Raw genomic sequence first — 54,101 nt, forward strand, 5'->3', positions numbered from 1 at the left:
GCGCCTCCGCGTAGAGGGTGCCGAAGGCGAGCGACGACTTGCCGGAGCCCGAGACGCCGGTGAACACCACGAGGGCGTCGCGGGGCATCTCCACGTCCACGTCGCGCAGGTTGTGCTCCCGCGCGCCCCTGACCGTGACGAAGCCCGCCCGCCCCGCCCCCGCCCGGGCGATCCTCACCCCGTCCCTCGCCGCGTCCTCGCGCTTCGCCTGATCCATGGGGTACCTTCTCGCGGAACGTCCGTGTCCCGGCTGGTTGAAACAAGGGGGAACGAGGCCGTCGACCGCCGGCTCCAGTGGGCTCACCCCTTAGGAGCCGCCCGCAGCGTCTTCCACGGCACGTGCCGGATCGTCGCGAACTGCAATCCGAGGAATCCGATCGTCGCCTGCCGGGCGATCCGCAGCTCCCGCGGCGCGCCCGCCCCGCTGTCATAAAGCAGGGTGCAGGACTTGCCGGACGGGTCGAGCCGGGTTTCCGACCACATCAGGACGAGCCCGGGACGTGGGCCACCGCATACCCGCCGATCTCGAGGGCGCGGGCGGGATCGCTCGACCGGGTCTTGGTCTCGCGCGGCTCCTCCAACTCGACGTCGCCGTGGCCGGCGGCGCGGTTGCGGGTCGTCGTGCCGGGGCGGTGCAGGCCGAGATCGAGGGTGAAGCGGCGCGGGCCGCGCAAGGGGACGAGGGCGATCAGGCGCCGGGCCCCCTCGGCCGGGAAGGTCGGCTCGTCGGCGACGAGCCGGTCCAGGATCGCGTTGGCCTCGAGGCGGTCGGCGAGGCACAGGGCGGGAGGCTGCGCAGCAGGCGTCGAGGGGGGGCATCGCGGCGGTCGCTCCGGCGGCTCGGGATCCCGCACAGAGGCGACGAGAGCCGGGATGCGCAAGCCCCCTCGTGCGCGAGTGCAGGACCCGAGGATCGGTCAGGCTCCGGGCAAGGGCGCGGACCCGCGGCCGGACCGATCAAGCCGATGGATCCGTGCACCGCAACGATCGTCCGGCCGGCGGCGGGATCGAACGGGGTTGTCAGGCCGGTGGTCTCCGTGCGGCTCTCGGGCCGAGCGAGGATCGATCCTGGCTCGGGCGGCGCGCCGCCGCGATCGTGGGATGCCAGGGGATGGGACGAAGGGAACCGACCATGAGAGTCTTGCTGACGCACACGCCGCGCGCCCGCGACCAGTATTACGGCCCGCGGGCGCTCGCCGCCCTGCGCGGCCTCGCCGAGGTGGTCCTTCACGAGGGCGACGCACCGCTCGACGCCGCCGCCCTCGTGGCGGCGGCGGCCGAAACCGACCTCGTCGTCGCCGACCGGGCCACCGCCGGCCCGGCCGAGATCTTCCCGGCCCTGCCGCATGTGCGGGCGTTCCTGCGCTGCGCGGTCGACATCCGCACCATCGATGTCGCCGCCGCGAGCCGGGCCGGCGTGCTGGTGACGCAGGCGGCCCCCGGCTTCGTCACGGCGGTCACCGAGCTGGCTCTGGGCTTCATGATCGACCTGGCGCGCGGGATCTCGCGGGCGACCCGCGATTACCAGGCGGGCCGCGCGCCGGAGGTGCGGATGGGGCGGCAATTGTCCGGCAGCCGCCTCGGGATCATCGGCTACGGCGCGATCGGCCGGAACCTCGCGGGTCTCGCGCTCCCCCTCGGCCTGGAGGTGCTGGTCAGCGATCCTCACGTCACCGTCACGGATCCGGCGATCCGGCAGGTCGGGTTCGAGGCGCTGATGGCCGAGTCCGACTTCGTCGTCTGCCTCGCGGTGGCGACCGAGGCGACCGAGAACCTGATCGACGCGGCGGCGTTGCGGCGGATGCGGCGCGACGCGGTGTTCATCAACCTGTCCCGCGGCAACCTCGTCGACGAGGCGGCCCTCGCGGCGGCACTGATCGAGGGCCGGATCGCCGGCGCCGCGATGGATGTCGGCCGCGCCCCCGACCAGATGCCCTCGCCCGACCTCGCCCGCCTGCCGACCGTGATCGCCACCCCGCATGTCGGCGGCCTCACGCCGCCGGCGATCGAGGCGCAGGCCTTCGACACGGTCGAGCAGGTGCGGGCGATCCTGGCGGGGGAGGTGCCGAAGGGAGCGGTCAACCCGGAGAGCTGGACGCGGCGGCCGTGAGGGGGCGGGGACGAGGCCAGGACGTCCGGATGCCGGGACGCTCTCTCCCACCCACGACCTCAGGATGAGGTCGCGAACGGGGCAGGGTGCGTTGATGCATCGACTGTGAATGCCGGTCGATCATGGACAGATCGATTTGATCTGTAGGGCTATTTACAGTGTTTCACAATCGATCGAATCGCGCGCGTTGCGGCCCGGTCGGGGGCTTTCATTGACAACCCCCCACCCGCCCTTAGAACCGGACCAAATGCCGGGGGGACGGAGCACGCCATGAGCGACGAGCAGGGCAAGGGTCTGCGCAAGGGACTCACGAGCTACGGGGATGCGGGCTTCTCGCTGTTCCTGCGCAAGGCCTTCATCAAGGCGGCGGGCTATTCCGACGATGCCCTCGACCGGCCGATCGTCGGCATCACCAACACCGCCTCCGACTACAATCCCTGCCACGGCAATGCCGCGCAGCTGATCGAGGCGGCCAAGCGCGGGGTGATGCTGGCCGGCGCGATGCCGATGGTCTTCCCGACGATCTCGATCCACGAAAGCTTCGCCCACCCGACCTCGATGTACCTGCGCAACCTGATGGCGATGGACACCGAGGAGATGATCCGCGCCCAGCCGATGGACGCGGTGATCGTGATCGGCGGCTGCGACAAGACCCTGCCGGCCCAGGTGATGGCCGCGGCCTCCGTCGACCTGCCGACCGTGGTGATCCCGGTCGGGCCGATGGTGGTCGGCCACCATCGCGGCGAGGTGCTCGGCGCCTGCACCGATTGCCGCCGCCTCTGGGGGGCGCACCGGGCCGGCGAGATCGACGAGCAGGAGATCGAGATCGTCAACGGGCGCCTCGCGCCCTCCGTCGGCACCTGCATGGTGATGGGCACCGCCTCGACCATGGCCTGCATGATCGAGGCGATGGGCCTCGCCCTGCCGATGGCCGGCACGATTCCGGCGCCCCACGCCGAGCGCATCCGCCTCGCCGAGGCGAGCGGCGCCTGCGCCGCCGCGATGGCGAAGACCGGCGGGCCGCGCCCGAGCCAGATCATGACCAAGGCCTCGATCCGCAACGCGCAGGTCGTGATGCAGGCGATCGGCGGCTCGACCAACGGGGTGATCCACCTCACCGCCATGGCCAACCGCGCCGGCATCGACCTCGACCTCGCGAGCCTCGACGCGATCGGCCGCGAGGTGCCGGTGCTGGTCGATCTCAAGCCCTCGGGCGACCATTACATGGAGCATTTCCACCATGCCGGCGGCGTGCCGAAGCTCCTTTCCGAACTCGGCGACCTGATCGACCTCGACGCCCCGACCATCACCGGCCAGACCCTGCGCGATGTCGTGGCCAAGGCCGAGGACGTGCCGGGCCAGACCGTGATCCGTTCGCCGGCCCATCCCATCAAGCCGATCGGCGCCATGGCGGTGCTCACCGGCAACCTCGCGCCCCGCGGCGCGCTCATCAAGCATTCGGCGGCGACGCCCCGGCTCCTCCAGCACGAGGGGCGGGCCCTGGTGTTCGAATCGATCCCCGACATGGCGGCGCGGATCGACGACCCCGACCTCGACGTGACCGCCGACGACGTGCTGGTCCTGCGCAATGCCGGGCCGAAGGGGGCGCCCGGCATGCCGGAGGCCGGCTACCTGCCGATTCCGAAGAAGCTCGCCCGCCAGGGCGTCAAGGACATGGTGCGGATCTCGGATGCCCGGATGAGCGGCACCGCCTTCGGCACCATCGTGCTGCACGTCACGCCGGAATCGGCGGTCGGCGGGCCGCTGGCGCTGGTGCGCACCGGCGACCGCATCCGCCTCGACGTGGAGGGGAGGCGCATCGACCTCCTGGTCGACGAGGCCGAGCTCGCCGCCCGGGCCGCCGCCCTCGCGGCCCCGGTCCGGCCCGACTGGGCCTCCCGCGGCTATGCCCGCCTGTTCCACGACACCGTGACCCAGGCCGACGAGGGCTGCGACTTCGACTTCATGCGCCGGGAGGGTTGAACCCCCGGCCGCGGCCGGGCGACAGTGGCGCGTCGTTCGAATCCGCGAATCCCGGGGCAAGATCCTTGCGCAGCGCGATCGTTCTGGGCGCCGGCATGGCCGGGCTCGGCACCGCCCTCCACCTGCAGCAGCGCGGCTGGTCGGTGGTGCTCGTCGACCGGGGCGAGCCGGGGCGCGAGACGAGCTTCGGCAATGCCGGCATCCTCCAGGCCGAGGCGGTCGAGCCCTACGCGATGCCGCGGGACCGGGCGAGCCTGTGGGCGATCGCCCGGGGCCGCAGCAACGACGTCCATTACGAGGCGCGGTATCTCCCCCATCACCTCGGCGCGCTCGCGCGCTACTGGTGGCACTCGGCCCCGCGCCGCCACGCGGCGGCGTCGCGGGCCTACGCGACCCTGATCGCGCAGGCGATCCCCGAGCACGCCGCCCTGATCGCGGCGGCGGGTGCCGGCGACCTCGTCCGCCGGGGCGGCTTTCGCGTCCTCTACCGCGAGCGGCGCGCCCTGGAGGCGGCGGCGGCCGAGGCCGAGCGGCTGCGGGCGGCTTACGGCGTGCGGGCGCGGATCCTGACGCCTGCGGAGCTTTCCGCCGCGGAGCCGGCCTTGAGACGGGCAGGGGAGGGGGCGGTCCACTGGGAGGAGCCGTGGTCGGTCCGCGATCCCGGCGCGCTCGCCGCGGCCTACGCGGCGTTGTTCGCCAGGCAGGGCGGCGTGATCGCCCGGGGCGAGGCCGACAGCCTGGCGCCGAGCCCGCGGGGCTGGCGCGTGCGGACCGCCGACGGCCCGGTCGAGGCCGCGGCCGCGGTGGTCGCGCTGGGGCCGTGGTCGCCGGATGTGCTGCGCCGGTTCGGCTACCGCATCGCGATGGTGCGCAAGCGCGGCTATCACCGCCACTGGCGCAGCGCCCGGACGCTGGAGCTGCCGCTGTTCGACGCGCAGCACGGCACCGTCCTGGCGCCGATGGCGGCGGGCCTGCGCCTCACCACCGGCGCCGAGCTGGCCGGTCCGGAGGCGGCGACCGAGCCGGTCCAGCTCGCCCGTGCCGAGGCCGCCGCCCGCGACCTCCTCGATCTCGACGGCCCGCGCGAGAACGCGCCGTGGTCCGGCACCCGTCCCTGCCTGCCCGGCATGCTGCCGATGATCGGCGCGGCGCCGCGCCATCCGGGCTTGTGGTTCCATTTCGGCCACGGCCACCAGGGCTTCACCCTCGGGCCGACGACCGGGCGCCTGCTGGCCGAGATCATGTCGGGCGAGACGCCGCTGGTGCCGGCGGCGCCGTTCCGCCCGGGCCGGCACTGAGGGGGCGCTACGGGGGCCCGTCGTCCGCCTCGGGCGGGACGCGGCACCGTGACGGCGCGAGGAGGGAGGCGGACCCTCGGCGGAAGCGGCGGTGGGTTCCGGGTCGATTCGGCGACGGTGCCGGTGCTCCACAGCAAGCGGCCGCGCCACTCGCCCGGCGCCTCCGCGCCATCGGGGTCGGACCGGCGAGGCCCGAATCGGGGGATCCCGCGCATCGACATCGCCCCCGCCCCCTTGCCGGAGATTAGCCGGCTTCCAGATCACCGCAGATCACCACGCGGATGGGTCGGACCGACATGCTGGGCTGGTTCCGGGCGCTGATGCCCAGGGAGGACCGCTTCTTCGACCTGTTCGAGCGGCATGCCCGCACGCTGGTCGCGGGCGCCGAGGCGCTGGAGGAGCTGCTCAAGGGCGGCGGGGACGTGCCGCGCTGGTGCGGCCGCATCGCCGAGCGCGAGCAGGAGGCCGACGACATCGCCCGCGAGGTGCTGGAGGCGGTGCGCCGCAGCTTCATCACGCCGTTCGACCGCGGCGACATCAAGGACCTGATCCAGTCGATGGACGACGCCATCGACCAGATGAACCGCACCGCCAAGACCATCACGCTGTTCGAGGTGACGAGCTTCGATCCGGTCATGCGCGAGATGGGCGGCACGGTGCTGGAGGCCGCCCGGCTCACCGCCGAGGCGGTGCCGCTCCTCAGCGCCATCGGCAAGCACTCGACCCGCCTGTCCGAACTGACCGAGCGGGTGATCCAGGTCGAGGGACGCTCCGACGCCCTGCACGAGCAGGGCCTCAAGGCGCTCTATCACGGGAGCGGCCGCAGCGACCCGATGGCCTATATCGTCGGCAGCGAGATCCTCGGCCATCTCGAGGACGTGGTCGACCGCTTCGAGGACGTCGCCAACGAGATCAGCGCCATCGTGATCGAGAACGTGTAGGAGCATCGACCGTGGAGGCTGCCCTCTCGCTGCCGCTGCTCGCCGGCCTGATCGGCGTCGCGCTGCTGTTCGACTTCCTCAACGGCCTGCACGACGCCGCCAACTCGATCGCCACCATCGTCTCGACGCGGGTGCTGCGCCCGCAATACGCGGTGATGTGGGCCGCGTTTTTCAACTTCATCGCCTTCCTGTTCTTCGGCCTGCACGTCGCCCAGACGCTCGGCACCGGCATCGTCGCGGCGAGCGTGGTCGATGCCCGGGTGATCTTCGGGGCGCTCACCGGCGCCATCGCCTGGAACGTGCTGACCTGGGTGCTCGGCATCCCGTCGAGCAGCTCGCACGCGCTGGTCGGCGGCCTCGTCGGGGCCGGGCTCGCCAAGGCCGGCTGGCAGGCAGTGGTCTGGGGCGGCCTCGGCAAGACCGCGGCCGCCATCGTGCTCTCGCCGCTGCTCGGCTTCGCCCTGGCGCTGCTGCTCGTGCTGGCCGTCTCGTGGCTGTGCGTGCGCTCGACGCCGTTCACGGTCGACCGCCGGTTCCGGATGCTGCAATTCGTCTCCGCCTCGCTCTACAGCCTCGGCCATGGCGGCAACGACGCCCAGAAGACGATGGGCATCATCGCGGTTCTGCTGTTCAGCCAGGGCCATCTCGGCTCCGAGTTCCACGTGCCGCTCTGGGTGGTGCTGGCGTGCCAGGCGGCGATGGCCGCGGGCACGCTGCTCGGCGGCTGGCGGATCGTCCACACGATGGGCTCGCGCATCACCCGGCTCACGCCGATGCAGGGCTTCTGCGCCGAGACCGGCGGGGCGCTGACCCTGTTCGGGGCGACCTGGCTCGGGGTGCCGGTCTCGACCACCCACACCATCACCGGGGCGATCGTCGGGGTCGGGGCGGCGCGGCGCACGTCCGCCGTGCGCTGGGGCGTGGCGAGCGACATCGTGGTCGCCTGGGTGCTGACCCTGCCGGCGGCGGCGCTGATCGGCGCGGGCGCCTACGCCCTGACGGCGCTCGTCGCCTGAGGATCGTCCGAGCGACGGACGAGGGGATTCCGGGCTGGACAGGACGGAGCGGCCGTCGTCTCCTGCCGCCCGCCGAATGACCGGGAGGATACCGTCATGCGCAGGGCCCTGATGTCTGGCGCCGCCTGTCTCTGCCTGCTGCTGCCCTGGCCCGCGGAGGCGCAGACCGCGACCAACCTCGTCGCCCTGAAGGGCCTGGCGCCGGTCAGTGCCCTGCCGAAGACCCAGGAGGGGCAGGCCGCGCTGGCGGCCAACCTGCGGGTGACCGGCGACATCCAGTTCGGCACGGTCAAGCAGCCGCATCTCCTGCCCCTCGACCAGCAGCGCCAGCTCGCCCTGCGCGACTGCTTCATCACCGATGGCAACGCCACCGAGCTTGCCGACGGGCTCGGCAGCCGGCTGGCCGAGATCTACCAGGCCAAGGCGCGCTACGCCGACTACAAGACCTTCAGCAACGTGACGCAGTCGGTCGCCGACCTGATCGGCTACACCAACAACATCACGAAGTCGGATTCGAATTCCGGCAAATACTTCTTTGCCAACGGCACCACCGACGGCAAGGCGCCGGTCTCGGAAGCCGCCGCCGCGATCTTCACGGCGCGGGACGGCGTCCCCGACGTGTTCGGCCGGGCCTATGACCGCCGGGCCGGGGCGAAGGGGGCCGACGCCTTCGGCAATTCGCGGCCGTTCCAGACCCTGGCCCAGCTCTACGCCTATCGCGGCAACGATTATTTCGGGCAGGGCTCGCACAGCCTCGACTGGCTGCACGGCCCGAGCCAGAACCTGACCGACAGCCCGTCCTACCCGAGCGGCCACACCACCTACGGCTATACCGAATCCCTGGTCCTCGCGCTGCTGGTGCCGGAGCGCTACCAGCAGATGATCGCGCGGGCGGCGGAGTACGGCAACAACCGCATCGTCGTCGGCGCGCATTACGCCATGGACGTGCTCGGCGGGCGCACGGTGGCGTTGCACGCGGTCGCCCATCTGCTCGCCAACGATCCGGCCTATGTCGGCCAGATCCGCAAGAATCCGGCGGTGATCGGCGAGATGAGCCAGGCGACCAACGGCGCGGTCGCGATCACCGATTACCGCGCCGCCCTGGAGACGGCCCGCACCGACCTCGCCCGCGTGCTGAAGGAGGCCTGCGGCGAGGCGCTGGCGGCGTGCGCGGCGAACGATACCGGCCGGTTCCGCGATCCCGCCGCCAACGCCGCGCTCTACGACACCACCCAGACCTACGGCCTGCCGGTGGTCCATGCCGCGACCGCCACCAGCGTCGAGGACGTGGGCAAGCTCGCGCCCGAGGCCGGCTACCTTTTGACCGCGGCCTTCCCGTCCCTGACCCTCGCGGAGGCGAACGCCATCCTGACCGAGACGCAGGGGCCCGGCGGCGGCTTCCTCGACGACGGCTCCGCCTTCGGGGTCTATTCGCGCCTGAACCTCTACGCCGCTGCGGGCAAGGCGGCGGCGCTCGCCGCGACGCGGCAGGGACCGGCGCCGACGCGCTGAAGGTGCGCCGGCCGGCGGCGCGGCCGGCGTCCTGGCGGAACTCGACGAGGAGAGGACAATGGCGCGGGTTTCCCCCTCCCCCGCAGAGGGGGGAGGGGGAAACCCGCGCCATTGTCTGGAATGCGTCGCGAACCGGTCTGAGGCGCGCCGCGGAGGTCATCACTACCCGGAGAGACGATATCCTCCAAAGCCCACCAGAGACGGCAAAATCCTCCCAGAACCTCGCCGATTTTCAAATGACATAGACTATAGACGCGATCACTTCGCCGAACCTATCATACCAATATCCGCGGTGACGCACCGGCGGGCATCGGTTCCGCGACGGAGATTGCTTCGATGAGCTTGTGGCCCCCTCGTCGACTGGGATCCGTGCCGGATCGCTCCGTGTCCGCCTCCATGCCTCGCACCACCGGCGCTCTCGTGCCACGGGCCGAGACCCAGGCCGAACACGATCTCGACGGGTCCGACCACGACCGCCACGCCGCGCGGAGTCTGCATGCCTCGCAGCGGCTGGTGGCGGCCAAGCAGTTCGACATCGACGGGCTGATCGGCTGACGGCCGGCCGAAACCCGCCAGCCACAATTCGACAGAAGGACCCCCATGACGCTCACCAGGCGCACCTTCGCCGCCGGCACAGGCGCCGCTCTGGCCGCCCTCGCGACGGCGAGCCCGGCGCGGGCCGACCGCGTGCTGCGGGTCGGCTACCAGAAATACGGCACGATGCTGCTGCTCAAGGCCCGCGGCGGCCTCGATGCGGCGGTGAGGCCCCTCGGGTTCCGGGTCGAGTGGCGGGAATTCCCGGGTGGGCCGCAGCTCCTGGAATCACTCAACGCCAAGGCCGTCGATATCGGCGTCGTCGGCGAGACGCCGCCGATCTTCGCGCAGGCGGCCGGCGCGCCGCTGGTCTACCTCGCGCACGAGCCGCCCGCCCCGAAGAGCGAGGCGATCGTCGTCCAGAAGGACAGCCCGATCCGCACGGTCGCCGAGCTGAAGGGCAAGACGGTCGCGCTCAACAAGGGCTCGAACGTCCATTACCTGCTGGTGCGCGCCCTCGAAGCGGCGGGGGTGGCCTATGCCGACATCCAGACGGTCTTCCTCGCGCCGGCCGACGGGCGGGCGGCGTTCGATGGCGGCTCGGTCGATGCCTGGGTGATCTGGGACCCGTTCCTGGCCGCCGTCGAGGTGTCGAGCGGCGCCCGCGTGCTCCAGGACGCGACCGGGCTCGCGGCCAACCACCAGTTCTACGTCGGCGAGCGCTCCTTCGTGGACGCGCAGCCGCAAGCCATCGACGCGGTGCTGGCGGCGATCGCCGCGGTCGACCGCGAGACCAACGGGGTCACCGAGGCGGCGGCGCGCGAGCTGAGCCCGGCGGTCGGCATGCCGGTGCCGATCCTCGCCAAGGCGCTCGCCCGCCAGAGCTGGGGCGTCACCCCCCTCGGGCCGGAGGTGATCGCCGGGCAGCAGCGCATCGCCGATACCTTCCTGCGCCTCGGTCTGGTGCCGCGGCCGATCCGGGTCGCCGACGCGGTGCGGCAAGCACGGGCCTAGCGGCCGACGGGCAAGCGCGGGCGTAAGGCCTGACAGAGCCGCCTCCGGGCGCTATATCCAGATCCCCGTCGATCGCGGGGCACGGTGCCCGCCGGTCCGGCCCTGCGGAGTCGTCATGTCCCCGGTCCCCAGCCTCCTCGACCCGATCCGGCTCGGCGCGCTCGACGCGCGCAACCGGGTGCTGATGGCGCCGCTCACCCGCGCCCGCGCCACCCGCGACCACGTGCCGACCGCCATGATGGTCGAGTACTACGCGCAACGCGCCTCGGCCGGGCTCATCATCGCGGAGGCGACCGGCATCAGCCCGCAGGGGCTCGGCTGGCCCTATGCGCCGGGGATCTGGAACGAGGCGCAGGTCGAGGCCTGGAAGCCGGTCACCGCGGCGGTGCACGCGGCCGGCGGGCTGATCGTGTCGCAGCTCTGGCATATGGGTCGGGTGGTCCATCCGAGCCTGCCCGGGCGCGGCCAGCCGGTCTCGTCCTCGGCCACCACCATGCCGGGTTTAGGCCGCACCTACGAGGGCAAGGCGCCCCATGTCGAGGCCCGCGCCATGACCGAGGACGACATCCGGGCCCTCCTCGACGATTACCGCCGGGCCGCCCGCCACGCGATCGCGGCCGGGTTCGACGGGGTGCAGATCCACGCGGCGAACGGCTACCTCATCGACCAGTTCCTGCGCGACAACGTGAATTTCCGCACCGACCGCTGGGGCGGGTCGATCGAGAACCGGATCCGCCTGCTGCGCGAGGTGACCGCGGCGGTGGCCGACACCGTCGGGGCCGACCGCACCGGGGTGCGCCTGTCGCCGAACGAGGAGCGCCAGGGCGTCAACGACAGCAGCCCCGAGCCGCTGTTCGAGGCGGCCTCCGCGGCCCTCTCGGAGATCGGCATCGCGTTCCTCGAGGTGCGCGAGCCCGGGTACGAGGGCACCAACGGCAAGGCCGAGCGCCCGCCGGTCGCGCCGCGGATGCGGGCGGCGTTCCGCGGCGCCTTCGTGCTCAATTCCGACTACGATGGAGAAAAGGGCCAGGCCGCGCTCGAAGCCGGCGCGGCCGACGCCATCGCGTTCGGGCGTCCCTTCATCGCCAATCCCGACCTGTCGCGGCGGATCGCGGAGGGCCTTCCGCTTGCCGCCGACGACACCGAGACTTGGTACGCGGGCGGGGCGAAGGGCTACGTCGACTACCCGCCGGCGCCGTAGGGGAGGGCCGAGGCTCCGCTGCGCCGCCTTTTCGAAGGGTGGGGGCCACGCCCGAGCCGGCGCCGCGTCGCCGGCAGGGCGCAAGCGCATGGCCCCTGAGAGACCGTTCGGCTGGCGCCGACAGGACCGCCGCATTCCCGGTCATCGAGGGGTCCGCGGCGGAGCCCGGGCCCCGGACACCCGGATGGCGAGGACGGAAGGCGCGATGCGGCCGGCGGCTCCGGATCCTGTGTTCCGCCGCGCGCGACTGTGAGATTCAGGGCGCATCATCGGCGGAACCGATCGAGCAAGATCTCTCGCTATGATCGAGGGCAGGCTCGACCGATCGAATCAGGTCGCCGCGCCTCGCGCGCGCGTCGTCATCCCCCGACCGCCGCCTTCCGGCCGGCGAGTGCAAGACATGGCAATCAAATCTTGTCTGGAATGTTTCTCGCTCCGGCCTCCCGCACAATGACGGCGCGATCGACTTGCGACTGCAAAGGTTCCGTCTTAATCTTCCCCAGAGCACGAGTTCATCGATCAGGCGGATAGTCCGGGCTGCCACGGGTCGTCGTCATCGAGGCCGGGGCGCGGCAGGATGTCGGCTGGTCCGGCACGATGGCAGTCCAGGATTTTAGACGATGCGCGGATTCGCCTGGGGTCTCGGTGCCGGCCTAGCCGTGGCGGTCGGCACGCTCGTCGCGTGGCCGCAGGCCGCCTCGGTCCTCGCGCCGGTCCAGGGGCGGATCCAGGAGCAATGGGCCGCGTGGCGGCCGTCCCCGGACGGCCGCGCGGCGGAGCCGCGGCCGACTCCGTCCGCCTCCCTCCTCGCCCCCGCCCGCGTCGCGGTGGAGGCCGCCCGCAGCGCCGACGTGCCGATCACCCTGTCGGGCATCGGTACGGTGCAGGCCTACAACACCGTCAACGTGCGCTCGCGCGTCGACGGCGAGATCACCCGGATCCTGTTCCGCGAGGGCCAGGACGTGAAGGCCGGCGATCCCCTCGCCCTCATCGATCCGCGCCCGCTCCAGGCCCAGGCAGACCAGCAGGAGGCCAACCGCCTGCGGGACCAGGCCCTCCTCGACGGCGCCCTGCTCGATCTCCAGCGCTACGAGACCCTGGTCCTCAAGGACTTCGCCAGCCAGCAGCAGCTCGACCGGCAGCGGGCGCTGGTCGCCCAGTACCGGGCCCAGATCAAGAGCGACGACGCCCAGATCGCCTTTGCCCGCACCCAGCTCGCCTACGCCACCATCGCGGCGCCGTTCTCCGGGCGCACCGGCATGCGCCTCGTCGACCAGGGCAACTACGTCCGCGCCGGCGACGCCGCGGCGATCGTCGTGGTGACCCAGCTCCAGCCGATCTCCGTCGTCTTCACGCTCCCCGCCTCCGCGGTCGCGAAGAGCCGGCTGAGCCTCGGCGAGGTGGCGGCGCCGGTCCGGGTCTTCGCCGCCGACGACCGTACGCTCCTCGATTCCGGCACGGTCGAGCTCGTCGACAACCAGGTCGATCCGACCACCGGCACCATCAAGCTCAAGGCGAGCTTTCCCAACGCGAAGCTGACGCTGTGGCCCGGCAACTTCGTCAACGGCCGCATCACCGTCGAGGTCCGGCCCCAGGGCGTCACCATCCCGCTCGCCGCCTTGCGCCACGGCCCGCGCGGCGATTTCGTCTTCGTGGTCCAGGACGGGCAGAAGGACGGCGGCAAGGACGGGCTGCACGTCGCGACCCGCACGGTCACGTCCGGCCAGGGCAGCGCCGGCCGCCTCCTGGTCGAGAAGGGGCTGAAGGCCGGCGAGCGCGTCGTCACGGAGGGGCATTACCGGCTGGAGAACGGCACCCCGGTCACGATCATCGAGACTTCGCAGCCGCCGCGCGCCGAGCCCTCGCCCCGCACCCCGAGCTGACGGCCTCCACCATGTCGGCCCCCTTCATCCTGCGCCCGATCGCGACGGCGCTCCTCACCCTCGCGCTGATCCTGCTCGGCGTGATCGGCTACCTCTCCCTGCCGGTCTCGGCGCTCCCGGCGGTGGAGTTCCCGACCATCCAGGTCACCACCACCTATCCGGGCGCCTCGCCCCAGGTGATCGAGACCTCGGTCACCGCGCCGCTGGAGCATTATCTCGGCCAGATCGCCGGCCTGACCCGGATGAACTCCACCAGCGCCGCCGGCACCAGCCAGATCACCCTGCAATTCGACCTCGCCCGCCCGATCGCCGTCGCCGCCCAGGACGTCCAGGCCCAGATCAACGCCGCCTCCGGCTGGATGCCGGTCGGCCTGCTGCCGGGCCCGCCGACCTACCGCCTCGTCAACCCGGCCGACGCGCCGGTGCTGATCCTGGCGCTGACCTCCGAGGTGCTGCCGCTGCACGAGGTCAGCGACTACGCCCAGACCGAGGTGATCCAGAAGCTGTCGCAGGTGCCGGGCGTCGGCGCCGTGACGGTCGAGGGCGACCAGACCCGCGCCGTGCGCCTCGGCCTCGATCCCGCCCGCCTCGCCGGGCTCGGCCTGTCGCTGGAGGACGTCCGGCGGGCGGTGGCGGCCGCCACGGTCAACATGCCCAAGGGCAGCCTCGACGGGCCGCGCCAGGCCTTCCAGGTCGGCGCCAACGACCAGCTCCTCGAGGCGCAAGCGTTTCGCGACGTGGTGATCGCCTACCGCAACGGCGCGCCGGTCCACCTGCGCGACATCGGCACCGCCCGCGACGGGGTCGAGAACACCGACCTCGCCGCCTGGTTCGACGGGAAACCCGCCATCCTCCTCGACGTGCAGCGCCAGCCCGGCGCCAACACGCTCGAGGTCGTCGACGCGATCCACGCCCTCCTGCCGAAGCTGCGCGCCGCCCTGCCGCCCTCGCTCAAGATCGCGATCGTCACCGACCGCACGGTCTCGATCCGCTCGGCGATCGCCGACGTCCAGTTCACCCTCGTCCTCACCGTCGCCCTGGTGGTGCTGGTGGTGTTCCTGTTCCTGCGCAAGCTCTGGGCGACGGTGATCCCGAGCCTGGCGCTTCCGGTCTCGCTCGTCGCGACCTTCGGGGCGATGGCCTTGCTCGGCTACTCCCTCGACAACCTGTCGCTGATGGCGCTCACCATCGCGTCGGGCTTCGTCGTCGACGACGCCATCGTGATGATCGAGAACATCGTCCGCCACATCGAGGCCGGCGAGGCGCCGCTGCCCGCCGCACTCAAAGGGGCGCGCCAGATCGGCTTCACGGTCGTCTCGCTCACCGTCTCGCTGGTGGCGGTGTTCCTGCCACTCCTGCTGATGGGCGGCCTCGTCGGGCGGCTGTTTCGCGAGTTCGCCGTCACCCTCTCGCTCGCGGTGGTGATCTCAGGAATCGTCTCGCTGACCCTGACCCCGATGCTCTGCGCCCGGCTCCTCACCCCCGAGCCGCCGGACCACCGGCCCGGCCGGTTCGACCGCTGGAGCGAGGCCGGGTTCGAGGCGCTGACGCGCCTCTACATGCGCGGCGTCGACGCCGTCCTGGGCCATCGCCGCACGACGCTGGCTGTCTTCGCCCTCACGGTCGCGGCCACCGCCTGGTGCTACGCCGCGATCCCGAAGGGTTTCATCCCCGAGCAGGATACCGGCCTCCTCGTCGGCACCACGGACGCCGCCCCGGACATCGCCTTCCCGGCCATGGCCGAGCGCCAGGGCCGCATCGCCGAGATTCTCAGGCAGGACCCGGCGGTGCGGGCGGTGTCGAGCTTCGTCGGCGCCGGCACCGTCAACCCGACCCTGAATACCGGCCGGCTCTACGTCGAGATCGGCCCGGCCGACCGGCGCGACCCGGCCCCGGTCGTCATCGCGCGCCTGCGCCGGGCGGTCGAGGGGGTGCCGGGCATCGCCCTCCACCTCCAGGCGGCGCAGGACCTCACCATCGAGACGAGGGCCGCGCGCACCCAGTACCAGTACACCCTCCAGGCCCTCGACGGCGGCACTCTGCGCCTGTGGAGCCGCCGCCTCGTCGCGGCGTTACGCGACGAGCCGGCGCTCGCCGACGTGGCGAGCGACCAGCAGGACGATGGCCTGCAACTGGCGCTCGCCATCGACCGTAAGGTGGCGGCGCGCTACGGCATCACCGTCGATGCCCTCGACCAGATTCTCTACGACGCCTTCGGCCAGCGCCAGATCGCCACGGTCTACGGCGCGCTCACCCAGTACCGGGTGGTGCTCGGCGTCGACCCGGCGCTCAAGGAGACGCCGGACGTCCTCGACCGGATCTACGTCACCCCCGGCACCTCGCAGGCGCTGACCGCGGGCGATGCCGCCAACGGTCTCGGCGCCGGCTACCGCCAGGCCGGGGCGGCGGTGCCGCTCTCGGCCTTCGTCCGGGTCGAGCGACGGACGGCGCCGCTCTCGGTCACCCACCAGGGCCTGTTCCCGGCCGCGACCCTGTCGTTCAACGTCGCCCCCGGCTCCTCCCTCGGGGCGGCCTTGGAGGCCCTGCGCCGGGCGGAGAGCCGGATCGGCCTGCCCGACACGGTGACGACCGGCCTGTCGGGCGCCGCGGCCGAGTTCGCCGCCTCGCTCCAGAGCACCGGAATCCTGATCCTGGCCGCCATCGTCACGGTCTACATCGTGCTCGGCGTGCTCTACGAGAGCGTGATCCACCCGCTGACCATCCTGTCGACCCTGCCCTCGGCGGGCTTGGGCGCCCTCGTCGCCCTGAACCTCGCCGGGATACCGTTCGACCTGATCGCGCTGATCGGCATCGTCCTGCTGATCGGCATCGTGAAGAAGAACGCCATCATGATGGTCGACTTCGCCCTGGAGGCGCAGCGCGAGCACGGGGTCTCGCCGGACGCCGCGATCCGCGAGGCCTGCCGGTTGCGCTTCCGCCCGATCATGATGACCACCTTCGCGGCCTTGCTCGGGGCGCTGCCGCTGGCGCTCGGCGAGGGGATCGGGGCGGAGCTGCGCCGGCCGCTGGGCGTCGCGATCGTCGGCGGCCTTATGGTGAGCCAGGTGCTCACCCTCTACACCACCCCGGTGATCTACCTCGCCTTCGACGCGCTGACGCGCCGGCGCGGGCGGGCCGCCGCCGCCCTCGCGGCGGCGGAGTAAGGCCTTGAACCTCGCCGCCCCCTTCGTCGCGCGGCCGGTCGGCACCGCGCTCGTCGCGCTCGGGCTGCTGCTCGTCGGCCTCGTCGCCCTGGCCCGGCTGCCGATCGCCTCGCTGCCCAACGTCGAGCGCCCGACCATCGTGGTCCAGGCGAGCCTGCCCGGCGCCAGCGCCGACACGGTCGCCACCTCGCTCGCCCAGCCGCTCGAGGACCGCCTCGGCCTGATCGCCGGCCTGACCGAGATGAGCGCCAACAGCACGGCGGGTGGGACCCAGATCTTCCTGCAATTCGCGCTCTCGAAGAGCATCGACGTGGCGGCCGGCGACGTGCAGGCGGCGATCAACGCCGCGAGCCCCGACCTGCCGCAGGGCCTGCCGAAGCCGCCGACCTACTATAAGGCCAACCCGTCGAACATCGCCGCGGTCGTGCTGGCGCTGACCTCCGACATCCTGCCGCCGAGCGAGGTCTACGAACTCGCCGACAGCGTCGTCTCGGCCAAGCTCGCGGCCCTGCCGGGCGTCGCCCAGGTCTTCGTCTCGGGGGCCGAGCGGCGGGCGGTGCGGGTCCGGGTCTCGCCGCGCCTGATGGCGAACATGCAGCTCTCCCTGGAGCAGGTGCGCTCGGCCATCCGCGACGCGAGCCGGAACCTGCCGAAAGGCGCGGTGACGCTCGCCGACCAGACCTGGACGCTCGCCGCCGACGACCAGCTGGTGCGGGCCGAGGATTGGGCCGAGGTGATCGTCGCCTTCCGCGGCGACCGGCCGATCCGCCTCGGCGACGTCGCCGAGGTGGCCGACAGCGTCGCCGACACGCGGACCGCCGGCTGGTTCAACGGCGAGCGCGGCGTGGTGATCTTCGTCCGCAAGCAGCCAGACGCCAACGTGGTCGAGACGGTGGACGCCGTGAAGGCGGCCCTGCCGGAGATCGCCCGCTGGCTGCCGCCCTCGCTCAAGGTGCACACGCTCTACGACCGCACGGTGCTGATCCGCGAATCGGTCGACGAGGTCGCCCGCACCATCGCGATCGCGATCGGCCTCGTGATGGTCGTGGTCGCGCTGTTCCTGCGCCGGCTCACCGCCACCCTGGTGCCGGTGGCGAGCATCCCGGTGGCCCTCGCCCTCACCGTCGCGGCGATGGCCTTGCTCGGCTATTCCCTCGACAATCTGTCGTTGATGGCGCTCACCATCGCGGTCGGCTTCGTGGTCGACGACGCGGTGATCGTGGTCGAGGCGGTGGTGCGCCTGATGGAGGAGGGCCGCTCGGCGACCCAAGCCGCCCTCGAGGCGGCGCGCCGGATGGGGGCCACCATCGTGGCGATCTCGGCCGCGCTCGCGGCGGCCCTGGTTCCGGTGCTGCTGATGCCCGACGTGGTCGGCCGCTACTTCCGCGAGTTCGGGCTGACGCTCGTCGCCGCCATCGCCGCCTCGGCGCTGGTCTCGCTCACCCTGGTGCCGATGCTGTGCGCGCGGCTGCCGCGGCCGGGAGGGGGCGAGCGCCCGGCCGCCCCGTCCCGGGCGGCCCGCGCCTACCGGGCGAGCCTCGCCTGGTGCCTGCGCCGCCCATGGCCCGTCCTCGTCGTCCTGGGGCTGAGTGCCGCGGGCTCGGCCGGGCTCTACGCCGCCCTGCCGAAGGGCTTCATGCCGACGCAGGATACCGGCATCCTGCAGGTGCGCACGATCACCGACGCGAACGTCTCCTTCACCGCGATGGAGCGGCTGCAGCGCCAGGTTGCCCGGGCGATCCAGCAGGAGCCGGCGGTGGCGGCGTTGAGTTCCTACATCGGCGGCGGTGCGGTCAGCGTCGGCCAGCTGTATGTCGGTCTCAAGCCTCTGGCGGAGCGGCCCGGGGTCGAGGAGGTGGTGAACCGGCTGCGCGAGCGCCTCGCCCCCATCGCGGGGGTTCGCACCGTCTTCACGCCGCAGCAGGACCTGAGCGTCGGCGGATCGGGCGGCGCCGCCCGCTATCAGTACACGCTGGTCGGCCCCGACCCTGACGCCCTCTGGACCGCCTCCGAGGCGATGCGCCGGCGCATGCGGACGATGCCGGAGATCACCGACATCGTGTCGAGCGCCGAGCGGTCCGGGCTCGAGGCCGGCCTCGTCATCGACCGGCAGCGGGCGGCGCAGTTCGGCGTGACGCAGCGTGCCATCGACAACACCCTCTACGACGCGTTCGGCCAGCGCCCGGTCGGCATGATCTACCTGCCGTCGAACTACGCCTGGGTGGTACTGGAGGTCGAGCCGGCGGCGCAGGGCAGCCCGTCCGCGCTGAACGGCCTCTACGTGCCCGGCGCGAGCCCGGACCGGCCGCAGGTGCCGCTCTCCGAAGTGATGCGGCCGAAGCGGGGCCACGCCGCGATGTGGCTGCGCCACCTCGACGGGATGCCGGGCGTGACGCTCTCGTTCAACACCCGGCCCGGCGTGGTGATCGGCGACGCGCTGGCGGCGATCCGGGCGGCGGAAGCGGCCTTGCACTTTCCCGACGAGATCAGGACGGGCTTCCGCGGCGAGGCGGCGGAGGCCGGCAAGTCCGCGACGCGCCAGCTGCTCTTGTTCCTCGGCGCGGTCGCGGCGATCTACGTGGTGCTCGGCGTGCTCTACGAGAGCCTGATCCACCCGCTGACGATCCTCTCGACCCTGCCCTCGGCGGTGGTCGGCGGCCTGCTCGCGCTCCGCCTCACCGGCACGCCGCTGACGCTGGTGGCGTCGATCGCCTGCGTGCTGCTGGTCGGGATCGTGATGAAGAACGCGATCCTGATGGTCGACGTCGCCCTGGTGCTCCAGCGCGAGCAGGGGATGAGCCCCCGCGACGCGATCCTGGATGCGGCGCTCTCCCGCGCCCGGCCGATCCTGATGACGACGCTGGTGGCGGCGCTCAGCGCGGTGCCGCTGGCCTTCGGCACCGGGCCGGGGCACGAGCTGCGCCAGCCGCTCGGCATCACGGCTGTCGGCGGGCTCCTCGTGTCGCAGCTGCTGACGCTGTACTCGACCCCGGTGGTCTTCGCGGTGCTGGCCGGGCTGGCGCGGCGGCGCGAGGGGGCCGGCCTCGGCCGCATCGCCGGGCGATCGGCGGCCGTGGGTCGGTAGAAGACCGGCGCCGGGCCGCGGGGCCGTCGGAGAGCTGCGGAGCGGCGGAGACCGCGCCCGGGTTGAACATGCCGCAGGGTGCGTCGATGTTGATCCGCATCCCGCGCGAGCGATTTACGTCCGAACCGTCTTGAGGCGCAGGTGCGTACGCCCCAGTTAGGACGCCGCACCGATCATCCTATTCAGGAAGAGGCGTTCGATACCAGCGCCGATGCATCCCTGCGGCATGGCTTCGTCGTAACTCAGCGGAAATTTCATGGTCCATACCGGCTACGACCCTGCCTTCGTCGCGCTCTCCATCGTCATCGCGGTGTTCGCGTCCTATGCCGCCCTCGACCTCGGCGCCCGCGTCCGGCGCCGGGACGTCGGGCCGCGCTGGGTGTGGGGGGCCGGTGCGGCCCTCGCCATGGGCGGCGGCATCTGGTCGATGCACTTCATCGGCATGCTGGCCTTCGAGATGGGGATGCCCGCCGCCTACGATCTCGGCCTGACGCTCCTGTCCCTCGTCCTCGCGATCGGGTCGACGGCCGCCGCCTTCACCTGGGTCGGGCGCCGGGGAACCGGCCTTCCGTCGCTGCTGGTGGCGGGCCCGCTCATGGGCTTCGGCGTGGCGGCGATGCACTATACCGGCATGGCCGCGATGCGGGTGCCGGGCAACCTCGCCTACGATCCCGCCATCGTCGCGGCCTCGGTCGCCATCGCCGTCACGGCGGCGACCGCCGCCCTGTGGCTGACGTTTCGCCAGAACACGCCGTGGCAGAAATTCGCCGCGGCCTGCGTGATGGGGCTCGCGGTCGCCGGGATGCACTATACCGGCATGGCGGCGGCGACCTTCAGCGCCGAGGCGGCGGGCGCCCATGCCGCGCACGCGACGGCGCTCGGCGTGAACCAGCAGAACCTGGCCCTGGCGGTGGCCGGCGTGACCTTCGTCATCCTGTTCCTGGCGATGGTGGCGAGTTCGTTCGACCAGCGCCGGGCGCAGCGGCGCCTGCATGTCAGCGAGGAGCGCTTCCGCTCGGCCGTGCAGGCGGTCGACGGGGTGATGTGGACGACCGATGCCGCCGGCAACTTCGTCGAGGAGCAGCCCGGCTGGGAGACGATCTCCGGCCAGTCCTTCGCCGCGTATCGCGGCGGCGGCTGGGCGGCCGCGGTCCATCCGGACGACCTCGGCGAGACGCGGCGGGTCTGGGGCGAGGCGGTCGCACGCGGGACGCCCTACCTCGTCGAGCACCGGGTCCGGTCGCCGGACGGCGCGTGGCGGCACTATTCCGTGCGCGCCGTCCCGGTGCGCGACGCCGATGGGGCGATCCGGGAATGGGTCGGCGTGCATACCGACGTCACCGGGCGCCACGCCTACGAGACGGCGCTGAAGGAAGCGCGGGATGCCGCCGAGGAGCACAGCCGCGCCAAGAGCCGCTTCCTCGCCAACATGAGCCACGAGCTGCGCACGCCGCTCTCGGCGGTGATCGGCTATGCGGAGATGCTGGAGGAGGAGGCCGAGGAGATCGGCGAGGACAGCCTCCTGAAGGACCTGGGCAAGATCAAGTCGAACGCGCAGCACCTGCTCGGCCTGATCAACGACGTGCTCGACCTGTCGAAGGTCGAGGCCGAGAAGATGGAGCTCTATGCGGAGGACATCGACGTCGCCGCCTTCGTCACCGATGCCGCCGGCACCGTCGACGCCCTCGTGGCGAAGAAGGGCAACGTCCTGGTCCTCGACGTCGCCGGCGACGTGGGCGAGGCGCGCACCGACGCGGTGAAGCTGCGCCAGTGCCTGTTCAACCTGCTGTCGAACGCCGCCAAGTTCACCGAGGGCGGGACCATCACCCTGCGGGCCGGCCGCGAGACCGACGCGACCGGCGCATGGCTGCGGTTCACGGTCCAGGATACCGGCATCGGCATGAGCCCGGAGCAGGTCGGGCGGCTGTTCGAGCGGTTCACCCAGGCCGACGAGAGCACGACGCGCCACTACGGCGGGACCGGTCTCGGTCTGGCGCTCAGCCGCGCCTTCGCCCAGCTGCTCGGCGGCGACATCACGGTGGTCAGCGTGGAGGGGAAGGGCACGAGCTTCTCCTTACGCGTTCCCGCACTCGCCCCGGAGCGCGCCGGCGAGGCGGCGCCGGCGCCTGCCGAGACGCAGGCGACGGCGAACGACCTCGTGCTCGTGATCGACGACGAGGCCAGCCAGCGCGAGCTGATGACCCGGTTCCTCGAGCGCCAGCGTTTCGCCGTCCGCACCGCCGGGGACGGGCGCACCGGCCTCGACCTGGCCAAGGCGCTCCAGCCGCGGGCGATCCTCCTCGACGTGATGATGCCGGAGATGGACGGCTGGTCGGTGCTCGCCGCCCTCAAGGCGACGCCGGAGACCGCCGGCATCCCGGTGATCATGGTCAGCTTCGTCGCCGATGCCGGGCTCAGCGCCTCCCTCGGTGCGGTCGAGGCCGTGCCGAAGCCGGTGGACTGGACCCGCCTCCGGACGATCCTGGACCAGTTCCGGGCCGCGGACGGCGACGTGCTCGTGGTCGACGACGATGCCGACATGCGCCACCGCCTCCGCACCGTGCTGGAACGCAACGGCTGGAGCGTCCGCGAGGCCGGAAACGGGCGCGAGGCGCTCGACCAGGTCCGGCACGGCGTGCCCCGGCTCGTGCTCCTCGACCTGACCATGCCGGTGATGGACGGGTTCTCGTTTCTCGATCGGCTGCGGGGCCTGCCCGGCTGCGCCGAGGTCCCCGTGGTGGTGCTCAGCGCCCGCAGCATCACCGCCGCGGAGCGCGATCGCCTCTCCGAGGCCGATCGGGTCCTGCGCAAGGGCGATACCAGCCTGCAGGCCATCGCCACCGAACTGCGCAAGCTCGACAACCGCCAGGCGGAGGCCGAGCCCGTCCTGGAGGAGGGCCCGCCGCGACGGTGATCGCCCCGGAGGTCCGGCGGCCTCCTCCGACGATCCGTCGCCGAGGAGGAGGGCGGACGCTCCACCCGCACGGTCCTTGCGCCCGCGCTCCCCCTCACCCCCGCCCCGTCATCTCCCCCCGCAGCCAATCCGCCACGATCCGCAGGTCCGGCCGGTGGCGCAGATGGGCGGCGGTCCAGAGCTGGAGGGCGTGAGGGCCGGCCGTGAAGCCGAGCGGCGCGACGAGATGGCCGGCGGCGATCTCGTCCTCGACGAGGAGGCGGGGGGCGAGCGCGACACCGAGGCCGCAGGCGGCGGCCTGGATCACCAGGTAGAAATGGCCGAAGCTCTCCTGCGGCGTCGCCGGGAGGTCCGGGCGCCCGATCGCCCGGGTCCATTCGGCCCAGGCCTCGGGGCGGGTCGCGGTGCCGAGCAGCCGCGCCCGCGCGACGAGTTCGTCCGCGCTCCCGATCCTCAGGCGCCCGGCATAGGCAGGGTGGCAGACCGGGCCGATCTCCTCGCGGATCAGGGTCTCGGCCACCGCGTCCGGCGGGGCCTTGTACATGTCGTTGCGGATCGCGAGGCTGATCGCGTCGCGGATGAAGTCGACCTCGCCGTAGCTGATGGTGAGACGCAGCTCGATGCCGGGATGAGTGCGCTTGAACGTCTCGAGGCGGGGGATCAGCCAGCGCATCATCACGGTCGCCGAGCACGACAGCGTCAGCGGGCCGGGCTGCACCTGCGCCACCGCGGCCTGGATGCGGGCGAAGCTCTCGGCCAGCTCGGCCGCGAGCCGCGCCCCCTCCGGGGTCGGCACGACGGCGCGGGGCCCGCGCTCGACCAGGGCCACGCCGAACTGGTCCTCGAGCGCGCGGACCTGCCGGCTCACCGCCCCATGGGTGACGCCGAGCTCGACCGCCGCGGCGCTCATGCTGCCGAGGCGGGCCACCGCCTCGAAGGCCCGCAGGGCGTTGAGCGGCAGGCGCGGCTTCGACATGGAGGCTCCTCGGCGAACTCTTCGGGCGGCTCCCCGGTGGTGAGAGTTTTTCTCACAGCTCCCTGCGTCGAACTCAAGTTCCGGCATCCCCGGCCCTTCGCTAGGCTCGAGCTCCGGTTCCCCGTGGAGTTGCGCGCATGGCCCCCCGTTCCCCCGTTCCGGTCGCGGCCCGCCGGGGCTCGTGACGATGGCCGTGCCCCCGATCCGGATCGAGGCCGATTACCTCCTCGAGACCGCGAGCGATCCCCGCCGGGTGGCGGAGACCATGGCGGGCGAGCAGTCGAGCGGCACCTTCGTGCCGGTGCCCGGCGAGACGCCTGAGCTGAAAGCCCGCTCGGCCGCCCGGGTCGAGCGCCTGGACCTCCTCGACGAGGCGGTCGATTCCCCATCGCTGCCGACCACCGCCGCGGTCGATCCCGCGCAGCTGCGCCGCGCCCGGGTCACGCTGTCCTGGCCGATCGAGAATCTCGGCCCCTCGCTGCCGAACCTGCTGGCGACGGTCGCCGGCAACCTGTTCGAGCTGCGCCCGATCACGGGCCTGCGCCTTCTCGACATCCGCCTGCCGCAGGCCTTCGCCGAGGCCTATCCGGGCCCGCGCTTCGGGATCGGGGGGACGCGCCGCCTTGCCGGGGTGGAGGGGCGTCCGATCATCGGCACCATCATCAAGCCGAGCGTCGGCTTCGGGCCGGACGAGACCGCCGCCCTGGTGCGGAATCTGTGCGAGGGCGGGATCGACTTCATCAAGGACGACGAGTTGCAGGCCGATGGGCCGCATTGCCCGTTCGACGCCCGCGCCCGCGCGGTGATGCGGGTCGTCAACGAGCACGCCGAGCGCACCGGCAAGAAGGTGATGGTCGCCTTCAACCTCACCGGCGAGATCGACCAGATGCGCCGGCGCCACGACCTGGTGCGCGATCTCGGCGGCACCTGCGTGATGGCGAGCCTCAATTCGGTCGGCCTCGTCGGCATGATCGAGCTGGCGCGCATGAGCGAGTTGCCGATCCACGCCCACCGCAACGGCTGGGGGTATCTCACCCGCCACCCGCTGCTCGGCTGGTCCTACGTCGCCTGGCAGAAGATCTGGCGGTTGGCCGGCGCCGACCACATGCACGTCAACGGCCTCGACAACAAGTTCTCGGAGGACGACGACAGCGTCGTCGCCTCGGCCCGCACCTGCCTCACCCCGCTGTTCCCGGGCAAGCCGTGCCTCGCCATGCCGGTCTTCTCCTCCGGCCAGACCGTGCGGCAGGCCCCCGGCACCTACGCGGCGCTCGGCTCGACCGACCTCATCGTCACGGCGGGCGGCGGCATCGTCGCCCATCCGGGCGGCCCGGGCGAGGGCGTGGCGGCGCTGCGCCAGGCCTGGGAGGCGGCCGTCGCCGGCATTCCCCTGCCCGCGCACGCCCGCTCCCACCCGGCGCTCGCCCAGGCGCTCGAGGGGGCGGCGTGACACGCCCGCTCCCGGACGGCCCCCTCGTCGCCTTCTACGGCGACGACTTCACCGGCTCCTCGGCGGCGATGGAGGTGCTGGCCTTCGCCGGGCTCGAGACCGTGCTGTTCCTCACGTCCCCGAGCCCGGAGCGCCTCGCGGCCTTCGCCGGGGCGCGGGCGATCGGCATCGCCGGGGTGGCGCGCTCGCAGCCGCCGGCCTGGATGGACCGGGAACTGCCCGGGCCGTTCCGGCTGCTCGCCTCGCTCGGGTCTCGGATCGCGCATTACAAGGCCTGCTCGACCTTCGATTCGGCGCCGCATGTCGGCTCGATCGGCCGGGCGGTCGAGATCGGCCGCGGAATCTTTCCCGGCGACTGGACCCCGATGGTCGTCGCCGATCCGGGGATGGGACGCTACCAGAGCTTCGGCCACCTGTTCGCGATGGCCGACGGCAGAGGCTACCGCCTCGACCGCCACCCGACCATGGCCCGCCACCCGGTCACGCCGATGGACGAGGCCGATCTCGGCTGCCACCTCGCCCGCCAGACCGCCCTGCCGGTCGACCTCGTCGATTTCGTCGCGATGAAGCGGGGGGAGGGGGACGCCGCGCTCGACCGCGCGCGGAAGGCGGGCGCGGCGATCGTCTCCCTCGACGTGCTCGATGCCGAGACCCTGGCCGAGGCCGGGCGGCTGATCTGGGAGCGGGGCGGTTCTCACGTCTTCGCCGTCGGGTCGCAGGGGGTCGAGGCCGCCCTGGTCGCGTATTGGCGGGCCGCCGGCCTCATACCCGCCGAGGCGCCGGCCGCGCGCTGCGCGCCGGTGGAGCGGATCGCGGTCGTCTCCGGCTCGGTCTCGCCGGCGACCGCCGGCCAGATCGCCCACGCCCTGGAGCACGGCTTTGCCGGCATCCGGCTCGATGCGCGGCGGGTGGTCGATCCGGATGCCTTCGCGCGCGAGATCGACCGCGCGGTGGGAGAAGCCCGCGCTGCGTTGGGCGAGGGCCGCGACCCGCTGATCTACAGCGCCGCCGGTCCCGACGACCCGGCCGTCGCATCCTTGCGCGAGGCGGTGGCGGGGGTCGGTCTCGATCCGGGGACGGCGAGCGACCGGCTCGGGGCCGGGCTCGGGCGGGCGCTGCGGGAGATCGTGCTGTCGGCGGGCCTGACCCGGGCGGTGATCGCCGGCGGCGACACCTCGGGCCACGCCGCGCTGCAACTCGGGATCGACGCGCTCTCGGCGGTGGCGCCCCTCGATCCGGGCTCGCCGCTCTGCCGCGCCCACGGCCCCGACACGGCCCTCGACGGGCTCGAGCTCGCGCTCAAGGGCGGCCAGGTCGGGCGGCCCGATTTCTTCCTGGCCGTCAAGCAGGGCGGCCGCGCCCGACCGTGAGGAGACCGGCACCATGCAGAGGCTGAGCGGCAAGGTCGCCCTCGTCACCGGGGCGGCGCGGGGCATCGGATCCGCCATCGCCTCCGCCTTCGTGCGCGAGGGCGCCCGTGTCGTCGTCGCCGACGTGAACGGGACCGGTGCCGCAGAGACCGCCGCGGCTTTGGGCGAGGCGGCGATGCCGCTGACCGTCGACGTCGCGGACCCGGATTCCGTCGCCGCCCTGATGGCGGCGATCCTCGCCGCGCATGGCCGGGTCGACATCCTGGTCAACAATGCCGGGATCGGTGCCGCCACGCCGTTCCTGGAAACGAGCCTCGCCGACTGGAACCGCATCCTCGGCGTGAACCTCACCGGCGCCTTCATGGTGGCGCAGGCCTGCGCCCGCGAGATGGTGCGGGTCGGCGGCGGCAAGATCATCAACATCGCCTCGCTGTCGGGCCAGCGCGGCGGCAACGGCCGGGCGGCCTACGGCTCGGCCAAGGCCGGGCTCGAACTGCTCACCAAGGTGATGGCGGTGGAGCTTGCCCCGCACAACATCAACGTCAACAACATCGCACCGGGCGCGATCGAGACCGAGATCGCCAAGGCGATGCACGACCGGGCGACCCGCGCGGCCTACGCCGCCCGCATCCCGATGACCCGCTACGGCACCCCGGAGGAAATCGCCGACGCCGCGGTGTTCCTGTGCTCGGACGAGGCCCGCTACATCCACGGCCACACCCTCAACGTCGATGGCGGATTCCGCGAGGCCGGCCTGATGGTCAAGGGCGATTGACCCCTGCCCGTCGAGCGGGAGCGCGACCGACCTTGCCGCGCCGCGCCCACCTCGGTGCCGACGCCGATCTCCGACATGCCGGCGACCGGAACGCCGTGACTCGACCCTGACGGGTCGGCGGCGACGAGACCGTCGCGCCGGTTCTCTCGGGCTCGTCCGGGACGGGGAGAGCGGCTTGCGAGAGATCGCGGACGTGCCGGCACCGTCCCGTGTCCGCGTACCGCAAGCCCGACGCCCGGTGCGTCCCAGCGGGCGCCTGCCTACAGGTGCTTGAGGCCGTAGCGCGCGAGGAGCGGCAGAAGCTCGTTGCGCGCCCGAAGGCGGTGGCGGCGCGCGGCGTCCAGCGCCGCCTCGGGATCGCCCGCGCGGATGCCGTGCGCGATCTGCCGGTGCTCGGCGATCGAGGCGGCGAGGTCGTGGCGCAGGTTGAGGGTCAGCATCCGCGCCCGGTGCGACTGGTCGTTGACCGTCTGCACGATCCGGCCCATCCGCCCGTTGCCGGTCCGCTCGATCAGCGCAGCATGGAAGGCTCCGTCGGCCTCGCCCCAGGCCGGGCGGTCGCCGCTCGCATGCGCCGCCTCCATCGCCGTCGTGAGGGCGTCGAGGGCCTGCGCGGCGGCCAGTCGCTCAGGATCCGGCAGGGCCGCGACCAGCTCCGCCGCCCGGCCCTCGATGCCGATGATCACGTCGTAGATCTCGCGCATGTCCTCGGGCGCGAGCGCCAGGATCAGGATGCCCTTGCGCGGGAGGACGCGGACGAGGCCCTCCTCCTGCAGGCGGATCGCCGCCTCGTGGACCGGGGTCCGGCTCATTCCGAGCCGCAGCGCGATCTCCTGCTCGGAGGCCTGGTAGCCCGGCGCGAAGGTGGCGTCGCGAATGTTCGCCCGCATCGCCGCGTAGGCGTCGTCGACGAGCGAGGGGCGCTTCTCGGCCTCGTCGCCGCGCGGTCCGTCGTCACGCGGCCCATCCTTCCGTGGTCCCTGGGGGCTCGCCCGCACCATCCTGCACCCTCTCGATGACGCACACGCATATCATCTTCCATGCAGGCGCCGGAACAGGGTTGACGCCGCAATCGGGGGCTCCGGGCGATATCCCACTTTGCATGAGAGAACGCACCCAAGAAGGAGCGGAGCCGGTCGGCCGCGGGAGGAAACGACCGACGCCACGCTCGCGAAAGCGATCAGGCGCCGGGTCTCCTGGCGTCGGGTCTCATGGCGTCGGGTCTCTTGGCGCCCGGTCTCTTGGCGCCCGGTCTCCCTGGTCTGCCTGCTCCGATTCATCATGTTTATCGATCTCGTGAACATGGAATTCGACGCGCTCGTCATGACGATGCGCATGGTGATCAAGCCCGAGACCCTCGACACCATCCTGGCGACGAACCTGCACGCCGCCGTCCTGTCGGATCTCGCCGCGGCGCTCGCCGTCTCGCGCGGCATCGCGCCGACGGCGAACATCAACCCGGAGCGCAAGGTCCCGTCGATGGTCGTGCCGATCCGCGGCTCGGCCTTCGCCATCACCGGCAAGGGCAGCGCCAACCCGGCCGCGACGTTCTCGACCGCCTGCCCGATGCCGGCGCATCTCGGCGAGAAGCCGGCGGCCGACCGGATGATGCGCGCACTGGAGCGGGGGACCGCCGATCCAGGCCTGCACACCCCCGATCGCGGCGGCACGGCGACGACCCGCCAGGTCGCGGACGCGGTCATCGTCGCCATCCGGGGCGACAACGCATCAGCGGCGAGCCGCCCGTCAGTGGTGGCGCGGCGGGAGCACCGACGGGACCGGCGCCGTCCAGAGCGCGTCCCGCGCCTCCGAGGCGGCGTGATGCCTGCGCTTCGCCTCGTACATCCGGGCATCCGCCCGGGCGATGGCGTCCCGGATCGGCTCAGACCCGGTCCAGGTCTCGCAGCCGAGGGCGGCGCTGAGAGGGGAGGGGCCGAGGGCGTCGATCGAAGCCCCGAGGGGCGCCTCGACCGATGCATCCGCGGCGTCGATCGCCGCCAGGATCCGCTGCACCAGCGCGGCGGCCGCCTCGGGCCCGGTCCCAGGGAGCAGGACCACGAACTCGTCGCCGCCGATCCGGGCAGGCCGGGCCGGCGGTGGTACAGCCTGCGCCAGCAGGTCGGCGAACCGGCGGATCGCCGCGTCGCCGGCGTCGTGGCCCTGGAGGTCGTTGATCGCCTTGAGCCGGTTGAGGTCGGCCACGATCACCGAGGCCGGCACGGCACGCTCGCGCTCGATCCTGTCGATCTCGGCGTCGAGGCCGGCCCGGTTGATGAGGCCGGTCAGGTGATCGGTGAGGCTCAGGGCCTCCAGGCGGGCCTCCTCCTGCCGGCGCTGCTCCTCGCGCGGGGTGATGTCCTCGATCGAGATCAGGAAGCGGGCCCAGTCGGCCTCGTGCCCCGGCAGGAGCTGGCCGGCATAGCTCACGTCGATGACCCGCCCGCCCACCGTCCTGTTCTGCGTGACGAGGCGCGCCTGCGTCGCGCCGGCCCAGAGCTGGCACAGGACCTCGACCAGGGCGACCGCCTCCGGGTCGTGGAAGATGGCCGGGATATGGGCGAACAGCTCCGCCTCGTCCCGCGCCTCGTAGGTCGCCAGCGTGTGCCGGTTGACCCGGACGATCCGGATCAGCCGCTGGCAATCCAGCAGGTGGCCGGGATCCCGCAGCCAGTCGCGAAGATCCGCCATGCCGGCATCCCGCGCCGCGTCCAGGTGGGCCTTCAGAGCGCCGAGATCCTGCAGCCACAGCGAGGTGGGGGCGAGGTCGAACAGCTGTGCTTCGAGATCGCCACCCCGTGGCGCAGTCTGGGTCATCGATCGGGCGTGAGCAACGTGCGGCGAGGCCTGTCCGGCACGTCTGATAGCGCATTGCAGCCGGGATGGCAGGTCCCCGCGTCAGGGCTTGCCCACCGCGAGCGCGACGGCCGCCGACCCGGCCCGCCGGGCACCGAAGCAGGCGCACGCGCCCTGCCGCCGCCCGGCCCGATCCGTCAACCGAAAAGCGTTGCCGGAACGGGAGAATCACCCGCATAATAACGCTTGTCGTGGGGATAGGCGCGGAAAAGCGTTACTCGGGAATCGGGGCGGATGGAACGAGCGGGACCGACAGAGGGAATGGAGGCGATCAGCTTCCACGAGACGATTCTCCGCCAGGGCGGCCTCATCTCCGACAAGCTGAGCATGCTCCGGATGGAGCATTACCCGCCCAACGCCACCAAGGGCCTGCGGCCCTTCGCGCTGGCGGAGGTGGCGTATTTCCTCGGCGTGACGCCGTCGAACATCAAGAAGCTCCACCTCGAGGGCAAGGGGCCGGTCCCGGCGACCTCGGCCTCGGGCCGGCGGTCCTACACCGCCGAGCAGATGCTAGAACTGCGCCGGTACCTCGACCGGCACGGGCGCTCCGACCTCAAGCAATACGTGCCGCATCGCCGCGCCGGCGAGAAGCTGCAGATCATCTCGGCGGTCAACTTCAAGGGCGGCAGCGGCAAGACCACGACGGCGGCGCATCTCGCCCAGTTCCTGGCCCTGACCGGGCACCGGGTGCTCGCCATCGACCTCGACCCGCAGGCCTCGCTCTCGGCCCTGCACGGCATCCAGCCCGAGCTCGACAAGGCGCCGTCGATCTACGAGGCCCTGCGCTACGACGACCGCAAGCGGCCGCTCTCCGAGATCATCCGGCCAACCAACTTCCCGGGCCTCGACATCGTCCCGGCGAGCCTCGACCTGCAGGAATACGAGTACGACACGCCGCTCGCCGCCTCGAACCGCAACCCGGAGGGGCGCACCTTCTTCACCCGCATCACCAAGGCCCTGAAGGAGGTCGACGACCGCTACGACGTCGTCGTCATCGATTGCCCGCCGCAGCTCGGCTACCTGACGCTGACGGCGCTCACCGCCTCGACCTCGGTCCTCGTCACCATCCACCCGCAGATGCTCGACGTGATGTCGATGAGCCAGTTCCTGCTGATGCTGGGCGGCATCCTGAAATCGATCGCCGATGCCGGGGCGGCGGTGAACCTGCAATGGTTCCGCTACCTCGTCACCCGCTACGAGCCGACCGACGGCCCGCAGGCCCAGATGGTCGGCTTCATGCAGGTGCTGTTCCCCAAGAACATGCTGCGGACCCAGATGCTGAAATCGACCGCGATCTCGGATGCCGGCATCACCAACCAGTCGCTCTACGAGGTCGAGCGCGGGCAGATGATCCGCTCGACCTACGACCGCGCCCTCGAATCGGTGAACGGTGTCAACGAGGAGATCGCCGGCCTCATCCATCAGGCCTGGGGGAGGCGGGTTTGACGGCCGTGCAGAACGCGGGATTCGCCCGATACGCCAACCGGATAGGAGCCGCGTGCGATGCGTAAGAACCTCCTCGCCAACATCCTCGACGCCCCGGTCTCCGAGCCGAGCGCCGATTTCGCCCGTCGGGGGGCCGCCCGCTCGATGACCCGCTCGATCGAGGAGATGGCCGAGAACACCCGGCGGATGGCCGACGGCGAGGCGGTCCTCAGCCTCGATACCGGCCTGATCGACGCCTCCTTCGTCCAGGACCGCATCGACCAGGACGACGAGGATTACGGGCGCCTGCGCGACGCGATCGCCAAGCACGGCCAATCGACCCCGATCCTGGTCCGGCCGCATCCGGAGCGGGACGGGCGCTACATGATCGTCTACGGCCACCGCCGGGTGCGGGTGGCGCGCGAGCTCGGGCGCGAGGTCCGGGCGATCGTCAAGACGATCGAGGACATCGCCCATATCGTCGCGCAGGGGCAGGAGAACGCCGCGCGGGCCAACCTGTCCTTCATCGAGAAGGCCCTGTTCGCCAGGAAGCTCCTGGCGATGGGCCAGAGCAAGGCGACGATCAAGGCGGCGCTCACCGTCGACGACACGCTGCTGTCGCGGATGCTGTCGGTGGCCGAGACGGTGCCGGCGCCGGTGATCGACGCGCTCGGCGCCGCCAAGGGCATCGGCCGCGACCGCTGGGAGGAGCTGAAGAAGCTCGTGGCGGTCCCGGCCAAGGCCGACATCGCGGTGGCGGCGGTGCAGGCGCCCGACTTCCTCGGCAAGGACGGGCCCGAGCGGTTCGGCCACCTCCTCGCGGCGATCAAGGCCGGCCGCAAGGCCCCCGCCCGCCGGCCTCCCGAGCCGCAGACCACGACCTGGACCGCGCCCGACCGCGCCGTCGCGGCGACCTGCCGGCGCACCCCGAAGAGCTTCAGCCTCTCCCTGACGGCGAAGGATGCCGGGGAGTTCGGCGCCTACCTGTCGTCCCACCTGGAAGAACTCTACAGCGCATTCCAGGAGACGAAGACCCGCACCCAGACAGGAGACTGACGAGCGAGAATCCTGAGGCGGCCGGGCAATCCCGCCCGGCCGAATCGATGTGACGAGGTCATCGCAAAAGAAAAAGGCCCCCAGAACTTTCGTCCCGGAAGCCCTTCTCAGGTTTGGCGACTAGAGAATCGCACTTCCCGTCATGGCCGTCAAGAGTCGGACGCCGTTCTGGCGAGCGGATTTCCTTTGCCCGGTGACCGGCAAGGACCATGGCAGACCCGACGACGCCCCCCGGGCGGCGTGCGGCGACGCTCGGCCGGTTGACGGCCCGGGCGAAGGCTCCCGCATGCCTGCTTTCTAGACGACTCCACCCACCAGGCGGGGTCGGCCGATGACCACCCCCGCCGCTTCCGCGCTGCTGCGCGACCGGCTGCTCGCCGCGATCGAGGGAATCGCCGGGCCGGACTGGCGCCGGCGGCTCGACGCGCTGAACGCGGACGCGATCCAGGCCTATGGGTCCGGCGCGCTCCACGACTCCGAGGCCGAGCGGGTCTTCCAGGCCGTCCAGGACCGGCGCGACCGGATGGCCGCCGCCGCCGGCCTGCACCGCGCCAAGGCGCGGGCCGGGCAGGGGAGGGGCGTCACGCCGCTCGGCGCCTTCGCGTTCGATCGGCTGGCGGCGTTGCGGCCGGTCGAGGCCGAGGCGCGCCCCGTGCCGTCGCCGGGCGATTCTGCGACACCCCGCAAGCGGGCGACGCTGGCCGAGCGCGCGGAGCGCCAGGCCCCCGCCCGGCGGCGCGCCTATCTCGGCCACCGCCTGCCCTGGCCCGCGACGATCAAGCAGGATTTCCACCCGGCCGAGCTCGGCGTGATCGGCGTCATCGCCCGGGAGATCCGGGCGCACGGCACGTGCGAGCTCGCCCTCGGGACGATCGCCGCGCGGGCGCGATGCAGCCGCCGCACCGTCCAGACCGCGATCCGCTGGGCGGCGCATCGCGGCTACCTCGCCATCGAGGAGCGGGTGAAGGTCACCCACGTCATCCGGATCGCCAGCGCGGCGATCCACCGGTGGGAGGCTGGCCCGCACGCTCCAGACCCTGAAAAATTGGAGAAGGGAGAAGATCTTAACGTCCCTGCCAAGGTGGCAACTGGTTCCCGCCCCGCCGGCGGGGAGGCCCCGACCGCAGCCGACGCGACGGCGACGGTGAGCGTCCGCGCGGCCGAGCCGGATCGGCCGACGACCGCGCCACCCTCGAGCCTCGACGCGACGATCGCGGCATGGCGCGCCGCCCTGTCCGCGCGGGGCGGGACATCCGAGGCACGGAGCCCGACGCGAGCCGGACCGTCCCCGCTCCTGCGGCCGGGATGAGGGGTGGGTCCGGCCGATCGAGGCGCTCGGGCCGTCCGAAGGGAAAGGCCGCTCGGCGCGACGCATCCATGGCACAGGCCGCCCGCGCGGCCGGGCCTGAGGCGCTCACGCCGGCCTCTGAACAAATATGTAACAGTATAACATAACGTATTCATGCGGCGGAGCGCGGTTGGGAACTGCCGTTTCCCCGTCCGTGGACGCCCCGCGTCACGGCACCCGCCGTGGTGGACTAAAGTTTGTTGCGCCGCACCGTTGCGGCCTTCATCAAATCGCAGCAGAGATCGAGCCATTCAGCGGGCGAGCCGTACGGCCGGCCCGTGGCTCGATGCAGTTTGCCGCGTTCTGACGCGACGCATGATCCGGTTGGAGACACCATGAAGACGCGCGCGGCGGTTGCCTGGGAAGCCAAGAAGCCCCTCACCATCGAGACGATCGACCTCGAAGGGCCGAAGCCCGGCGAGGTCCTGGTCGAGGTGATGGCGACCGGCATCTGCCACACCGACGCCTACACGCTGTCGGGCCTCGATTCCGAGGGCAAGTTCCCGGCGATCCTCGGCCACGAGGGCGCCGGCATCGTGCGCGAGGTCGGCGCGGGCGTGACGACGCTGAAGCCCGGCGACCACGTCATCCCGCTCTACACCCCGGAATGCCGCAACTGTAAGTCCTGCCTGTCGCAGCGCACCAACCTCTGCACGGCGATCCGCTCGACGCAGGGGCAGGGCGTGATGCCGGACGGCACCAGCCGCTTCCGCTGCGAGTCCACCGGCGGCAGCCCGGGCGCGAACACCGTGTACCACTACATGGGCTGCTCGACCTTCTCGAACTTCACGGTGCTGCCCGAGATCGCGCTCGCGAAGGTGCGCGAGGACGCCCCCTTCGACAAGATCTGCTACATCGGCTGCGGCGTCACCACCGGCCTCGGCGCCGTGATCTACACCGCCAAGGTGTGGCCGGGCGCCAACGTGGTGGTGTTCGGCCTCGGCGGCATCGGCCTCAACGTGATCCAGGGCGCCCGCATGGTCGGCGCCGACAAGATCATCGGCGTCGACATCAACCCCGACAAGCGGGCCATGGCCGAGAAGTTCGGCATGACCCACTTCATCAACCCGAACGAGATCGGCACCGACAAGGTCGTGCAGGCGATCCTCGACGTGACCGGCGGCGGCGCCGACTTCTCGTTCGACTGCACCGGCAACGTCCACGTGATGCGCCAGGCGCTCGAGTGCTGCCACCGCGGCTGGGGCGAGTCGATCGTCATCGGCGTGGCCGAGGCCGGCCGCGAGATCTCGACCCGTCCGTTCCAGCTCGTCACCGGCCGCGTCTGGAAGGGCTCGGCCTTCGGCGGCGCCCGCGGCCGCACCGACGTGCCGAAGATCGTCGACTGGTACATGGAGGGGAAGATCAACATCGACGACCTGATCACCCACACCATGCCGCTGGAAGACATCAACCACGGCTTCGACCTGATGCACGAGGGCAAGTCGATCCGCTCGGTGGTGGTGTTCTAACCATCGACCAAGCCGGCGGTGCGGGATTCCAGCGCCGCCGGATCCGGAAGACGAGGCGCGGGGGGAACACGGCACCATGGAAACAGTCTCGAAGGCCCGCTCGCACGGCGGCATCCAGGGCGTGTACCGCCACGAGGCCGAGACGACGCGCTGCCCGATGACCTTCGCGGTCTACCTGCCGCCGCAGGCCGAATCCGGGAAGGTCCCGGTGCTGTGGTACCTGTCGGGCCTGACCTGCACCCACGCCAACGTGATGGACAAGGGCGAGTACCGCCGCGCCGCCGCCCGGCACGGCGTCGCCATCGTCGCCCCCGATACCAGCCCGCGCGGGCCGGACGTGCCGGACGAGCCCGACAACTGGCAGTTCGGCTGCGGCGCCGGCTTCTACGTCGACGCGACGCAGGCGCCGTACGACCGCAACTACCGCATGTGGTCCTACGTCACCGAGGAGCTGCCGGCCCTCGTCGCCCGCGAATTCCCGGTCGACATGGAGCGCCAGGGCATCTTCGGGCACTCGATGGGCGGCCACGGCGCGCTGACCATCGCGTTGCGCCACCCCGAGCGCTTCCGTTCGTGCAGCGCCTTCGCGCCGATCGTCCAGCCCTCGACCGCCGGCTGGTCGAAGCCCGCCCTCACCAAATATCTCGGCGCGGACGAGGCGGCGTGGCGGCGCCACGACGCCACCGCGCTGATCGAGGACGGTCACCGCTTTCCGGAGTTCCTGGTCGACCAGGGCACGGCGGATTCGTTCCTCAACGAGGGCTTGCGCCCCTGGCTGCTGGAAGAGGCCTGCCAGAAGGCCGGCATCGGCCTCACGCTCAACATGCGCGAGGGCTACGATCACTCGTACTTCTTCATCTCGACCTTCATGGACGATCATATCGCCTGGGCGGCGGAGCGGCTGCGCTGATCGTCCGGCGGGATGGATAGCGGGTGCGTTGCGGGCTAGGGTAAAAACCCGATCAGCTTGGCCGTGTGAGGGGCTGCTTTCGGCCCCTTGCGGACGCCCGGAACGTCCGCTCACAGGCTGCATCGTGAGGCCGCAACCGGCTGCCGGAACGGCTGATTTCGCGACGTTCCGCTTCGGGGACGGATAACAGCCGAAGCGGACGCGCTGATGCCGCTATCGGCAAGCTAAACTTGGCGCATCCCGCCATCGACGCACAGTTCAGCCCCCGCTACGAAGCTCGCCTCGTCGCTCAGGAGAAACAGCGTGGCCGCCGCCACCTCCTCCGGACGCGCCATGCGGCCAAGCGGGATCGGCGCGATCAGCGCGGCCCGCCCCTCCTCCGGCACGCTCGCCATCATGGCGGTGTCGGTCGGGCCGGGAGCCACCACGTTCACGCGGATACCCTGCGGGGCCAGCTCCGCTGTCCATGTGCGGGCGTAGGAACGCAGCGCTGCCTTCGTGGCGGCGTAAGTTCCGTAGGGCGTCACCCCCATGGCGTCGGCGATCGACCCCATCAGCACGACGGACCCACCCCGCCCCATCGCGCTCAGAGCCGCCTGCAATCCGAAGACGGCCCCGCGGACGTTGATCGCAAAGTGCCGGTCGAAATGCTCGGGCGTTCCGTCGCGCAGGGTCGCCGGCTCCGAGATGCCCGCGTTGAGAACCAGCGCGTCGATCCGCCCATGTGTCTCGCGCACCGTCGCCACGACATGCTGTAGATCCTCCCGCAGGGCCGCGTCCGCGACGAGGCCACGCGCACCACGTCCGATCCTCCCAGCGGCTGCCTCGACCTCGTCGGCGTGCCGCCCGGTGAGGACGACTGACGCGCCCTCGGCCGCCAGCCGCTCGGCAACCGCAAGGCCAATGCCCTTCGCCCCGCCGACCACGAGCGCAACCTTGTCCTGCATGCGAGCCATCGCGTCATCCCTTCATCAGCGACCGCGCATGAGATACAGATCGTATATCTGCTATCAAGAACGCACTTAGGGTAGCCTAGATATGGCTGACGATACCGATCTCGATGCTCTGTCCGAGTGCGCGCTCGCCGAGATGGCGCGGGTCCGCCCGGTGCTCGACAAGATCGCCGACAAGTGGACGATCCTGATCCTCACGGTGCTCTGCCCGCGTCCGGCGCGGTTCAACGCGATCATGCGGCGGCTCGACGGCATCACGCACAAGGCGCTCGCGGACGCACTGAAGCGCCTGGAGCGCAACGGCCTGGTGACCCGAACCGTGCTGCCGACCGCACCGATCGGCGTCGAGTACGCGATCACCCCATTGGGTCATTCGTTACGTCAGCCGTTCGAAGCGCTCTGCACGTGGGCACTCGATCATGGCGCAGCGATCGAGGCAGCCAACCACGAGCATGACAGCATCAAAGCGAGGCAGTGAGCGCGTCTGCTTTCCAGCACAAGTCCAGGGTCCGCTCCCCACCCTCCGCAGCCCTTCGCAAGGCCAAGCTGGGCGATTTTTGACCCGAAGGACAGAACCCGGCCTTGACGGCACTCACCGCCAAATTCGTGCTCGACACCCTGGCTACGCGCTGACCGTCAATCGCGCGCCTGGAATTCCTGCAGTGCAAAGGCGATGAAGCTGGAGAGGCGGGGCGTCATGCGGCGGTCGCGGTAATAGAGCAGCGACACGGCCCGTTCACCGAGGCTCCAGTCCGGCAGGAGCTGGACGAGGCGGCCTGCCGCAATGTCCGGGCCGACCAGCATCAGCGGCTGGAGTATGAGGCCGAGCCCGGCCTGCGCCGCAACACGCAACGCCTGACCGCTGTTGACCCCGATGCTCGCACGAGGGCTGATCTCGATCGTGTCGTCGCCGCGCGTCAGGCGCCAAGGTGAGCGGGCAGCAGGCGTGAAGATGACGGCGTCATGATGCTCCAACTCCGCCGGATGACCGGGCGTCCCGGCACGGGCGAGATAGGACGGCGCTGCGCACAGCGCCATGCGATAGGCCGCAAGCTTGCGGGCGATCAGCCGTCCGTCGGGAGGCGTCGCGACGCGGAAAGCGACATCGAACCCTTCCTCGATGAGATCGACATTGCGGTCGGTGAGCACGATCTCGAGCGTCACCTCCGACGCGGCCTCCCGGTAGCGGCCGAGCGCGGCCATCAGCACTTCGGAGCCGAAGGTGACAGGGGCGGTGACGCGAAGGAGACCGCGCGGCTTCTGTCGCAAGCTTTCGGCTTGCTGATCGGCGAGGGTGACCCGCTCTAGAATGTCACGGCACTGCTCGAGATAGCTGGCGCCGAACTCGGTCAGGCTGTGCCGCCGGGTCGTCCGGTTGATCAGGCGCGTGCCCAGCCGATCCTCCAGCGCGGCGATGTGCTGACCGACCATGGCCGGTGTCAGGCCGAGCCTCGGCGCCGCCGCACTCATCGAGCCGCATTCCGCAACGGTGACGAAGGCCCGCATCGCGCGGAAGAGGTCCATTCGATAATTTCGCTTCGGCAATATCCCGGAATTTGGCCGATTATCATCTTCAATCTTTTCAATCAAACGGGTCGCCGCTCCCACCCTCGGACGAACGCCATGACCTCCATGCGCTTTGCGGATAGAACCATCCTGATCACCGGTGCTGGCACCGGAATGGGGCGCGCGGCTGCGCTCCGGCTTGCCGCGGAAGGCGCTCGCCTCGCCTTGCTCGGTCGACGCGCCGAACCGCTGCGGGACCCGCGACCGACATCACGGTGCGGGGCGGCGCGGCCTTGGCGCTCGCCTGCGACATCGCGGAAGATGGCGCGGTTGCCAATGCTGTGACCGAGACCATGGCCCGGTTCGCCCGCCTCGACGGCCTCTTCGCCAATGCCGGTGTACTCGGCCGCTTCAAGCCGCTGCGTGAGACGGGGACCGAGGATTTCGACACGCTTCTGGCGATCAACCTGAAGGGCACCTTCCTGTCCATCATGGCATGCTTGCCGCATCTCGAAGGCGGAGCGATCCTCATCAACGCCTCGTGGACAGCCGCCGGCGTCATGCCGAATATCGGGGCCTATGCTAGCACCAAAGGAGCCCTCCTGGCGTTGATGCGCACGCTCGCCGTCGAGGAGGGTGAGCGCGGTATTCGCGTCAATGCCATCAATCCCGGCATCATCTTCACGCGCATGGCGGAGGAAAACCTCGAGGAAGCCTTCGCGGCGCGGCTCGCCGCCCACACGCCGCTCGGCCGCAACGGACGCCCCGAGGATGTCGCCGGCACGGTCGCCTGGCTCCTCTCGGATGACGCAGCTTTCGTCACCGGCCAGGAGATCACGGTCGACGGCGGCTTCACGCTTGGCGGCATCCGGATCTGAGCGAAGTAGGGGGAAGGGTCGAAAGCTGACGCTCGCACTGTCAAGCTGATCGGGTTTTGATCCTAACCCTCGACGTCATCCCGGGGCCGCGCAGCGGAACCCGGGATGACCAGGAGGATGGCATCATCCGGCTGGGCGGCCGAGCGCCGCCGTGATGAAGCGGCCGGCTTCGGCGAGGCGGCCGGAATCGACTCCCGTCGCGATGCCGAGCCGACCGAGTTCGGCGACCACCGCCTCGGTGGCGACGTTCCCCGGCGCGCCCGTCGCATAGGGGCAGCCGCCGAGACCGGCGACCGCGGCATCGACCACGCTTACCCCGAGATCGAGGCAGGCGCGCAGATTCGCGAGCGCCAGCCCCTGCGTGTCGTGGAAATGCAGCGCGATCCGCTCGCGCGGGATCGTGGCCGCCACCGCCGCGACGCAGGCCCGGGCCGTCTCCGGCGTCCCGGACCCGATCGTGTCGCCGAGGGAGATCTCGTGACAGCCGATCTCGGCGAGGCGGTGGGCCACCCGCGCGACCGCCTCCGGTGCCACGGCTCCCTCATAGGGGCAGCCGAGCACGCAGGAGACGTAGCCTCGAACCGGGATTCCAGCGACCCGGGCCGCCGCCATCACCGGCGCGAACCGTTCCAGGCTCTCGGCGATCGAGCAGTTGATGTTGGCCCGCGAGAACGCCTCGGAGGCCGAGGCGAAGACCGCGACCTCGCCGGCGCCGGCCGCCCGCGCCGCCTCGAAGCCCTTCAGGTTCGGCACCAGCACGGCGTAGCGCCCGGCCGGATTCGGCGGCAGCCGGGCCATCAGCGCCGCGGTGTCGGCTATCTGCGGCACCCAGCGGGCCGAGACGAAGCTCCCGACCTCGATCGAGGTCAGCCCGGCGGCGACGAGACGCGCGATCAGCCCGAGCTTCACCTCGGTGGGGACGATGACCGGCTCGTTCTGGAGCCCGTCGCGTGGGCCGACCTCGACGATCCGGACGCGCGGGGGCAGCGTCACGGCGCCTTCACCAGCGGGCAGCGGCCGTCCGCGAGCGGCCGGAACGCCTCCGCCGCGGGGATCGTCTGGACGAGCTTGTAATAGTCGAACGGCCCCTTCGATTCGGCCGGATTCTTCACCTGGAACAGGTACATCGGGTGGACGTGCCGGCCGTCCTGCCGCACCGTGCCCTCGCCGAAGAGCGGATCGTTCGTCGGCCCCGCCTTCATCCGGGCGACGACCGTGCGTCCATCGGTGCTGTCGGCGGCGGCGGCGGCGCGCAGATAGGCCAGGGCCCCGGCATAGACGCCGGCCTGGTTGGCGGTGGGCCGGCGGCCCTTCATCTGGGCGGCGAAGCGGTCGGCGAAGGCGCGGGTGCCGGCATTGGTGTCCCAGTAGAACCCTTCCGTCAGGTAGAGGCCCTGCGCGTCCTTGAGGCCGATCGCGTGCACGTCGGAGAGCTGCATCAGCAGGGCCGCGAGATCCTGCCCGCCGCCGGTGATGCCGAACTCCGCCGCCTGCTTGACCGAGTTGACCGTGTCGCCGACCGCGTTGGCGAGCGCGATCACCTGGGCGCGACTGCCCTGGGCCTGCAGAAGGAACGACGAGAAATCCGCCGCCGCCGTCGGGTGGCGCACGTTGCCCACCACCGTGCCGCCCTCCTGCTTCACCACGCGCGCGGCATCGGCCTCGAGCGCGTGGCCGAAGGCGTAATCGGCGGTGAGGAAGAACCATTTCGTCTTGCCGGCGCGCACCAGGGCCAGCGCGGTGCCGTGGGCGAGCGCCCAGGTGTCGTAGGTCCAGTGCACGGTGTTGGCCGAGCATTTCGGGCCGGTCAGGTCCGAGGTGCCGGGGCCCGACGCGATGAAGGCGGCTTTCGAATCGCGCACCACCTCCTGCACCGCGAGGGCGACGGAGGAGAACGGCACGTCGAGGATCGCGTCGACCTGCCCCTCGGCGATCCAGCGGCGGGCGGTGGCCGAGCCGATATCGGGCTTGTTCTGGTGGTCGGACTGGATCACCTCGACCTTGATCCCCGGCTGCTCCTTGCGAAAATCCTCGACCGCGAGCCGGGCGGCGACGACCGAGCCCTCGCCGGTGGAATCGGCGGCGAAGCCGCTGAGGTCGGTGAGCACGCCGAGCCTCAGGGTGGTGACCTCGGCGTGGGCGGCGCCGGCCGCGAACAGCAGGGCGGCGCCGGCGAGGAGGCGGGTGGCGAGGCGGGCGGTGTGGGTTCGTCTTGGCATGAGGGTCCTCCCGTTTTCGTTGTGGATCGGCCGTTGGCTCGGCCACCGTTCGTGTGTTCTTGACGAGGCTGACACCCTCCCTGTCATTCCGGGGCCGCGCAGCGGAGCCCGGAATGACGCCGAGGGTACGAGGAAAGGGCCGGGAGACTTCGGAGGTTGTTGCTGGCGGACTTCTCACCCCCCGCGCATCGCCTCCAGCACCTCCTGCGCCACGTCGAGCCGCACCAGCCTGCGCTCGACCAGCACCCGCGCCACCGCCTCGATCTCGTCGCCCAGTGCCCCCGCCATCATGGCGATGTTCTGCGCGTGGAGCGCCATGTGGCCCTTCTGGATGCCCGTGGTGGCGAGCGCCTTGAGGGCGGAGAAGTTCTGCGCCAGCCCCACCGCCGCGATGATCCGGGCTAGGCGCTCGGCGGTCGTCGCGCCGAGGATCTTGAGGCAGGCCTGGGCGGTCGGGTGGAGCTTGGTCGCGCCGCCGACGAGGCCGACGGCGAGCGGCAGCTCGATCGAGGCGCTGAGGTCGCCCGACGCCGTGACCTCGTAGCGGGTCAGGCTGGTGTAGCGGCCCGAGCGCGCGGCGTAGGCATGCGCCCCGGCCTCGATCGCCCGCGTGTCGTTGCCGGTGGCGAGCACCACGGCGTCGATGCCGTTCATGATGCCCTTGTTGTGGGTCGCGGCGCGGTAGGGATCGGCCTCGGCGAGGTGATAGGCGCTGACGATGCCGTCGCGCACCTCCGGCCCGCCGATGGCGTCGGTGCGCCAGACCGCGTGCGCCCGGGCGAGGCGCCGGTCGGCGAGGTTCGAGAGGATGCGCAGGTAGACCCGCCCGCCGCTCCAGCCGGCGATGTGCGGCGCCACCGCCTCCGCCATGGTGTTGACGGCGTTCGCCCCCATGGCGTCGCGGGTGTCGACGATCAGGTGGGTTACCACCATCGGGCCGCTCAAGCTGTCGAGCACCCGCACCTCGACGTCGCGCAGGCCCCCGCCGAGGCGCACCAGCACCGGGTCGCAGGCATCGCACAGGGCCCGCAAAGCCTCGCGCTGCTCCAGGATGCGCAGGCGCGCCGCATGGGGGTCGCTCACCCCGACGACCTGGACCTGCGCGATCATCAGGTTGCCCGAGACCGAGGTGGTGAAGCCGTCCTCGTAGACCTGGCGCGCGGCGTTGCAGACCGCGGCGACGACCGAGGATTCCTCGGTCGCCATCGGGATCAGCACGTCCTCGCCGTCGATCTTCATGTTGGTGGCGATGCCCACCGGGACGTTCATCGTGCCGACGACGTTCTCGATCAGCCGGTCGGCGAGGTCGGGGCTCAGGTTGCCGAACTCGGCGAGGTGCGCGACCTCGGAATCCGACAGCTCCGCGAAGGCCGCGACGATGGCGAGGCGCTCACGCGGGCTCTTGGTGTGGAAGCCGGCGATGCGCGAGGTGCGGTTCGCCCGGGACGTGCTCTGCATGGGTGCCTGCTGCCGTTGATCGCCGGCTCGACGCAAGCCCGGACGGGGCGGCCGTCCATGCGGCCGCCGTGGCGTGTCTCTCCCCGTCCGAGGGCGTTAGAGCCTACTCGTTGTCGACACCGTACCCATCCGTGCCCCGCCGGCAAGGAACGCTTTGCGCCTTTCCCGGAGTGACCGTACCCTCATCAGGATGGATACGGTTTCGAACCACGAGCCCCGCACCCGGGTCGAGCAGGTGGTCGCCGGGGTGGCGGAGCGGATCGACCGCGGGCTGCTGCGCCCCGGCGAGCGGCTGCCCTCGATCCGGGCGGCGGCGTCGCTTTTCGCGGTGTCGAAGAACACGATCGTCAACGCCTATGAGCGCCTCGTCGCCTCGGGCCGGGTCGAGAGCCGGCCGGGCTCGGGCTTCTACGTCTCGGCCCCGGCGAAGGTCTCGCGCCCGGTGCCGCATCCGGGCCCCGTCCCGGTCGCGGCGGTGGACAGCGTCTGGCTGCTGCGCGAGCAGCTCGACCGGCATTACGACGTCCGCGTCGGCGACGGGCGCCCGCCGCCGGCCTGGATGGAGAGCCTGGAGGTCGGCCGCGCCTTGCGGCCTTCGGCGGCGGCATCGAGCGAGAGCTATGGCAGCCCGGACGGCTATCTCCCGTTGCGCCGGAGCCTGGCGCTCCGGCTCGCCGAGCGGGCGATCCACGCCGAGCCCGACGGGGTGCTGCTCACCGCGGGCGCCAACCACGCCCTCGACCTCATCATCCGCCAGTTCGTCGCCCCGGGCGAGCCGGTGCTGGTGGATTCGCCGGGCTACTACCCGCTCTTCGGCAAGCTGCGCCTCGCCAAGGCCCGGATCCTCGGCGTGCGGCGCAACCCGGACGGGCCGGACGTCGCCCATCTCGACGAGGTGGCGCGCGCGAGCGGCGCGCGGCTGTTCTTCACCCAGTCGCTTGCCCACAACCCGACCGGCTGCTCGCTCACCCTGCCGGTCGCCCACCGGCTCCTGCAGCGCGCCGCCGCGCTCGACCTGCGCATCGTCGAGAGCGATCCCTTCGCCGACGTGCTGCCCGCCGCGCAGGCCCGCCTCGCCGCCCTCGACCAGCTGGAGCGCGTGATCTCCGTCGGCACCTTCGCCAAGACCCTCTCGGCCAGCCTGCGCTGCGGCTTCATCGCGGCGCGGCCCGATGTCGTCGAGGCGTTGCGCGACCTCAAGATGGTGACGAGCGTCAACAGCTCCGGCTTCGTCGAGCGCATCGTCCACGACCTGATCGAGAGCGGACGCTACCGCCGCCACCTGCGCCGCCTGGGGAGCCGGATCGAGGCGGCGACGCTGCAGGGGAGGGCGGTCCTGGCCGATCTCGGCCTGCCGGTCTTCGGCGAGCCGCGGGGCGGGTACTATCTCTGGTGCGGGCTGCCGGACGCGACCGATCTCGACGCCCTGTCGCGCCGGGCCGCCGCGCGCGGCATCCTGATCGCGCCGGGCGGCCTGTTCCGGCCCGAGGGACCGGCCGGCCCGCCGATGATGCGGGTCAACGTGGCGCATGCGGGCGATCCCCGTTTCGCGCGATTCATGCGGGACGCGACGGGGGCAGTGCCGTGATCCGGCGGGCCCCTACCCTGCGACGGCGAGGACGAGATCGGTCCGGGAAAAGTCGCGTCCCTTGAACAGGATCGGCAGTCGGCTCCGGTCCGCGCAGGCATAGGACAGGCAATCGGCGAAGTTCAGCCGGGCCGGATGACCCTGTCCCTTGCCGTAAATCGCGAAGGCTTCGACGGCTCGGCGCGCGACCTCGTCGTCGACGGGCACGATGGTGATTTGGGCGGCACGGATGAAATCGTCGTACAGCTCCTGGGCATCGAGGATGCTCAGCCCGAGGATGCGGGCGAGGTTGATCGTCGCCTCGAGCCGAACGTGGGCGCCGGTCTCCCGTCGCCCGGCCGCCTCGATGAGATCCAGGAACGCGGCTGCCTCTGCCTCCCCCGCGAGAATCGCGACCACGGCCGAGGTCTCGATGAACATCAGCGCTCCCAGAGCTGGTCACGCTCATCGTCGGTGAGGGCCGGCAGCCGGGGGCGGTCCGCCTTGGCCAGCGCGCGCGCGCGGAGGGCGGCCACCCGTTCGCGCAGCGGGATCTCCTCCTCGGCGCGGCGGATCTCGTTGTGCAGGGCGAGCTTGATCGCGGCGGTGAGGGTCGGGGCGCCGCGCGTCCTCATCACGGCCTCGGCGAGGGCCCGAATCTCGCGATCGCGGATGCTGAGCATGACGCCTCCTGTCGACCGCGATTGTCTATACGCATGGCCCTGCGACGTCCATACAGGGCGCGGCTTCCGCGGGGAGCAGGGTGCCCGCGCGTTGCCGGGCACCGGGCGCGGCCTTTAGGGCAGCACCGCCAAGTAATGCGCCAGCGCCTTGATGTCGTCATCCGACAGCGAGCCCGCCACCTCGGTCATCGCCGCCCCGCCGGAACTGGGGCGGGTGTTGGCCCGGTAATCGGTGAGCGCCTTGGCGAGGTAGGCCTCGGGCAGGCGGGCGACGCGGGGTGCGGCCTGGATGCCGAGATAGGCGTCGCCGTGGCAGGCGGCGCAGCGGTGTCGGGCGGCGGCGGCCTCGCCGGCCCTGGTGAGGTCGGCCTGCGTGTCCGCGGGCGGCTTAACGTCCGGCACTGGCAGGGAGGCGAAGTACTTGCCGAGCGCCCGGATGTCGTTGTCCGACAGGCCCTCCGCCACGCCCTGCATGATCTCGTTCTTGCGCCGGCCGGAGCGGAAGAACACCAGCTGGAGCTGGATGTAGTTGCTGGAATGCCCGGCGATCGGCGGCGCGCCCTCGGCGAGCGCCTCGCCGTGGCAGGACAGGCAGGCCTGCGCCACCTCGGGGGCCTCGGCGGCCTGGACCGCGGCCGGAGCCGTGAGGGCGAGGGCGACGAGCGCGGCGCGGGCCGGCCCGGAGACTCTCCGGGCCGGCTGGCGGGCGCGGGGCTCAGCCCCGCTCACTTGGTGTAGGCGATGCGATAGATCGCACCGGCCCAGTCGTCGGCGACGAGGAGCGCGCCGTCCGGCGCCACCAGGATGTCGGCCGGGCGGCCGGTATAGTCGCGGTCGCCCTTGAGCCAGCCCGAGGCGAAGGTCTCCATCTTGGCGTTCTTGCCGTCCGGATCGACGATCACCCGCTCGATGCGCCCGCCCTGGTACTTGTGGCGGTTCCAGGAGCCGTGCTCGGCGATGAAGATGTTGTTCTTGTACTCGGCCGGGAAGGACGAGCCGGTGTAGAACTTCATGCCGAGCGGCGCGACATGCGCCCCGAGCTTCGCCACCGGCGGCGTGAACTCGGCGCAGGTGCGGCCTTGGGCGAATTTCGGATCCGGCATGTCGCCCTGGTGGCAATACGGATAGCCGAAATGCTCGACGACCTTCGAGATCATGTTGAGCTTGTCGCTCGGGATGTCGTCGCTCATCCAGTCGCGGGCGTTCTCGGTGAACCAGTAGCGGCCGGTGCGCGGGTCGATGTCGCCGCCGACGCTGTTGCGCACGCCGAGCGCCACGATCTCCGCCGCCCCGGTCTTCAGGTCGACGCGGCGCACCTGGGACACGCTGCTCGGCGGGTTGCCGATGTTGAAGGGCGGGCCGAACGGCACGTAGACCCAGCCGTCCTTGTCGAAGGTCAGGTACTTCCAGCCGTGCGGTACGTAGGACGGCATGTCGTCGTAGACGACGACCGGCTCCGGCGGCTTGTCGAGGTTGGCCTCGATGTTGTCGTAGCGGAAGATCTTGTCGATCGCCACGACGTAGAGCGCGCCGTCGCGATAGGCGAGGCCGGTGGGCATGTTGAGGCCCTTGAGGATCGTCTTGACGACCTTCTTGCCGCCCTGGTCGACGATGGCGTAGACGTTGGTCGCGCCGAACGAGCCGACGAACAGCGTGCCCTTGTCGCCGATCGCCATCTGGCGCGCCTCGGGCACGCCGCTGGCATAGACGCTGATCGTGAAGCCCGCCGGCAGCTTCACCGCCTTGAGGTTGTCGGCCAGCTCCTCGTCCGAGGCCGGCAGGGCGGGGTTGGCCGGCGGCGCCAGGCCCTTCTGGGCCGAGGTCTCGTCGCCGAGGAACCAGTCCGGCGGCGGGCTCTTCCAGAACGCCTTGCCGCTCGAATCGTACTGCTTGAGGCCCTGCGCGCCGGCAGCCCCGCCGGTCAGGCCCGCCGCCACCAGGGCGGCGGCCGCCCACGCCGCGCGGCGCAATCCGGTCCCGGCACGGGCTTGTCTCCTCGCCGTCATGTCCGTTCCTCCCGATGTCGTATTCGTTCGCCCTTCATGGGCGTTGGTCTCGCGGCGCGCTCCGCGGCGCGGCCTCGACGCGACCACTGTCGAGTTGGACACGGCCTTTCGTCAAGGGGAGGGGGCGATCGGGGGACGGCGCCGGGGAGGCGATCATCGGGGATCCCGGGCGATGGCCCGCCCCGTGGATCTGGACGGGCTCCATCGGCGTCCCTAGGGTGCCGCCGACGCTGCATAAGGGATGGGGGCCAGGGTCATGGCTGTGGGTTCGATGACGTCGCGCTGGGCTTCGGGCGCGATGCTGGCGCTCGCGGCGACGCAGGCCCTCGCCGCGGGCGAGCCGTCCCGCCTCGATCAGGTCGTCGAGCGCAAGGTCCTGAACGTCTGCACGACCGGCGATTACCGTCCGTTCTCGTACCGCCCCGACGGCGCCAACGACTTCGTCGGAATCGACATCGATCTCGGCCGTTCGCTGGCCAAGTCGCTCGATGCCGAGGCGGTCTTCATCCAGACCAAATGGTCGGACCTGCTCGCCGACTTCAAGGCCAAGTGCGACATCGCGATGAGCGGCATCTCGGTGACGCTGCCGCGCCAGCGCGAGGTGTTCTTCAGCGAGATGTACCTGGTCAACGGCAAGGCGCCGATCGTACGCTGCGACGACGTCGCGAAGTACCAGACGACGAAGGCGATCAACCAGCCCGCGACCCGCGTCGTCGTCAATCCCGGCGGCACGAACGAGCGGTTCGCCCGCGCCAATCTCGGCGACGCGCAGATCCGGCTCTTCCCGGACAACCGCGTCATCTGGCGCGAGATCGCGGAGGGCCGCGCCGACGTGATGGTCGCCGAATCCGTCGAGGTGAAGCTCCAGGAGAAGCTGCATCCGGGCCTGTGCGCGGTGAACCCCGATCAGCCGCTCCAGTACGGCGAGATGGGCTTCCTGCTGCCGCGCGGCGACGCGGTGTTCAAGGCCTATGTCGACCAGTGGCTGCACCTGACCAAGGCCTCGGGCGAGTTTGCCCGGATCCTCGACGCCAACATGAAGTGAGGGTGGGGGCTGCGCCGTGCGGCCTCGCCTCGCGCGCCCGTTCGTGCTCCAACGCAACCAGGCAGGAGCGGGCGGCCCCGTCCGGGGCCCCTTGCACGACGGCAAGGCACCGCCGATCTGCCGCCTCGGAACGATCCCGGAGAGCACCCCATGAGCGAGTCAGCCGATTACGTGCCGCCCAAGGTCTGGACCTGGGACAAGGCGAGCGGCGGCCGTTTTGCCAGCATCAACCGGCCGGTGGCTGGGGCGACGCACGAGAAGCCGCTGCCCGTCGGCCGCCATCCGCTCCAGCTCTACTCCCTCGGCACGCCGAACGGCCAGAAGGTCACGATCCTGCTGGAGGAGCTTCTGGCCCTCGGCCATGCCGGCGCCGACTACGATGCCTGGCTCATCCGCATCGGCGACGGCGACCAGTTCGGCTCCGGCTTCGTCGCGGCGAACCCGAACTCGAAGATCCCGGCGCTGGTCGACCGCAGCGGCGCGACGCCGGTGCGGGTGTTCGAGTCGGGCGCGATCCTGACCTACCTCGCCGAGAAGTTCGGCGCCTTCCTGCCGACCGAGCCGGCCGCCCGGGCCGAGACGCTGTCCTGGCTGTTCTGGCAGATGGGCTCGGCGCCGTTCCTCGGCGGCGGCTTTGGCCATTTCTACGCCTACGCGCCGGTGAAGCTCGAATACCCGATCAACCGCTACGCCATGGAGGCCAAGCGCCAGCTCGACGTGCTCGACCGCCGGCTCGCCGAGACCGAGTTCGTCGCCGGCGACGCCTACACGATCGCCGACATGGCGATCTGGCCGTGGTACGGCGGCGTGGTGAAGGGCTGGCTCTACGAGGCGGCCGAGTTCCTGGCGGTCGAGGAGTACCGCAACGTCCGGCGCTGGGCCGACCAGATCCTCGCCCGGCCGGCGGTGCAGCGCGGCCGCAAGGTCAACCGCCTCACCGGCGACCCGGCCGACCAGCTCCACGAGCGCCATGAGGCCAGCGACTTCGATACGAAGACGCAGGACAAGCTGGCCGGGACGGCGGGTTAGGGCGCCGCTCGCCGCCAGTCCCGTCCCGGTGACGAAAGCGGCGCGGGCCTCCCGTCTCCCCGCGGGCGCAGGGCCGTCCGGGCTCTGCGAGCGAGGAACGACGTCGCGCAAGCCCGACCGGGAGAGGCCCGAGCCCGAAGGGGCTCGGGGAGCCCGCAGGGCAGGGGCGAGGGGTGTTTCCGGAGGAGCCCCATCCGGCACCTCACCCTCGCTCCGGCTTCGCCTCCGCTCGCTGCGCTCCCTGAACGGGAGTCCAGCCCTCTCCCCGTCCGCGCAGGGCTGTCCGGGGGCAATCGATGCCGTGGGTTCCGCCTCTCCGGGTCGCCGGCCGGCCCCCGCCTCACGCCTCCGGCAGCGCCAGGGCCTGGAACGCGTCATACGCCGCGATCGCCGTCCGCGCCTGGGCCCGGATGCCGGCAGCGAGCGCGTCGCCCGTGATGGTCTCGTCCGGATACTCGGTGATCAGCGTCAGCGGCACGCGGTGGCGGGCATCCTCGGCGATCAGGCACGGGATCCCGTGGACCATCCGCAGCGGCGGCGGGGGCGCGTGCCGGGCGCTGAGGGCGAGCTGCGCTCGCGTCAGCGCCATCAGCGCCGCATCCTCGGCGAGTTGCGCCGTCACGGCCGTCGCCAGCGCCTCCGCGGCCTCGGCCCAGCCGCGCCAGTGGCGCAGGATCAGGAAGAAGCCGCGGGGCAGCGACCAGGTCTCGAAGCCGGCGGGCAGGTAGCCCGAGAGCGGGCGGGTCCATTCATGCGCCGGGTAGCCGTGCAGGTTCACGTGCAGAAGCGCGCCGCTGCACCGTTCCGCCGCGTGCCGCAGGGCGGTCTCGTGGAAGGGCGGGGCGATCCGGTATTCGAGGTCGTCGCCGAGCGCGGTGTAGCGCGCCGCATGGTGCATGTGGCGCGGGTTCGCCGCCGCGAGGCGGCGCTGGAGCGCCGCGCCGTCCGGGTTCTCCAGGGGGGAGATCGTGAAATGCGCGCCGTCGCGGGCGGCCAGCTCCCGCGCGGCGGCGAGCGCCCCGGCGGGCCCCGTCACCTCGTTCGGATGCTGGCCGGAGCCGATCATCACCGCGCGGTCGGGCCCCGCGATGTACCGGCCCGCGACCGGGCGGCCCGAGCGCGCCGTCGCCGAGAGTTCGGTACCGCCGAGGGCGGCGAGGCGGGCGGGTAGCCCGTCTGCGGCCAGGATCCCGTCGGCCGCCGCCGGCAGCGGAGCGTCGGGCCCCGACAGCGGGCGGGTCTCGACCGTGACGGTGATCGCACCGTCGCGGATCGCGATCTCGGGCACGATCTGGCCCGGGCGCAGGTGCCGGTCGCCCGGCGGGCGGCCGGTGCGGTGCTGGAAGTGCTCGAGGAGCGAGAAATAGAGATCCTCGTGCAGGGCCTCGGCCAGGCTGACCGCCTCCTCGCCGACGGGCAGCCCCCGGTCGCGAGCCGGGATCCCGATCCGGACCGACAGCTCCTCGAAGAACGGCTCGGCCTCGCCCCAGGGGTGGCCGGCCACCGCCGCCATTCCCCGGGCGAAGGCGGCCTCGTAATCGGTCTCCAGGCGCTCGTCCGTCGCCCCGTCGTCGAGCCAGCCGGTCGGCGAGAGGATCACCCGGCCGAAGGCGTCGGCGTGGCGCCGGTTCGGCGCCCGCACGCGCAGAGTCCGGGTGTTGCCCGCCGCATCGGTCAGCCGGACCTCGTAGGCCGGCACATCGGTCTCGTGCGGTCCTTGGGCGGTGAAGCGGAGCGGGACCGCGCCGACGAGGGCCGCCAGCGGATAGGCCTCGGTCAGGAAGCGCTGCGGGGTTGCGGCCGGGTGGACCGGATAGGCGACCACGATCTCCGTCACTCCCGACAGGTCGATCTCCTCCAGGAAGGCGTGGAGCAGCGGCTTGTAGGCGCTGCGCAGCCGCGCCGCGACACCCCGGGCGGCGAGCGCGCGCTCGGCCGCACGCCGGCTCTCGGCATCCTCGAACAGCCATGCCTCGACCGTCGCGCCCGGTGGCCAGGACCGGGCGAGGAGCGCGTCGAGGCTGCGCGGCAGGGTCGTGTCGAGAAGGAGGGTCATGGCGGGGGGAGAGGCGTTGGGGGGCGAGGTCTCCCACGCTTAAGCGACCGAACCTCTCCTGTCGCGCCCCGTCGGCGGCCGTCCTCCGCCCCGTGCCGGCGAACGGCCGCCCGCGGCCAGGCCCGGACGCGACGGTCCGCGCGGATGCGGCGGCCGGAGCGCCCGTGACCCGCTCGTGCTCGATGACGGCACGGCAGGCCCCGACCTTCCGGCGCCGCCCTCCTCTCCCTCTGTCCGGAGGCCCCGCGACGTCGTAGCGGCGAACGGGGATGTCGATCGGCACGCGACTGTCGCGGTGACGGGTGCGGGCCGTGTCCGCTATGCCTGGGGGGACGGCGCTGCCGGGTGGGACCGAGGATCACGCGATGCGCCGCCGGCCGCCGAGCTTGCAGGATCCGGCCGGGCGCCTCGGCCTGTTCACGCTGCTCTACCTCTACCAGGGCGTCGTCGCCGGCTTCGCGCTGACGGCGCTCGCCAATCACTTCGCGGCGGCCGGGGCCTCGACGGCGGAGGTCGGCCGCCACCTCGCCGTCGTCGGCCTGCCCTGGGTGCTCCAGCCGCTGCTCTGGGGGCCGGTGATCGACCGCGCCGCGCCCCGGCGGATGGGCGCGCGCCGGTTCTGGCTCGTCCTGGCGCTGGCCTGCGCGCAGGCGAGCCTCGCCGGGCTGCTCCTGCTCGGGCCCGCCGCGAGCCTGACGGCGGTCAGCATGGTGCTCCTCCTGCACAGCCTGTCCGCCTCGCTGGCCGATACCGCCACCGATCGGATGATCGCCGGCAGCGTACCGGCCGAGGCGCTGGGGCGCATCAGCGCGGCGACGCGAGCGGGCTTCGTCATCGGCAGCGCGGCGGGCGCCGCGCTGTTCGCCTGGATCCTCGGGACCTGGGGCTTTCCGGCGGCGGCCGCGGCGCTCCTCGGCGTGACGACGCCGCCCGCCCTCGTGGCCCTCCTGGTGCGCGAGGCACCGGGCGATCGGTTCCTGTCGCTGCGCCGGGACGGGCCGGCGCCGCTCCCGGAGCGGGGCGGGGCGGCGGAGACGGCGGCCTTCGCGCGCCGGCTCCTCGCCGCGTTCCGGAGCCGCGAGGCGGCGACCCTGCTGGCACTCTGCTTCGCCGTCGATGGCGGGCTCGCCCTGTTCCAGGTGCCCTTCGCGGTCGCCCTGGTGCAGGTCCATGGCTGGGAGGCGGGCGCCCTCTCGCGCCTCCAGGCGATGCTGGCGCTCCTCGGGGGGACGCTCGGGGCGGCGGGCATCGGCGCCTATGTCGACCGGGCCGGGCCGGGGCGGGCCCTGCGCGCCCTCCTGCTCGCCTGCGCGGCGGCGTTCGGCGTCGCGGGGCTGCTGATCGCGGCGGGGCTCGGGGCGACGACGGGGCCGTTCATCCTCGGCCTATCGAGCGTGGTGCCGGCGCTTCTCTACGTCGCCCTGCTGCCGGCCGTGCTGCTGGCGAGTCGCGCGGGCCGCGCCTCGGCGACGCAGTTCCAGGTCTACATGGCGGCGATGAATCTCGGCGACGTCGCCGGCTCGGGCCTCGCCGGGCCCCTCGCCTCGGTCGTCGGGCCGGCCGTCGTGGCGCTCGGCGTCGCGGGGCTCTTCCTGGCCTGTGCGCGGGCGGCCGGCTCGGGACCGCCGCGGCCATCCTCCACGATATCGGCGAGCGACCGTGCCGGACGAGCCGGCGGCACGCCGTGAGCCGGCCGCATCTCGTCGAACGTCTCCGTCGGCGGGGTGATCATCCGGCGTCGAGGCCGTCGTGAAATCCTGACGGAGGACGCCTTGCGCGGAGGAGGGCAGCACGGCCCGGTCCTCGATCCGGACCGCGCTCGCAGACGATCAGGCTGCGGACGAGCGGCGCGGCGGCCGGGATCCCCATCGCCGGTCGGACCCGGCACCTCGCCGGCATCGTGCGAGGGCGACAGGCCCGTCACCAGGAGCGCGACGGACGAGTTCCCGGCCACGACCTCGCCGCCGCCGGCGCGATGCGCCTCGTCGGTGCAGCGGCGCGGCCCGTCATCGACGACGCGGCCGTCGCCGCGTGGACGGCCGGTTCGGGCGCGTGGCGCGATCCTCGCGCCACCGTCGTGTCCCAGGCAGGCTCAGGTCACCGGACCAGGGAAGCGCCCGGTCATACCCTCGCGCCGTCGAACGGATCCGTTCGAAGGCGCGGCGGTCTCACGGGACATTCCTCAGGATGCGGGCGCGCTCGCGGATCGCCCGCTCCACCGCCGCCTCGTCGTTCGGCAGGACCGTGAAGCGCTCGCGCCGCCCCAGCAGGTCCGACAGGTGCGGCGGCAACGCCGGGCGAACCCCCGTCGCCGCCTCCACCGCGTCGGGGAACTTCGCCGCATGCGCGGTCGCCAGCGCCACCACCGGCGTCGCCGGGTCGTCGGCCAGCAGCCGGCGCGCGGCCCGCACCCC

42 protein-coding genes and 3 pseudogenes (1 of these 45 cut by a window edge) are annotated in these 54,101 nt (G+C 71.8%); 28 read left to right on the forward strand and 17 right to left on the reverse strand.

The features are described 5' to 3' along the window. From FF100_RS24480 to FF100_RS24490, 3 genes are all read right to left on the reverse strand, one after another. Positions 1-217, reverse strand: partial view of an excinuclease ABC subunit UvrA gene (locus FF100_RS24480; RefSeq protein WP_139038382.1) — the 5' end (the start) only. It extends 2,480 nt beyond the left edge of the window; 217 of the gene's 2,697 nt are visible here — the first part of the coding sequence; it begins with the start codon at positions 215-217; the stop codon falls past the left edge of the window. An 83-nt stretch (positions 218-300) separates the two neighbouring features. Further along, on the reverse strand, positions 301-483 hold the full coding sequence (locus tag FF100_RS24485; protein WP_139038383.1) for a hypothetical protein: 183 nt from the start codon (positions 481-483) through the stop codon (positions 301-303). After that, complete coding sequence (locus FF100_RS24490) at positions 483-881, reverse strand: hypothetical protein (protein ID WP_139038384.1); 399 nt, start codon at positions 879-881, stop codon at positions 483-485. Before FF100_RS24490 ends, FF100_RS24485 begins: the two co-directional genes overlap by 1 nt. 251 nt (positions 882-1,132) lie before the next feature. On the opposite strand from FF100_RS24490, the gene FF100_RS24495 reads away from it, so the two are divergent. The 13 genes from FF100_RS24495 (at position 1,133) to FF100_RS24550 (ending at position 22,655) form a co-directional block, all read left to right on the forward strand. Beyond that, positions 1,133-2,110: an NAD(P)-dependent oxidoreductase gene (locus FF100_RS24495; RefSeq protein WP_139038385.1), complete on the forward strand. Its 978-nt coding sequence runs from the start codon at positions 1,133-1,135 to the stop codon at positions 2,108-2,110. Between the two features lie 270 nt (positions 2,111-2,380). Beyond that, positions 2,381-4,093 (forward strand): IlvD/Edd family dehydratase, encoded by a 1,713-nt coding sequence (locus tag FF100_RS24500; RefSeq protein ID WP_139038386.1) that lies wholly within the window; start codon positions 2,381-2,383, stop codon positions 4,091-4,093. Between the two features lie 65 nt (positions 4,094-4,158). Next, on the forward strand, positions 4,159-5,391 hold the full coding sequence (locus FF100_RS24505; protein ID WP_139038387.1) for an NAD(P)/FAD-dependent oxidoreductase: 1,233 nt from the start codon (positions 4,159-4,161) through the stop codon (positions 5,389-5,391). 296 nt (positions 5,392-5,687) lie between these two features. After that, positions 5,688-6,332, forward strand: coding sequence for a DUF47 domain-containing protein (locus FF100_RS24510; RefSeq protein WP_139038428.1), 645 nt, complete (start codon positions 5,688-5,690; stop codon positions 6,330-6,332). An 11-nt stretch (positions 6,333-6,343) separates the two neighbouring features. Then, positions 6,344-7,348 carry an inorganic phosphate transporter gene (locus tag FF100_RS24515; RefSeq protein WP_139038388.1) on the forward strand — a complete coding sequence of 335 codons (1,005 nt, stop codon included), beginning with the start codon at positions 6,344-6,346 and terminating at the stop codon, positions 7,346-7,348. A 96-nt stretch (positions 7,349-7,444) separates the two neighbouring features. After that, positions 7,445-8,860, forward strand: coding sequence for a phosphatase PAP2 family protein (locus FF100_RS24520; RefSeq protein WP_139038389.1), 1,416 nt, complete (start codon positions 7,445-7,447; stop codon positions 8,858-8,860). A 384-nt stretch (positions 8,861-9,244) separates the two neighbouring features. Next, positions 9,245-9,415 (forward strand): hypothetical protein, encoded by a 171-nt coding sequence (locus FF100_RS37275; RefSeq protein ID WP_171070315.1) that lies wholly within the window; start codon positions 9,245-9,247, stop codon positions 9,413-9,415. 45 nt (positions 9,416-9,460) lie between these two features. Beyond that, positions 9,461-10,408, forward strand: a complete 948-nt coding sequence (locus tag FF100_RS24525; RefSeq protein WP_139038390.1) for a sulfonate ABC transporter substrate-binding protein — start codon at positions 9,461-9,463, stop codon at positions 10,406-10,408. Between the two features lie 115 nt (positions 10,409-10,523). Next, on the forward strand, positions 10,524-11,609 hold the full coding sequence (locus FF100_RS24530; protein ID WP_139038391.1) for an alkene reductase: 1,086 nt from the start codon (positions 10,524-10,526) through the stop codon (positions 11,607-11,609). A gap of 620 nt (positions 11,610-12,229) precedes the next feature. Then, positions 12,230-13,492 (forward strand): efflux RND transporter periplasmic adaptor subunit, encoded by a 1,263-nt coding sequence (locus FF100_RS24535; protein ID WP_139038392.1) that lies wholly within the window; start codon positions 12,230-12,232, stop codon positions 13,490-13,492. 11 nt (positions 13,493-13,503) lie between these two features. Further along, entirely contained in the window at positions 13,504-16,656 is a 3,153-nt protein-coding gene (locus tag FF100_RS24540) for an efflux RND transporter permease subunit (RefSeq protein ID WP_139038393.1), read from the forward strand. A 4-nt stretch (positions 16,657-16,660) separates the two neighbouring features. After that, positions 16,661-19,741, forward strand: coding sequence for an efflux RND transporter permease subunit (locus FF100_RS24545; protein WP_139038394.1), 3,081 nt, complete (start codon positions 16,661-16,663; stop codon positions 19,739-19,741). 256 nt (positions 19,742-19,997) lie between these two features. Then, a complete protein-coding gene (locus tag FF100_RS24550) occupies positions 19,998-22,655 on the forward strand; it encodes an MHYT domain-containing protein (protein ID WP_139038395.1) in 2,658 nt (885 codons plus the stop codon). A gap of 94 nt (positions 22,656-22,749) precedes the next feature. Here the strand turns inward: FF100_RS24550 and FF100_RS24555 are convergent, their stop codons facing one another. Then, positions 22,750-23,631, reverse strand: a complete 882-nt coding sequence (locus FF100_RS24555) for a LysR substrate-binding domain-containing protein (RefSeq protein WP_139038396.1) — start codon at positions 23,629-23,631, stop codon at positions 22,750-22,752. A 187-nt stretch (positions 23,632-23,818) separates the two neighbouring features. Between FF100_RS24555 and FF100_RS24560 the strand changes: the two genes are divergently transcribed. Genes FF100_RS24560 through FF100_RS24570 form a run of 3 tightly spaced genes read left to right on the forward strand, consistent with a single transcriptional unit; the run spans position 23,819 to position 27,226 of the window. Then, positions 23,819-25,081, forward strand: a complete 1,263-nt coding sequence (locus FF100_RS24560) for a ribulose-bisphosphate carboxylase large subunit family protein (RefSeq protein ID WP_139038397.1) — start codon at positions 23,819-23,821, stop codon at positions 25,079-25,081. Further along, positions 25,078-26,451 (forward strand): four-carbon acid sugar kinase family protein, encoded by a 1,374-nt coding sequence (locus tag FF100_RS24565; protein ID WP_139038398.1) that lies wholly within the window; start codon positions 25,078-25,080, stop codon positions 26,449-26,451. The genes FF100_RS24560 and FF100_RS24565 overlap by 4 nt, the downstream gene beginning before the upstream one ends. A gap of 13 nt (positions 26,452-26,464) precedes the next feature. Next, entirely contained in the window at positions 26,465-27,226 is a 762-nt protein-coding gene (locus tag FF100_RS24570; protein WP_139038399.1) for an SDR family NAD(P)-dependent oxidoreductase, read from the forward strand. 260 nt (positions 27,227-27,486) lie between these two features. On the opposite strand, the gene FF100_RS24575 is transcribed toward FF100_RS24570, so the two are convergent. Further along, positions 27,487-28,227 carry a GntR family transcriptional regulator gene (locus FF100_RS24575; RefSeq protein ID WP_139038400.1) on the reverse strand — a complete coding sequence of 247 codons (741 nt, stop codon included), beginning with the start codon at positions 28,225-28,227 and terminating at the stop codon, positions 27,487-27,489. A gap of 322 nt (positions 28,228-28,549) precedes the next feature. Between FF100_RS24575 and FF100_RS24580 the strand changes: the two are divergent. Beyond that, positions 28,550-28,951, forward strand: a pseudogene (locus FF100_RS24580) (isocitrate/isopropylmalate family dehydrogenase); the annotation flags it as partial. Positions 28,952-28,972: 21 nt separating this feature from the next. Here the strand turns inward: FF100_RS24580 and FF100_RS24585 are convergent. Continuing rightward, entirely contained in the window at positions 28,973-30,040 is a 1,068-nt protein-coding gene (locus FF100_RS24585) for a GGDEF domain-containing protein (protein WP_139038401.1), read from the reverse strand. A gap of 300 nt (positions 30,041-30,340) precedes the next feature. On the opposite strand from FF100_RS24585, the gene repA reads away from it, so the two are divergent. From repA to fghA, 5 genes are all read left to right on the forward strand, one after another. Continuing rightward, positions 30,341-31,525, forward strand: a complete 1,185-nt coding sequence (gene repA, locus FF100_RS24590) for a plasmid partitioning protein RepA (RefSeq protein ID WP_246102312.1) — start codon at positions 30,341-30,343, stop codon at positions 31,523-31,525. A 57-nt stretch (positions 31,526-31,582) separates the two neighbouring features. Further along, complete coding sequence (gene repB / locus FF100_RS24595; RefSeq protein WP_139038403.1) at positions 31,583-32,560, forward strand: plasmid partitioning protein RepB; 978 nt, start codon at positions 31,583-31,585, stop codon at positions 32,558-32,560. 331 nt (positions 32,561-32,891) lie between these two features. Beyond that, positions 32,892-33,869 (forward strand): helix-turn-helix domain-containing protein, encoded by a 978-nt coding sequence (locus FF100_RS24600; RefSeq protein WP_139038404.1) that lies wholly within the window; start codon positions 32,892-32,894, stop codon positions 33,867-33,869. A gap of 374 nt (positions 33,870-34,243) precedes the next feature. Then, a complete protein-coding gene (locus tag FF100_RS24605) occupies positions 34,244-35,377 on the forward strand; it encodes an S-(hydroxymethyl)glutathione dehydrogenase/class III alcohol dehydrogenase (protein WP_139038405.1) in 1,134 nt (377 codons plus the stop codon). A gap of 76 nt (positions 35,378-35,453) precedes the next feature. Next, positions 35,454-36,287, forward strand: a complete 834-nt coding sequence (gene fghA, locus FF100_RS24610; RefSeq protein WP_139038406.1) for an S-formylglutathione hydrolase — start codon at positions 35,454-35,456, stop codon at positions 36,285-36,287. A 224-nt stretch (positions 36,288-36,511) separates the two neighbouring features. On the opposite strand, the gene FF100_RS24615 is transcribed toward fghA, so the two are convergent. Continuing rightward, positions 36,512-37,243, reverse strand: a complete 732-nt coding sequence (locus FF100_RS24615; RefSeq protein ID WP_139038407.1) for an SDR family NAD(P)-dependent oxidoreductase — start codon at positions 37,241-37,243, stop codon at positions 36,512-36,514. 82 nt (positions 37,244-37,325) lie between these two features. On the opposite strand from FF100_RS24615, the gene FF100_RS24620 reads away from it, so the two are divergent. Then, positions 37,326-37,718, forward strand: a complete 393-nt coding sequence (locus FF100_RS24620) for a winged helix-turn-helix transcriptional regulator (protein ID WP_139038408.1) — start codon at positions 37,326-37,328, stop codon at positions 37,716-37,718. Between the two features lie 158 nt (positions 37,719-37,876). On the opposite strand, the gene FF100_RS24625 is transcribed toward FF100_RS24620, so the two are convergent. Beyond that, positions 37,877-38,764, reverse strand: coding sequence for a LysR family transcriptional regulator (locus FF100_RS24625; RefSeq protein WP_139038409.1), 888 nt, complete (start codon positions 38,762-38,764; stop codon positions 37,877-37,879). A gap of 156 nt (positions 38,765-38,920) precedes the next feature. On the opposite strand from FF100_RS24625, the pseudogene FF100_RS24630 reads away from it, so the two are divergent. Continuing rightward, positions 38,921-39,624 (forward strand): annotated as a pseudogene (locus FF100_RS24630) (SDR family NAD(P)-dependent oxidoreductase). A 123-nt stretch (positions 39,625-39,747) separates the two neighbouring features. Here FF100_RS24630 and FF100_RS24635 read toward each other — a convergent pair. From FF100_RS24635 to FF100_RS24645, 3 genes are all read right to left on the reverse strand, one after another. Next, positions 39,748-40,617, reverse strand: a complete 870-nt coding sequence (locus FF100_RS24635; RefSeq protein ID WP_139038410.1) for a hydroxymethylglutaryl-CoA lyase — start codon at positions 40,615-40,617, stop codon at positions 39,748-39,750. After that, positions 40,614-41,843: an ABC transporter substrate-binding protein gene (locus FF100_RS24640; protein ID WP_139038411.1), complete on the reverse strand. Its 1,230-nt coding sequence runs from the start codon at positions 41,841-41,843 to the stop codon at positions 40,614-40,616. Before FF100_RS24640 ends, FF100_RS24635 begins: the two co-directional genes overlap by 4 nt. Before the next feature lie 174 nt (positions 41,844-42,017). Then, entirely contained in the window at positions 42,018-43,301 is a 1,284-nt protein-coding gene (locus FF100_RS24645; RefSeq protein ID WP_139038412.1) for a hydroxymethylglutaryl-CoA reductase, degradative, read from the reverse strand. A 190-nt stretch (positions 43,302-43,491) separates the two neighbouring features. Between FF100_RS24645 and FF100_RS24650 the strand changes: the two genes are divergently transcribed. Then, on the forward strand, positions 43,492-44,889 hold the full coding sequence (locus tag FF100_RS24650) for an aminotransferase-like domain-containing protein (RefSeq protein WP_139038413.1): 1,398 nt from the start codon (positions 43,492-43,494) through the stop codon (positions 44,887-44,889). 12 nt (positions 44,890-44,901) lie between these two features. On the opposite strand, the gene FF100_RS24655 is transcribed toward FF100_RS24650, so the two are convergent. From FF100_RS24655 to FF100_RS24670, 4 genes are all read right to left on the reverse strand, one after another. Then, a complete protein-coding gene (locus FF100_RS24655; RefSeq protein ID WP_171070316.1) occupies positions 44,902-45,309 on the reverse strand; it encodes a type II toxin-antitoxin system VapC family toxin in 408 nt (135 codons plus the stop codon). Further along, positions 45,309-45,551: a type II toxin-antitoxin system VapB family antitoxin gene (locus FF100_RS24660; protein WP_139038415.1), complete on the reverse strand. Its 243-nt coding sequence runs from the start codon at positions 45,549-45,551 to the stop codon at positions 45,309-45,311. Before FF100_RS24660 ends, FF100_RS24655 begins: the two co-directional genes overlap by 1 nt. Before the next feature lie 114 nt (positions 45,552-45,665). Next, complete coding sequence (locus FF100_RS24665; protein ID WP_139038416.1) at positions 45,666-46,280, reverse strand: c-type cytochrome; 615 nt, start codon at positions 46,278-46,280, stop codon at positions 45,666-45,668. After that, positions 46,277-47,557, reverse strand: a complete 1,281-nt coding sequence (locus tag FF100_RS24670; RefSeq protein ID WP_139038417.1) for a PQQ-dependent sugar dehydrogenase — start codon at positions 47,555-47,557, stop codon at positions 46,277-46,279. Before FF100_RS24670 ends, FF100_RS24665 begins: the two co-directional genes overlap by 4 nt. Before the next feature lie 256 nt (positions 47,558-47,813). On the opposite strand from FF100_RS24670, the gene FF100_RS24675 reads away from it, so the two are divergent. Both FF100_RS24675 and yghU read left to right on the forward strand, forming a co-directional pair. Next, positions 47,814-48,602, forward strand: coding sequence for a transporter substrate-binding domain-containing protein (locus tag FF100_RS24675; protein ID WP_246102314.1), 789 nt, complete (start codon positions 47,814-47,816; stop codon positions 48,600-48,602). Between the two features lie 150 nt (positions 48,603-48,752). Next, positions 48,753-49,631, forward strand: a complete 879-nt coding sequence (yghU, locus tag FF100_RS24680) for a glutathione-dependent disulfide-bond oxidoreductase (RefSeq protein WP_139038419.1) — start codon at positions 48,753-48,755, stop codon at positions 49,629-49,631. 340 nt (positions 49,632-49,971) lie between these two features. Here the strand turns inward: yghU and FF100_RS24685 are convergent, their stop codons facing one another. Continuing rightward, the gene (locus tag FF100_RS24685) at positions 49,972-51,687 is read right to left on the reverse strand and encodes a M14 family metallopeptidase (RefSeq protein ID WP_139038420.1); all 1,716 of its coding nucleotides are present in this window, start codon (positions 51,685-51,687) and stop codon (positions 49,972-49,974) included. 365 nt (positions 51,688-52,052) lie between these two features. Here FF100_RS24685 and FF100_RS24690 point away from each other — a divergent pair, with 365 nt between their 5' ends. Continuing rightward, entirely contained in the window at positions 52,053-53,375 is a 1,323-nt protein-coding gene (locus FF100_RS24690) for an MFS transporter (RefSeq protein WP_171070317.1), read from the forward strand. Positions 53,376-53,855: 480 nt separating this feature from the next. Here FF100_RS24690 and FF100_RS24695 read toward each other — a convergent pair. Beyond that, a pseudogene (locus tag FF100_RS24695) lies at positions 53,856-54,101 on the reverse strand (threonine synthase); the annotation flags it as partial.

The organism is Methylobacterium terricola (assembly GCF_006151805.1).
In the GTDB taxonomy this organism is placed as follows: domain Bacteria; phylum Pseudomonadota; class Alphaproteobacteria; order Rhizobiales; family Beijerinckiaceae; genus Methylobacterium; species Methylobacterium terricola.

Excerpts from the sequence above, each read along its gene's own strand:
- FF100_RS24660 (WP_139038415.1), bottom strand. The coding sequence starts at position 45,551 with ATGCTCAGCATCCGCGATCGCGAGATTCGGGCCCTCGCCGAGGCCGTG.
- FF100_RS24650 (WP_139038413.1), top strand. The coding sequence starts at position 43,492 with ATGGATACGGTTTCGAACCACGAGCCCCGCACCCGGGTCGAGCAGGTG.
- yghU (WP_139038419.1), top strand. The coding sequence starts at position 48,753 with ATGAGCGAGTCAGCCGATTACGTGCCGCCCAAGGTCTGGACCTGGGAC.
- FF100_RS24485 (WP_139038383.1), bottom strand. The coding sequence starts at position 483 with ATGTGGTCGGAAACCCGGCTCGACCCGTCCGGCAAGTCCTGCACCCTG.
- fghA (WP_139038406.1), top strand. The coding sequence starts at position 35,454 with ATGGAAACAGTCTCGAAGGCCCGCTCGCACGGCGGCATCCAGGGCGTG.
- FF100_RS24520 (WP_139038389.1), top strand. The coding sequence starts at position 7,445 with ATGCGCAGGGCCCTGATGTCTGGCGCCGCCTGTCTCTGCCTGCTGCTG.
- FF100_RS24570 (WP_139038399.1), top strand. The coding sequence starts at position 26,465 with ATGCAGAGGCTGAGCGGCAAGGTCGCCCTCGTCACCGGGGCGGCGCGG.
- FF100_RS24555 (WP_139038396.1), bottom strand. The coding sequence starts at position 23,631 with ATGTCGAAGCCGCGCCTGCCGCTCAACGCCCTGCGGGCCTTCGAGGCG.
- repB (WP_139038403.1), top strand. The coding sequence starts at position 31,583 with ATGCGTAAGAACCTCCTCGCCAACATCCTCGACGCCCCGGTCTCCGAG.
- FF100_RS24670 (WP_139038417.1), bottom strand. The coding sequence starts at position 47,557 with ATGACGGCGAGGAGACAAGCCCGTGCCGGGACCGGATTGCGCCGCGCG.
- FF100_RS24675 (WP_246102314.1), top strand. The coding sequence starts at position 47,814 with ATGGCTGTGGGTTCGATGACGTCGCGCTGGGCTTCGGGCGCGATGCTG.
- FF100_RS24530 (WP_139038391.1), top strand. The coding sequence starts at position 10,524 with ATGTCCCCGGTCCCCAGCCTCCTCGACCCGATCCGGCTCGGCGCGCTC.
- FF100_RS24535 (WP_139038392.1), top strand. The coding sequence starts at position 12,230 with ATGCGCGGATTCGCCTGGGGTCTCGGTGCCGGCCTAGCCGTGGCGGTC.
- FF100_RS24525 (WP_139038390.1), top strand. The coding sequence starts at position 9,461 with ATGACGCTCACCAGGCGCACCTTCGCCGCCGGCACAGGCGCCGCTCTG.
- FF100_RS24560 (WP_139038397.1), top strand. The coding sequence starts at position 23,819 with ATGGCCGTGCCCCCGATCCGGATCGAGGCCGATTACCTCCTCGAGACC.
- FF100_RS24540 (WP_139038393.1), top strand. The coding sequence starts at position 13,504 with ATGTCGGCCCCCTTCATCCTGCGCCCGATCGCGACGGCGCTCCTCACC.
- FF100_RS24625 (WP_139038409.1), bottom strand. The coding sequence starts at position 38,764 with ATGGACCTCTTCCGCGCGATGCGGGCCTTCGTCACCGTTGCGGAATGC.
- FF100_RS24500 (WP_139038386.1), top strand. The coding sequence starts at position 2,381 with ATGAGCGACGAGCAGGGCAAGGGTCTGCGCAAGGGACTCACGAGCTAC.
- repA (WP_246102312.1), top strand. The coding sequence starts at position 30,341 with ATGGAGGCGATCAGCTTCCACGAGACGATTCTCCGCCAGGGCGGCCTC.
- FF100_RS24585 (WP_139038401.1), bottom strand. The coding sequence starts at position 30,040 with ATGACCCAGACTGCGCCACGGGGTGGCGATCTCGAAGCACAGCTGTTC.
- FF100_RS24645 (WP_139038412.1), bottom strand. The coding sequence starts at position 43,301 with ATGCAGAGCACGTCCCGGGCGAACCGCACCTCGCGCATCGCCGGCTTC.
- FF100_RS24640 (WP_139038411.1), bottom strand. The coding sequence starts at position 41,843 with ATGCCAAGACGAACCCACACCGCCCGCCTCGCCACCCGCCTCCTCGCC.
- FF100_RS24510 (WP_139038428.1), top strand. The coding sequence starts at position 5,688 with ATGCTGGGCTGGTTCCGGGCGCTGATGCCCAGGGAGGACCGCTTCTTC.
- FF100_RS24600 (WP_139038404.1), top strand. The coding sequence starts at position 32,892 with ATGACCACCCCCGCCGCTTCCGCGCTGCTGCGCGACCGGCTGCTCGCC.
- FF100_RS24550 (WP_139038395.1), top strand. The coding sequence starts at position 19,998 with ATGGTCCATACCGGCTACGACCCTGCCTTCGTCGCGCTCTCCATCGTC.
- FF100_RS24620 (WP_139038408.1), top strand. The coding sequence starts at position 37,326 with ATGGCTGACGATACCGATCTCGATGCTCTGTCCGAGTGCGCGCTCGCC.
- FF100_RS24685 (WP_139038420.1), bottom strand. The coding sequence starts at position 51,687 with ATGACCCTCCTTCTCGACACGACCCTGCCGCGCAGCCTCGACGCGCTC.
- FF100_RS24605 (WP_139038405.1), top strand. The coding sequence starts at position 34,244 with ATGAAGACGCGCGCGGCGGTTGCCTGGGAAGCCAAGAAGCCCCTCACC.
- FF100_RS24690 (WP_171070317.1), top strand. The coding sequence starts at position 52,053 with ATGCGCCGCCGGCCGCCGAGCTTGCAGGATCCGGCCGGGCGCCTCGGC.
- FF100_RS24655 (WP_171070316.1), bottom strand. The coding sequence starts at position 45,309 with ATGTTCATCGAGACCTCGGCCGTGGTCGCGATTCTCGCGGGGGAGGCA.
- FF100_RS24575 (WP_139038400.1), bottom strand. The coding sequence starts at position 28,227 with ATGGTGCGGGCGAGCCCCCAGGGACCACGGAAGGATGGGCCGCGTGAC.
- FF100_RS24495 (WP_139038385.1), top strand. The coding sequence starts at position 1,133 with ATGAGAGTCTTGCTGACGCACACGCCGCGCGCCCGCGACCAGTATTAC.
- FF100_RS24615 (WP_139038407.1), bottom strand. The coding sequence starts at position 37,243 with ATGGCTCGCATGCAGGACAAGGTTGCGCTCGTGGTCGGCGGGGCGAAG.